This window comes from Lentzea fradiae, assembly GCF_900100955.1.
GTDB lineage: Bacteria > Actinomycetota > Actinomycetes > Mycobacteriales > Pseudonocardiaceae > Lentzea > Lentzea fradiae.
The window spans coordinates 1-55054 of record NZ_FNCC01000025.1 but is presented as its reverse complement, the minus strand read 5'-3'; the positions used below and the strand labels follow the sequence as shown (position 1 = coordinate 55054).

The window sequence follows — 55054 nt, the reverse complement described above, 5'->3', positions numbered from 1 at the left end:
ACGTCGAGCAGGTAGCCGCCGTAGCGGGTGACCAGCACCTCCTTCGCGCCGGTGGCGCCGGAGGCGGACAGCGCGTCGCCGATCAGCTTGCGCAGCTGGAGGATGTAGGTCTGCAGGGTGGTGCGGGCGCTGCGCGGCGGGCGGTCGCCCCACAGCTCCTCGATCAGCGTGGGGACGGACACGACCTGCCCGGAGTGCAGCGCGAGCAGCGCGAGGATCTGCCTCGGCTTGGCCGCGGTGGGCGTCACCGAGCGACCGTTCACCTTGGCCTCGACGGGCCCCAGGACCTTGATCTGCATCGCGACCCCTCCTTCGGTTCCGAGCACCTCATTAGTCTGCTCGGACCAACGCGGGGGCGTTAGTGCACAGGCCATCGATGTCAGGTGAGTTCTGCCCGCGGCGGGTATGAAAACTTCATACCGGCTCGCATTAGCCGGTAACTACCGGGCCATTAGCGCAGATCCGCATGATTACCCAGGTCAACCGAAAACAAACATCGGAGCTGCAGATGTCCGCCAAGACCTTCCAGCACCTGGCCGCTGTCCCCGCTCTCCAGGACGAATCCGACGACATGAAGATCTACCGCTTCGACCGTGAGGCGTCGATGGACTGGTTCATCGACATCACCTGGACGACGTGCAGCCCCGGCACGTACCGCGCGGACGAGGGAGTGCTCGCCGCATGAAGCCCGAACTGGCCGAGCCGGACGAGCACCCCATCGGGTTCCGCCGCCACCTGCGCCCGCAGATCGTGCGGGGCGAGGCCGTGTACCTGATCGGCGAGTCCGGGGTCACCGCGATCCAGGGCGCCCACGTCGAGTCGCTGGCACCGCTGCTCGACGGCACCCGCGACCTCGCCGCGGTGCTGCGCGACCTGCCCGCCGGTCTGACCGAGGACGTGGTCAGCCGGATGCTCACCAAGCTCGCCGCCGCCGGTCTGATCGGGCGGCGCTGCGAGGAGGACGGTTCGGCCACCACCGAGGCCACGCTCGCGTACTGGGACGCGACCGGCCTCGACCCCGCGGACGCGGTGGCGGCGACAACGACGTCGCTGGTCTCCGTGGTCGCCATCGGGGACATCGACCGCGAGCCGATCGTGGAAGCTTTGCAGCGCAACGACATCACGGTCACCTCGGGGAGTGGTGACCTGACGGTCGTGGCGTGTGCCGACCACCTGGCACCCGAGCTGCGCGACATCGACGACGCGCACCGCGCGGCCGGCAGGCCCTGGCTGCTGGTGAAGCCCGTGGGCGTGGAGGTGTGCGTCGGCCCGTTCTTCACCCCCGGCGACGACGGCCCGTGCTGGCGGTGCCTCGCGGCGCGGCTCTCGGCGAACCGCAAGGCCGAGGCGCACGTGCGGAGGCGGTGCGGGCAACGGGGTCCCGCGCCGCGGCCGCTCATCGGACTGCCGTCGCTCACCGCGATGGCACTGGAGATCGCTTCGGTGGAGACCGCGAAGTGGCTGGCGGGCATCCGCCAGGACGCGCAGCGGTCCATCTGGAGCTACGACAGCCTGACCATGAAGGTCGAGCAGCACGAGGTGCGGGTCCGTCCCCAGTGCCCCGGCTGCGGTGACCCCGGTGTTGTCGCGCGCAGGGCGTTCGAGCCGGTCGAACTCGTCAGTCGCGTGAAACACCCCTGCGACGGCGGCGGCCACCGGTCGTCGTCGCCGCAGGAGGTGCTCGACACCTACCGGCACCTGGTCGGCCCGGTGACCGGGATCGTGAAGGAGATCCGCCGCGACCACCGCGGTCCCGAGTTCTTCAACTCCTTCCGCTCCGGGGCGAACATCGCCGCGGGGCAAGGGGTCGAGGGGCTGCGGTCGGCGTTGCGCGCGGACACCGGCGGCAAGGGCGTCACCCCGCTCGACGCGGAGGTCGGCGCGTTGTGCGAGGCCGTGGAACGCAGCAGTGGCGCGTTCTTCGGCGACGAGGCCCGCGTCCGCTCCAGCTACCGCTCGCTGGCGGACGCGATCCACCCCGACGCCGTGCAGCAGTACCACCCCCGGCAGTTCGCGGGCCGCGAGGAGTGGAACGCGGCGCATTCGAGATTCCAGCACGTCGCCACCCCGTTCGACGAGGACGAGGTGATCGACTGGACCCCGCTGTGGTCGCTCACCGAGCGGCGGCACAGGTTCCTGCCCACCGGAATGCTGTACTTCGGCGCCCCCTGCCCGCCGAGCGTCACAGCCAACTCCAACGGGTGCGCGGCCGGCAGCAGCCTCGAGGACGCCGTGCTGCAAGGGCTTCTGGAGCTCGTCGAACGGGACGCGGTCGCCATCTGGTGGTACAACCGCACCCCGGTGCCGGGCCTCGACCAGGACTCGTTCGGGGACCCGTGGATCACCCGCAACCGCGAGGTCCACGCGGGGCTCGGCCGCGAGGTGTGGCTGCTCGACGTCACGGCGGACCTCGGCGTGCCGGTGGTGGTCGCGGTCTCCCGCCGCACCGGCGGCCCGCGCGAGGACATCGTGCTGGGCTGCGGCGCGCACCTGGACCCGCGGATCGCCGCGCGCCGGGCGCTCACCGAGCTCAACCAGTGCATGCCGATGGTGTGCGGGACGGTCGACCCGCACACCCTGGACACCGACATCCGCAGTTGGTTCGAGAACGCGAGGCTCGCGGACCACGCGTGGCTCTCCCCCGACCCGGCCCAGCCGGTGCGCGACGCCCTGCACCACGGCTACGCGCACCGCGAGGACCTGGCCGACGACGTCCGCGCCGTCCGGGAGGCCGTCGAGGCCCGCGGGATGGAGGTCCTCGTGCTCGACCAGACCCGGCCGGACGTGGGGCTGCCCGTCGTGCGGGTCGTGGTGCCCGGCCTGCGGCACTTCTGGTCGAGGTTCGCTCAAGGGCGCCTCTACGACGTGCCGGTAGAACTGGGACGACTCCCCCGACCGCGCAGGTACGAAGAGCTCAACCCCATCCCGTTGTTCATGTGATGTCGGCAGGTTCATGTGATGACGACAGTCGCCCAGAGCGGAGGCGCCGTGGTGCCCGCGCAGTCGCACGTACCGGCCGGCCGGCCGCTGTGGTCGTTGCTGGAGGACGCCTTCGTCGACGAAGGCGCCGAGCACCTGACCGTGCACGGCCGGTGGGGTGCGATCGAGATCGCCGACACGAGCCCGCTCGTGCGCGAGGCGTTGCACCGGATGAGCCTCGGACCGGTGGCTCTCGAGAACATCTCGGCGCTGCACGAGAACTTCGTGCGCTGGAAGACCGGCTCCGGTCCGTGCCTGGTGTGGCGCAAGCTCAAGAACACGCTCGACCAGCTGGGCGGGTGCCTGGTGCCGTCGCTCGGTCTCGACGACGGCGCCGGGCCGATCCTGTCGGTCGTCGCCGTGACGAGGGACGCCGTGTTCGGCCTGCCGCACATCTCCGCCGACCAGCCCGTCACGATGCGGCGCGGCACCGAGATCGAGCGCCTCAACGGCGACCAGGCGCTCGCCTGCGCGGGGCAGCAGTACCAGGTGATCCTGCACAACGCGCCCGCGACGGAGATCGCGAAGTGGTTGCTGGACACCGAGACCACGGTCGCCTCGGTCGCGGAGGCCCTGCACCTGGAGAAGGCCCTCGTCTCCGACGTCGTCGCCTACCTGGCGGGTGCCGGGCTCGTCGTCACAGCGAGGCGTTGAGCCATCGCCATGTTGCTCCGATCGCGGACGCCAAAAGGCGGGATTTCGCAGGAAGCGGCCGTATCATGGCCGCGTCCCGACCCTCGCGTGGGAGCTGCTGCCGTGACGCTACGACAGGAACACTCGTCCGTGTCCCGTCGCTTGGCCCACATCGTCGTCAGCGTGGTGTTCGCCAACTACCTCGGCAACGCCTTCTCGTACGTGCTGCAGGCGGGACCGACCCCCGCGCGCATCGCGGGCTCGCTCGCCTGCCTGCTCACGATCGGCTACCTCCAGCTGAGGGTGTTCAGCCGGTCGGGCGTGGACCTGCACTCCGGCAAGGCGTACACCGCGCTCGGCGTGATGGCCGGGCTCGTCTACGTGCCCTACTACTTCTTCCCGAACGCCTGGTCCGGCATGCCGGGGTTCCTCGCGGGCAGCGCGTTGCTGGTGCTGCCCCGCCGGCTGCGGTGGTTCGTGTTCTTCGCGGTGGCGCTGAGCAACGGCCTGATCAGGGCCCAGTACGTCTCAGACCCCGCGCAGCTGGCCTACTACGTCGTGTCGTCCGTCGTGGCGGGCATGGTCGTCTTCGCCATGTCCCGGCTCCCGTCGCTGGTCAAGCAGCTCGAGGTGGCCCGGTCCGAGCTCGCCGACCTCGCCGTGTCGCAGGAGCGGCTGCGGTTCGCCCGCGACCTGCACGACCTGCTCGGCTTCAGCCTGTCGGCGATCACGCTGAAGGTGGAGCTCGCCCGCAAGCTGATCGGTGACCACACCGGCCGCGCGGCGCGGGAGCTCGCCGAGATCCTCAACATCGCCCGCGAGGCGCTGACGGACGTTCGTGCGGTCGCGTCGAGCTACCGCGAGCTGTCGCTGTCCGACGAGATCGAGTCCGCCCGCTCGGTGCTGACCGCGGCCGGGGTGCGGACCACGATCGAGTCCGACCACCCCTCCCTCTCGCCGCGCTCCCGCACGGTGCTCGCGACGGTGCTGCGCGAGGGCGTGACGAACCTGCTGCGGCACAGCGACGCCACCAGCTGCACGATCACGATCTCCGGTGACGACCGGCTGGCGTCGATCGACATCGTCAACGACGGCGCCCCCGCCGAGTCCGGCACCGAGCACGGCAGCGGCCTGAACAACCTCGCCACCCGCACCACCGCGATCGGCGGCTCGCTGCTCGCCGGGGCCGGGCCGGGGGGCACCTACCGGCTGCACGCCGAGATCCCGGTCGACCCCGCCCCGGAGCAACCGGCGGAGCAGTCGCGCCTCGCCGGTCCCCTGATCGCGACGCGGCTGGCCCAGGTGCTGGTCACGGCCGTGGTCATCGGGTACGGCCTGATGGCGACGACCCTGGTGACCTACTACCCGATCGGGCCGGTCGGCATCGGGACGACCGTCGCCGGCATCGCCCTCACGGTCGCGATCGTGCTCGGCGTGGTGAGCCGCCCGCACCTCCGGCTGAGCCTGCCCCTGCGCGTCGCGGTCCTCGCCGCGCTGGCGGTGTGCGTCTACGTGCCCCCGTTCGCGTTCGGCAACCCCTACCTCGCGGGCATCCCCGGCTTCCTCGCCGGGACGGCAGCGTTGCTGCTGCCCCGCAGGACCGGGTGGCCGGTGGCCATCTCGGTCGTCGCGCTGCAGGGCGTCATCTACGCCGTGCTCGGCGAGGGCGTGGTGGGCGTGCTGTACGGCGTGCTCGCCGCGACCAACCACGGTCTCGTGCTCTACGCGCTGACCAGGCTGCGGTCGATGGTGAACCAGCTGCACGAGGCGCGGGAGGAGCTCGCGACGGCGGCGGTGACGCAGGAGCGGCTGCGGTTCGCCCGCGACCTGCACGACCTGCTCGGCTACAGCCTCTCCGCGATCACGCTGAAGAGCGAGCTCACGCACCGGTTGCTCACCATCGACCCGGACCGGGCCCGGCAGGAGCTCACCGAGGTGCTGGAGATCTCCCGGCAGGCGCTCGCGGACGTGCGGTCGGTGGCGCTGAGCTACCGCGAGCTGTCGTTCGACGAGGAGACCCGGTCGGCGCGGGCGCTGCTGAACGCGGCCGACATCGAGGTCGTCGTGCGGATCGACGCGTGCGACCAGCTGCCCATCGACGTGAAGGTGACGCTCGCGACCGTGCTGCGCGAGGGCGTGACGAACCTGCTGCGGCACAGCAAGGCCGAACGCTGCGAGATCGTGCTGGAGAGCTCGCGGCACCTCGTCACGATGGACATCGTCAACGACGGGATCTCGTCGGACGAGCGGAGGTCCAGGGACGGCAGCGGGATCGGCAACCTCACCACCCGCGTGCGCGCGCTCGGCGGTGACCTGCAGGCGGGCCTCACGCCCGAGCACACCTACCGGTTGCGGGCCGAGATCCCGATCCTCTGAGCACGCTCCACAGGTGCGGTCCGTAACGACGCGTCCGCTCGCGACTCTCTTTCGTGTTTCCCGCATCGCACGCGGGGCCCCCGCGTTTCCGCACATAGGACGCGGGGCCCCCGCGTCCTACAGCCACGTCACGCAGAGGCGTCGGCTGTTGCTGGTGGGTGACACACGGCGGTGCGATGGCGGGATAGCGGTTGTGGACGTACCGCTTGCCGCTTCAGGAAGACGCTGTTGAGACGACCACGGCCCGCAGTGATGGGACTTTGTCCCATCACTTCTGCTACGGTGATGAGACCAAGTCCCATCACCCCCTGGAGACAGTCATGTCACCCTCCGCACCGGAGACCGCCGACGTCGTGATCGTGGGCGCCGGCCCGGTCGGGCTGATGCTGGCCGCCGAACTGTGCCTGTCCGGTGTCCGGCCGGTCGTGCTCGAACGCGCCGCGGAACGCGCCGCGGTGCCGAAGGCGGGCGGGATCACCGGCCAGGTGGTCCGGCTGCTCGACCACCGCGGCGTGTACGAGCGGCTGAGCGGCGACTCCGCACCGCCCGCCCCGATGCCCGCCTACGTCTACGGCGCCATGCCGCTGCGGTTGCAGGACTGGGCGGACAACCCGCTGTACGGCTTCACGATCCAGCAGTGGCACCTGGAGGCCGGGCTGGAGGAGTGGGCCCTCGGCCTGGGCGCCGACCTGCGCCGCGGCCAGGAGGTCGTCGGCTTCACGCAGGACGACGACGGCGTGACGGTCGAGCTGTCCACCGGCACCCTGCGGGCCAAGTACCTGGTCGGCTGCGACGGCGGGTGGAGCACCGTGCGCGTTCAGGCCGGCATCGAGTTCCCCGGCGTGACGACGCGCCGCATGACGACCCGCGCCGCGGACGTGGTCGTGCCGGACTCGGTGCGCGAGCTGCTCACCGACGACACCCTGCCCGGCGGCCTGAGCTACCACCGCACGGACACCGGTGTGCTCGCCTCCATCGCGCTTCCCGGCTCGCACCGGATCGTCGCGATCGAGTGGGACCAGCCGGAGGTGCCCGCCGACGAGCCCGTGACGTTCGACGAGATCCGCGCGGCCGTGGCCCGCGTGTACGGCCGCGAGCTGGAGATGAGCGAACCGGACACCGACGGCCCGCGCCTGCTGCGGCGGCTCGGCCACACCAACACCCGGCTGGCCAGCAGCTACCGGGTGGGCAGGGTGTTCGTCGCGGGCGACGCGGCGCACGTGCACTCGGCGATCGGCGCTCCCGGCCTCAACGTGGGGCTGCAGGACGCGGCCAACCTCGGCTGGAAGCTCGCCGCGGAGGTCGGCGGCTGGGCGCCTCCCGGGCTGCTCGACACCTACCACGAGGAACGCCACTTCGTCGGCGGCCGGATGATGGTCTACACGCTGGCCCAGCTCGCGCTGCTCGCTCCCGGGGAAGAGGTCACCGCGCTGCGGCGGGTGTTCGCCGAGCTGCTGGCCGAACCGGCGAACACGCGGCAGATCGCGACGATGCTGGCCGGTGCCGACGTGCGCTACCCGACGGCGGGCCCCGGCGACCACCCGCTCGCCGGGCGGTGGGTGCCGCAGCTGCGGCTGACCCGTGACGGCCGTCCGGTCCGGCTGGCCGAGCTGGCGCGCACGGGCAGGCCCCTGCTGGTCGACCTGGGCGGGGACGCGGCCGGGATCGCCGCGGCCTGGACCGACCGGGTCGACCTGGTGACCGCCACGGCGGAAGACGCCCCCGCGGAGGCGTTCCTGGTCCGGCCGGACGGGTACGTGGCCTGGGCGGGTGACCGGGGCGAGGGGCTCGCCGAGGCGCTCCACCGGTGGTTCGGCGCCCCCGCCGCGACGCTCGCCGCCTGACCGGCCCCGGTCAGTCGTACTGGCTCAGCTCGGCCTCGTCGGGTGCCTCGAAGACCTGCGCGTAGCCCGCCATCTGCTCCTCGGTGATCACCACGAGCGCGTCGGTGCGGTTGCGGACGTCCAGGCGGCGGACCAGCTCGTCGAACGGCACGTCCAGGAAGCGCAGCTGCACCGGGACGCCCAGGGCGCGGGCCATGTCCCGCAGCTCGTCGCGTTCCGCGCGGCTCCAGAAGCCGAACTCCAGGACCACGTCCTGACCGAGCAGCAACAGGTCGCGGGCGAGCCGCCGGAACCGGCGCTCCAGCCGGTCCCGGAACGCCTCGTCGAACAGGTCCACGCCCAGGTCGGAGATCCACTCGTCCGGGCACAGCCGCACGGCGGGGACCTCGCGCTCCAGCCGCTTGGCCAGGGTGGTCTTGCCGGCACACGGCAAGCCGCACAGCAGGATCAGCCTGGGCACGCGTCCCATGCTGGCACGGGACGCTCCCAGGGACTCACTGCATTTCCAGCACCGCGCAGCCCCAGCTGTAGCCGGCGCCCACGCCGAACATGACGATCCGCTGCCCGGAGGTCGCCTTGCCGGACTGCACCAGGTGGTCGAGGCTCGCGAACTGGTCGCCCGCGCCGAGGTGGCCGACCGTGCGGCTCCACGACCACGTGGTGCGCTCCGGGTCGAGGTCGTACGGGCGCAGGTAGTTCACGTCGAGGCGGCGGCGGCCGAAGTGCGGCAGGATCACCCAGTCGGCGTCGCCGATCTTCATGTCGGCGTCGGACAGCGCTTGCTCGACGGCCAGGGCCTGGCCCGCGTTGGCCTTGTTGATGCCGTAGGAGAGGCCGAACTCGCGGCTGAACGTGTGCTTGGCCTCCTCGAAGTCCACCGGGATGCGGTGCGAGAACGGCGCGAGGCCGAACGGCACGTCGCCGCGGTGCAGCGGTTCGAGGTCGGAGTCGGCGTTGATGGCCAGCGAGAGCAGCTGGGCGTATCCGCCGCGGGTGGACAGCACGATCGCCGACGCGCCGTCGCCGTAGGGCGTGCCGGGGTCGGTGCGCCACCGGTCGATGCCGGGCAGGCAGAAGCGGTCGGACGACGTCAGCAACGCGTCCCTGCCCGGCCGCGCGGTCAGGTAGGACACGGCGAGGTCCATCGCGGCGAGGCCGCCGTTGGACATCTGCCGGATCTCCAGCGCCAGGCACGAGTTCCGCACCGTCTCGCGCTGGATGTAGGAGCCGACGGGCCACAGGTCCTGGCCCTGGTGGTAGGTCGTGGCGTGCAGGATCAGGTCGACGTCGTCGGGCCCGGAGCCGGCGCGCGCGAGCGCCACCCGTGCCGCCTCGACCGCCATCTCGGCCGCCGACTCGTGCGGGGACACCGACACGGACTCGACGTCCGTGCGCGCGACGAGCTTCGGCTCGCACTCCCCCGACGCGATGGCGTTCTCGACCGTCAGGGTCGACGGCAGGCGCACGCCGTTGCCGCTGACGAAAACATCCTTCACTCGCACCGCGGTCAGACCTCCTTCAGCGCGCGTGCGACGCGCACGACGCGTTCCGCCTGCAGTTGGGCAGCCTGCAACGCCATGTCGCTGACCGGCACGTTGTCCGCGCCCAGGACGTGCGAGGTGCCGTAGGGGTTCAGGTCGCCACCGGGAGGCACGATGATCCCGCCGAAGTGGCAGACCATGTTGTAGATCGACACGAGCGTGGTCTCCATGCCGCCGTGCAGGGACCCGCCGGAGGTGAACGCGCTGTACACCTTGTCCGCCAGCAGGCCGCTGAACCACGCCGGCCCCAGCGTGTCGATGAACTGCTTGAGCTGCGACGACACGTTGCCGAAGCGGGTCGGCGTGCCGAACACGACGGCGTCGGCCCACAGCACGTCGTCGACCGCCGCGATCGGGACGTCCGCCGTGTCGGTGAGGTGCGCGGCCCAGGCGGGACGGGACTTCCACACCGCCTCGGGGGCGAGCTCGGCGGCGCGCACCAGCCGCACCTCGGCGCCGTGCTTCTCCGCTGTCTCGGTGATCTCCGTGGCCAGCCGGTGGATCGTGCCCGTCGAGGAGTAGTACACGACCGTCACGTTGACGCTGCGTTCCATGACGCATCCCTTCGCGAGGCAGCTCGCTTCACCCTGGCCGGGTCGCCTTGACGCGGCGTGGAGCGCGACATGAACGTTGGGAGATATGGTGGCGCGCGGAGGGGCGCGATGATCAGGGTTCTGCTCGCGGAGGACATGCACATGGTGCGCGGTGCTCTCATCGCGCTGCTCAACCTCGAACCGGACATCGAGGTCGTGGCCGAGGTCAGCTCGGGGGACAAGATCGTGCCGGTGGCGCGGCAGCACGGCCCGGACGTCTGCGTGATCGACATCGACCTGCCGATCCTCGACGGGCTGAGCGCCGCGACGACGATCCGCGAGACGATGCCGCAGGTCAGGACGTTGATGCTGACGTCGCTCGGCAGGCCGGGAACGCTGCGCAGGGCGCTGGCCGCGCGGGTGGACGGCTTCCTGCTCAAGGACGCGCCGCCGTCGGAGCTGGCCGACGCGATCCGCCGGGTCGCCGCCGGGGAGCGCGTGGTGGACAGCCAGCTGGCCCTGGCCGCGTGGGACCGCGGCGAGTGCCCGCTGACCGACCGCGAGCTGGAGGTCCTGCGCCTGGCCGCGAACGGCTCCGACGCGCCCGACATCGCTGTCGCCCTGTCGCTGTCGGTCGGCACCGTCCGCAACTACATGACGACGATCATGACGAAGCTGAACGGCCGCAACCGGGTGGACGCCATCCGCATCGCCGAGGAAGCCGGCTGGCTCTGACGCGGACGGCGTCCTCGGCGATGCGGAGGACGCCCTCACCCCAGTGGTGTGGCTCGCGACGTGGGCGGCGTGATCCACGCTCAGCAGGACGCCTCGCGGCACCGCCCCCACGCCCCCGTACAACCAGTACGAAGACGTGGGGGCGGCGCCACGATCCGCCCGTCTGAACGCGAATTCCACCGGCAACGTCGCGAGCCACACCACTAGGCGGCCTTCTTCTGCTGGCTGGTGCGCAGGTCGAAGCCGGGCTGGGCGACGACGTCGGGGGTCAGCGCCGTGCCGCTCTCCAGGATCCGGCGCCCCATCAGGAAGTCGATCGGGCGGTTGTACGCCTCGATCCCGATGAGCCGCTCGTCCTTGAAGCAGAACACCGAGAACCTGCCCTCGGCCGGGTCGCCCACGGTGACCGTGCGGTCGTGGCCGTTGGTGAGGCCCGCGGTCTGCAGCTTCACGTCGTACTGGTCGCTCCAGAACCACGGCAGGGCGGTGTAGGGCTCCGCGCCGCCCATGATGGCCGCGGCGACCGCGGTGGCCTGGTCGGTGGCGTTCTGCACCGACTCCAGGCGGATCAGGCCGCCCGCGTGGGTGCTCGCGAACCGCGCGCAGTCGCCGACCGCGTGGATGCGCGGGTCGGTGGTGCGCAGGTGGGCGTCCACGACGATGCCGTCGTCGACCGCGAGCCCCGCCCGCTGGGCGATCTCGGTGTTGGGGACGACGCCGATGCCCGCGACCACGAGGTCGGCGACGAGCACCGTCCCGTCGGTCAGCTCGACCAGGCCCTCCCTGACCGCGGCGACGCCCGTCCCGGTGAGGATCTGGACGCCTTCGCTGCGGTGGCGGCCGACGAGGTGCTGCGCCGTCTCCGCCGACACCGCCCGCTGCATCACCTGGGACTGCGCCTCGACGACGGTCACCTCGTGGCGCAGCTTGCGGACCACGGCGGCGAACTCGAGCCCGATGAACCCGCCGCCGATGACGACGACGTCGAGCCCGATCTGCCCGTCGAGCCGTTCGCGGATCGCGTCCGCGTCGGCCACCGTGCGCAGGTTCAGCACGTGCTCGGCGCCGGGGATCGGCAACGGCCGCGGCCGGGCGCCGGTCGCGAACACCAGGTGGTCGTAGGGGATCGTGCGGGCACAGCCCAGCACCGCGACCCGTGCCTGCCGGTCGACCCCGATCACCCGCTCGCCGCGCACGAGCTTGATGCCGTGGTCGTCGTAGTACGAGTCCTGCCGCAGCACCAGCCCGGCGAGGTCGGTCTCCCCCGCCAGGTAGCCCTTGGTGAGCGGGGGCCGCTGGTACGGCGCCGCCTGCTCGTCACCGACGAGGGTGATCGGGCCGCGGTGCCCCTGTTCGCGCAGGGCCACCGCGACCTGGCTGCCGGCCTGTCCGGCCCCGACGACGACTACCGACTCGCCGCGCATGTCAGTAGTTGCCCAGCCCGCCGCAGACGTTGAGCGCCTGCGCGGTGATCGAGGACGCGGTGTCCGTGGTCAGGTAAGTCACGAGACCGGCGACCTCTTCCGGCGTGCTGTACCGGCCCAGCGGGATCTTGGCGTTGAACTTCTCCAGGACCTCTTCTTCCGTGACGCCCCAGTGGTTCGCGTACCCCTGGCGCACCCGGCCCGCCATCGGCGTCTCGACGTAGCCGGGGCACACCGCGTTGACGGTGATGCCGGACTTCGCGAGCTCGATGCCGACGGCCTTGGTGAAGCCGACGACGCCGTGCTTGGACGCCGAGTAAGGCGCGGCGAACACGACGCCCTGCTTGCCGCCGGTGGAGGCGATGTTGATGATGCGGCCCCAGCTCTGCTCCACCATCTTGCCGGTGCTCAGCACCTCTTTGGTGAAGCGGAAGACGCCGTTGAGGTTGGTGTCGATGACGTCGAGCCAGAGGTTCTCGTCCAGCTCGGCGGTGATGCCACCGCCACCCCTGCCCGCGTTGTTGACGAGGATCTCGATCGGCCCGAAGACGTCGACCGCCTTCTGCACGGCCTGCTTGATGTCCTCTGTGGACGTCACGTCCGTCGCCGCGCCGTCGGCCTCGTAGCCCTCTTCACGGAGCTGCTTCACCGTCGTCTGGACGTTCTCGGCGTTGCGGGCCACGACGAAGACCGCGTGTCCCTCCTTGCCGAGGCTGCGTGCGACCTCGAGACCGATACCACTGGTGGCGCCCGTGACCAGGGCGACCCGTCGCTGACTCATCTTGTTCTCTCCTCGGAGTTGCTTCTCGGGTCAGAGCTGCTTCTCGGGCATGTGCACGATGAGCCCGTCCTGCTCCTCGGTCACCGGGATCTGGCAGCTCAGCCGGCTGTTCTCCTTGCGCTCGCAGGCCGTGAAGTAGAGCAGCTCGTCCTCGACCTGGTGCATCTGCGACAGCGGCTTGGTGTTCTCGGGGTCGACGTAGACGTGGCACGTGCCGCACGAAGCCCCGCCGCCGCACTGGGCGACGATTCCCTTGATGCCGTTGAGAACCGCGCCGCGCATCACGGTGTCGTCCTGGGCAACGTCGACAACGGTCTCTACCCCGTCGTGCGCTACGTAAGTGATCTTTGGCATGGCAGTTCTCCCACGGATCTGCGGCTCGCCGGACGTCGTTCACCTTGGGGGGCGGCGCTTTGCACGTGGTGGAGACCACCTTGAGCTTCCTGCGCACGGCAAGGGGTCCAGACGCATTCGAGCCCGGGTTGCGACGCTGCGGTGTCGGCGCACACCCACACGCGGAGGTTCCACCGTGCCCCTCAAGGAGTTCTACGACCAGCAGGTGAACTGGTCACCGCCGTTCGAGGACGGCCTTGAACGCGCGACGGTCGTCGTGCCACGCGACTACTCCGACCCGGACGGCCCCAAGCTGACCATCGCGCTCGCCCGCCTCAAGGCGACGGACCCCGCCAAGCGGCGCGGTGTCCTGCTCGCCGTCAACGGCGGTCCCGGTGGCGACGGCGGCGACGGTCTCGGACTGGTCAAGCGGCTCGGCGCGCGCGTCAGGACCGCCTACGACCTCATCGGGTTCGACCCGCGCGGGTACGGGGAGTCGACCAAGCTCTACAGCGAGGTCACGATCCCCAAGGCGCCGTTCGACTCGCGGCCGCCGGACTCGCTGTTCGAGCAGCTGGCCGAGGACATGCGGCTGCGCGAGCTCGGCTGCCAGAAGGCCGGCGGCGAGCTGCGCCCGCACATCACCACGCGCAACACCGCGCGGGACATGGACGTCATCCGCGGTGTGCTCGGCGAGGAGAAGATCTCGTTCGTCGGGTACGCGTACGGCACGTACGTCGGTGCCGTGTACGGGACGATGTTCCCGGAGAACCTCGACCGCACCGTGCTCGACTCGTGCATCAATCCACAGTGGACGTGGCGCGAGCAGTTCGTCACGCAGGCGGAGGCGGTCTACCGCAACGTCGAGCTGTGGGCGAAGTGGACGGCCGACCGGAACGGGCACTTCCACCTCGGCACGACCGCGGACGACGTCATCGCCGAGATCGAGAAGGTCGTCGCGAAGCTCGATGACCAGGAGCAGGTCCACCTGCGGACGTTGCTCGACGGCGCGGTCGGCACGCGGGCGACGGACCGGGCCCAGTGGGACTCGCTCGGCTACCTGATCGGCGACCTCGGCACGGCGCTCGACGACGGCAACCTCGACAAGGCCCGCACGCTGATCGTCGGGCAGGGCACGTGGCGGCCGCAGGACCAGGAGGGCGACCTGCGCGTCGGCGTGCTGGAGGCCATCACGCTGGAGACCTACTGGCCGCAGGACCTGGAGGTCTACTACGCCGACGTCCGCCGGCACCGGGCGAAGCACCCGTACGGCTACGGCGTTCTCCGCGCCCAGCCGTGGGTAGGCGCGTTCCGGACGTTCGAGAGCCTCGAACCGCCGACGAAGCTCGCGCAGCCCGGGTATCCCAAGGGACTCGTCGTGCAGGCCGACGGCGACCCGATGGACCGCTACGAAGGTGGCGTGGTGCTGGCCGAGCTGCTCGGGCACCCGCTCGTCGTCATCGAGGACTCCGGTGACCACGAGGTGTACGGGCTGGCGGGCAACGAGGTCCTCGACGCGCTCGTCGACGACTACCTGGTCGACGGCGTCCTCCCCGAGCAGGACCGCGTCACGGTCCCCGGTCACGTCCAGCGCCCGGACATCCCGAAGGACTGAACCACCGAAAGCCTTGCGCACCAACGAGAAGAGGCCCCGCTCGCATCGAGCGGGGCCTCTTCTCGTCGCGGACCTCAGTCCTCCGCGGGCAGGTCCCAGGTGACCGGCAGCTCCCAGAGGCCGTAGATCACGGCGCCCTCCTTGCGCGGGATCTCCAGGAACGGCTTCGCCAGGCGCAGCGACGGGATGCGCTGGAACAGCGTCGTCCACACCAGCTGCATCTCCAGGCGCGCGAGGTCGGCACCGATGCAGTGGTGCAGGCCGTGGCCGAACCCGAGGTGCTTGCGGGTGCCGCGCTCCAGGATCAGCTTCTCCGGCTCCGGGAAGATCTCCGGGTCGCGGTTGCCGTTCAGGCCCAGGCACAGGATGCCGTCGCCCGCCTTGATGGTCTTGCCCGCGATCTCGATGTCCTCCAGCGCGACGCGCGGGATGGCGGTGTCACCGATGGTCGCGAGGCGCACCAGCTCCTCGACGGCCGGCTCGATCATGCCCTCGGGGTCGTCGAGCAGCAGCTTGAGCTGGTCGGGGTTCTCCAGCAGGGCGGCGGTGCCGAGCGACAGCATCGAGGCCGTGGTCTCGTGGCCGCCGTTCATCAGCAGGCGGATCATGTTGAACAGGTCGCGGCGCGTGTACTCCTCGCCGGACGCGGCGTACTCCGCCATCGCGCGGCTGAGCAGGTCCTCGCCGGGCTCCTTCTCCTTCAACGTGATCAGCTTGTCGACGTAGGCGTTCACCTCGACGATCGCGGCCTGGCGCTGCTCCGGCGTCGAGTGGCCGCCGAGCAGGCAGGTGCCGTGCTCGATGAAGAAGTCGTGCTCGTCCTGCGGGATGCCGAGCAGCTCGCAGATGACCGTCATCGGGACCGCGAGCGAGAACTCGCGGTGGAAGTCGATCGGCGGCGTCATCGTCAGGATCTTGTCGATGTACTCGTCGACGATCTCCTGGATGCGTCCGCGCAGCCGCTTCACCTGGCGGTTGGTGAACGTCACCGCCGCCTTGCGCCGGGTCTTGGTGTGCTCCGGGTTGTCGTAGCCGATGAACGACGTCTCGGTGCGGAACTCCGGCGGCGCGATGAAGTAGAACGGGAAGTTCGCGTGCTTGCGCGACGCGCTGATCCGCGGGTCCGTCAGGATCTGCTTGATCGTGTGGTAGCCGCTGATCGTCCAGATCCGCAGACCGGACCCGGTCAGCGTCACCTCGACGACGTCCTCCTCTGCCATCTGCGTGTACTGGGCGGGCGGCGTGAACGGGCAGGTGCGCTTGTACGGGAACGTGTCCACACCCGGCTCGGCGGTGCTGGTCATCTGGGTCTTCCTCCTAGTCGAGAAGTTGGCTCACGCCAGGTCAGCGCCGCCATCGAGCGTGATGATCTGACCGGTCACCCACGAGCTCGCGGGCTCGGCGAAGCGGGTGATCCACGGGACGACGTCGTCGACCTCGCCGGTGCGCCCCAGCGGCGTCCGCGACGCCTGGAAGCCGAAGTAGCCCTCGACCTCCTCGGGGCTCAGCCCGTTGGACGCGTAGACCTCCGTGCGCACCGCGGCGGGTGCGACGGCGTTGACGCGGATTCCCCGCGGTGCCAGCTCCATCGCCCAGCTGCGCACGAGGCTGTCCACCGCGGCCTTGCTGGCCGCGTACACACCGCCGTTCGGGACGGCGATGTGGCCCGCGTTGCTGGAGACGAACACGATGCTGCCGCCGGGCGAAGTCATCTTCGGCAGCAGCGCGGCGGTCAGCACCAGCGGGCCGACCAGGTTGGTCTCCAGCACGTCGCGGGCCGTGCCGAGGTCGAAGGCGGCGACCGGGGTGAAGCGGAAGATGCCGGCGTTGTGCACCAGCACGTCGACCCTGCCGCCACCCAGTTTCACGGCGTCGGCCACCTTCTCCGCGCCCTCCGCGGTCGTCACGTCGGCGACGACGGCGGTGATCGCGGGGTGCAGCGCGACGACCTCGGTGAGCCGGTTCTCCCGGCGGCCGGTGATGATCACGTTCGACGCGCCGAGGTCGGCGAACGCCAGCGCCGCCGCGCGGCCGATGCCGGTTCCCCCACCCGTCACGACGACCTGCTGTCCGGCAAATGGTGCGTCCGACATGACGCCTCCAGCTTCTCTCCACTCGGTTAGGCAGTCGGTCCCCACCCTGCTCGGTGACCCTTGAGTCCAGGTCTAGGTCGGGCGGAAACCATCGGAGGCATGGGAACCCTGGCGGTGGGAAGGTGGCGCGCACGGGTCGGCAGGCCCGGCGGCGCCACGGTGAGCGAGCTCGAGTTCGCCCGTGACGGCTCCGCGTTGCTCGTCGTGGGTGGAAGGGGATCCGGCACGTGGACGCCGACCGGTCCCGACACGTTCAGCTATCGGATCCTCGAGGAGCTGGTGGGAACTCCTGGCACGATCGAGATCGCCCAGGAGGCCGTGCTGCGCGGCGACGAGTTCGTCAGCAGCGGGAACGCGGTGGTGCGCCTGGCGAACGGCACGACGGCGCGCGAGGCCGCGATCAGCATCGTCGCGCAGCGGCTGGGCTGAGACACCTCGAAGGGGGCGCCGGAGGCGCCCCCTTCTCCACCGTGCGCGCGTCAGGAGAACTTGACCGTCACGTTGCCGGTGTAGGCACCGGTCAGCAGTGACAGCAACGCCTGCGGCGCCGCCTTGACCCCGCCCTCGACGATCGTGTGCGGGAAGACGAACTTGCCCTCCTGCAGCCACTGTCCGAAGTGGACCACCCAGTTCTGGATCTGCTCCGGCAGGTGGTAGCAGGCGAACGGGCGGATCTCCAGGTGCTTCGTGATGGCCGTCATCAGGTCGAACCGCGGGTGCTCCGCCGCCCCCGTCTGGCTCGACAGCGCGCCGCACAACGCGAACCGGGCGTGCGGGCGGGCCGCCTGCAACGCGGCCTCGAACTGCTCGCCGCCCACGTTGTCGAAGAACACGCTGATGCCGTCCGGGGCGAGCTCGCGCAGCCGGTCGGCCACCGGGCCGTCCTTGTAGTTGAACGCGGCGTCGAACCCGAGCTCGTTCACCAGCCAGTCGACCTTGGCCTGGCTGCCGGCCGAGCCGATCACCTTGGCACCGCGGGCCTTCGCGATCTGACCGGCGAGCGACCCGACGCCACCGGCGGCACCGGTGACGAACACGACGTCGCCCTCACCGGCCTGCGCGATGGTCGCCATGCCGTAGTAGGCCGTCGGTCCCTGCGACAGGAAGTAGACCGGCGACGGCACGTACTGCGGGTTCTGCTTGATGAACTGCTGCGCGGGTCCCGACCAGTACTCCTGCCACGGCCCGAACGACTGCACCAGGTCGCCGACGGCCAGGTCGGGACTGTTCGACTTGACCACGGTGCCGACGCCACCGGCACCGGCGGGCTCGCCGACTTTCCACGGCGGCACGCCGGGGATCGGGCAGTCGGACCTCATGAAGTCCTTGAAGGCGGCGGCCACCGACACGTAGTCGACGCGCACCAACACCTCGCCGTCACCGGGTTCCGGGACGGCCACCTCGACGACGTCGAAGTGCTCGAGGGTCAGGTCGTCCTCGACGTGCTTGGCGAGCCTGACCTCCCACTGCTTCTCGGGGATGCTCATGGCTCTCCTTCTCTAGCCCCAGGTGACGGGGAACGTGACGAGTGAGTGGTTGATCTCGCCCTGGTGCCACCGCAGGTCCTCGTACGGCACGGCGAGCCGCAGGTCGGGGAAGCGGCGGGTCAGGCCCTCGATGGCGATCGCCATCTCCATGCGCCCCAGCTGCTTGCCGAGGCAGTAGTGCACGCCGTGCCCGAACGCGATGTGCGGGTTGTGCGCGCGGTCGATGTCGAGCGCGTCGGCGTTCTCGAAGACGTCGGAGTCGCGGTTGGCCGACGACAGCACGAAGAACACGGCGTCGCCCTTGGCGATCTTCCGCCCGCCGAGCTCCATGTCCTCGGCCGCGATGCGGTGGAAGCCGGTGGTGTCGGTGGCGAAGAGGTTGACGTGCCGCAGCAGCTCCTCGACGGCCGCGGGGATCAGCGCCGGGTCGGCGACGAGCCGCTTCCACGTGTCCGGGTGGTCGTGCAGCAGCGCGAGCACCGAGTTGGAGATCTGGTTCGCGGCGGTGTCGAAGCCGGCGCCGATGAGGGTGAACGCGAACGTCACCAGCTCCTGCTCGCTCAGCTTGTCGTCGTTGTCGCGCGCGGAGATCAGGTCGGACAGCATGTCCTGGCCGGGGTTCGCGCGCTTCTGGGCGATCAGGCCCATCACGTACCCGGCGAGCCGCCCGAACGCCCGCATCGGCGCCTCGGGGTCGTTCTCGTCGAACGTGGCGAACGCCCGCGCGTCCTGCTCGAAGATCTTCAGGTCCTCGGTCGGCACGCCGAGCAGGTCACCGATGATCGTGAGCGGCAACGGCACGCACAACGCCTCGACGAGGTTCACCGGCCCGCCCGCGGCCTCGACGGCGTCCAGCAGCTCGTCGCAGACCTTCTGCACGCCCGCGCGCATCGCCTCGACCTTGCGGACGGTGAACGCGCCCATCACCAGCTTGCGCAGCCGGGAGTGCTCGGAGCCGTCCAGCGAGATGATCATCTCGGGCGTCGTGGTCATCGCGCCACCGACCGTGGGGGCGCCCTCGGCGCACGTCAGGGCGCGGCTCAGCCGCGGGTCCGCGAGACCGCTGCGGACGTCCTCGTACTTCGTGACCACCCACGTCGGCGTGCCCGAACTGGTCGGCACCTTCGCGACCGGGCACTCGGCGCGCAGCGTCGCGTACTTCGGGTCCGGGCCGCGGTAGGAGGAGCCGGTGAACGGGAACTCCTCGTCCAGTCCAAGGGGCAGCACGGGACACCTCCGGGTGCGGGGATCTGCTCTGGACGGGAACGGTGCCCCGCGCACCTCGAAAGCCGCTCGAAACCTGGATGTCGACCGGAAGTCGAGGCCCCGTCCCTACCTTCGCGCCATGGACACTGCACTCGTGCCGTTCCGGGTCGAGGTTCCCGACTCCGAACTGGCGGACCTCAAGCGGCGGCTGGCAGCGACCAGGTGGCCGGACGCGGAGACCGTGGACGACTGGTCGCAGGGCATGCCGCTGGCTTATGCGAAGGACCTGGCCGCGTACTGGGCAGACGTCTACGACTGGCGCGCCACCGAGGCGCGGCTCAACGCGGTCCCGCAGTTCAAGACCGAGATCGACGGCGTCGGCATCCACTTCCTGCACGCGCGCTCCCCGCACGCGGACGCCCGCCCGTTGCTGCTGACGCACGGCTGGCCCGGGTCGGTCGCCGAGTTCCTCGACGTGATCGAGCCGCTGACGAACCCGCCGGACCCGGCCGACGCGTTCCACGTCGTCGCGCCCTCGTTGCCCGGCTACGGGTTCAGCGACAAGCCGACCGGAACCGGCTGGACGCTGGAGCGGATCGCGCAGGCGTTCGTCACGCTGATGGGCCGCGTGGGCTACGACAAGTTCTACGCGCACGGCAACGACTGGGGCTCGTTCATCACCGGCATCCTCGGCCACATCGCGCCGGAGCACGTCGAGGCGATCCACCTCGTCATGCCGTTCGCGTCCGCGCCGGAGGGCGAGGTGCAACTGTCCCAACAGGACTACCAGGGTCTCGGCGCGCTGAAGGAGTTCGCGGCCAAGGAGTCCGCGTACGCGGCGGTGCAGTCGACCAAGCCCCAGTCGCTCGCCTACGGCCTCACCGACTCGCCGATCGGCCAGCTCGGCTGGGCCGGTGAGAAGTACTGGTCCTGGAGCGACCACGACGGCGACGCGGAGAAGGTCATCCCGCGGGACCGCATCCTCGACATGGTCTCGGTGTGCTGGTTCACCGCCACCGCCGCGTCGTCGGCCCGCCTGTACTGGGAGAGCTACAACAAGTCGCCGCTGACGCAGGTCGGCGTGCCGACGGGCTTCTCGGTGTTCCCGGCCGACGCGCGGATGCCCAAGCCGTGGGCCGAGCACCGGTTCACCGACCTGCGCTACTGGCGGGAGATGCCGTCCGGAGGCCACTTCCCGGCGCTGGAGAACCCGGCGGTGCTCGTCGAGGAGCTGCGGGCGTTCTTCCGGCTGGTGCGCTGATGACGGCCACGATCGGCAAGCCGGCCACCCGGCTCGGGATGGTGCTGGCCGTCTGCTGCCTGGCGCAGTTCATGAACGTGCTCGACGCGTCGGTCATGAACGTGGCGCTGCCCTCGATCTTCGAGGAGCTCCGGTTCGAGCGGCACGACCTGCAGTGGGTCAACAGCGCCTACACGATCGCGGTGTGCGGCTTCCTGCTGCTGGGCGGGCGGCTCGCCGACCTCTTCGGGCAACGCCGCGTGTTCCTGTTCGGCGCGGCCCTGTTCACCGTCGCGAGCGCCGTCGGCGGCATGGCGACCTCGCCCGGCACGCTGATCGCCGCCCGCGGCTTCCAGGGCCTCGGCGCGGCGGTCATGGCACCGGCGTCGCTCACCGTCCTCGGCACCACGTTCACCGACCCCGGTGCCCGCGCGAAGGCGTTCGGCTACTGGAGCGCGGTGTCCGGGTCCGCGGGCGCGGTCGGCGTGCTGCTCGGCGGCGTCGTCACCGAGTCGCTCGGCTGGCGCTGGGTGCTGCTGATCAACGTGCCGCTCGGCATCGCGCTCGTGGCCATGATCCGCGGCGCCGTGCCGGAGACGCAGAGCTTCGGCGGCCGCAAGGGACTCGACGTGCCGGGCGCGATCACCGTGACGATCGGCCTGATGGCGCTGGTCTACGGCATCGCGCAGTCGCACGAGCTGGGCTGGGCCCACTGGCAGGTCAGCGGGTCGCTGGTGCTCGCCGTCGTGCTGTTCGCGCTGTTCCTGCACCAGCAGACCGTCTCGGCCCACCCGCTGATGCCGCTCGGCATCTTCCGCAACCGCGCGGTGACCGCCGCGAACGTCGTGGCGTTCTTCGCGATCGCCGCGCTGTTCAGCACCTTCTACTTCCTCACCCTGGTGTTGCAGCAGGTGATGGGCTTCAGCCCGTTGCAGACCGGCCTCGGCTACCTGCCGCTGTCGATCGGCATCGCGCTCGGCGGGTTCGGCGTGGCGCGGCTCGTGCCGAAGATCGGTCCGCGTCCCGTGCTGATCGGCGGCCTGCTTTCAGCCACCGCCGGGCTGTTCTGGCTGTCCACAGCGGACGAGACGTCGACGTTCACCGGCTCGATCCTCGTGCCGTCGATGTTGCTGGGTCTGGGAATGGGCGCGGTGCTGAACGCGACGACGAACGCCGCCACGTCCGGGGTGCCGCGCGAACAGGCGGGTCTCGCGTCCGGTCTGCTCAACACGATCCGGCAGATGGGCAGCGCGATCGGCCTGGTCGTCCTCGCGACCATGTCGTCGGCCCGGGCGGACTCGCTGCTCGCCGACGGCCAGCCGTTGCAGCACTCGCTCGGCTCCGGCTACGGGCTCGCGTTGTTCGGCGCCGGCGTCTTCACCTTCTGCGGCGCGCTGGCGGCACTCGCCGTGCCGCGCAAGAAGTAACCCGTACGAAGAGGAGCGGCCCCGGTGCGCACCGGGGCCGCTCCTCTTTGCACGTTCAGAAACCTTTGCCGTGCAGGTCGACCGGCAGCGCGGCCAGCCGGTGGTTCATGTCGGTGGGGTGCCACTCCAGGTCCTCCTCCGCGACCGCGAGCCGCGCGGCCGGGAAGCGCCGGGTCAGCTCCTCGACCGCGGTGGTCAGCTCGATGCGGGCGAGCGGGGCGCCGAGGCAGCGGTGGATGCCGTACCCGAACGCGATGTGCGCGTTGTCGCGCCGCCCGAAGTCGAGCGTGTCGGGGTCGGGGAACACCGTCTCGTCGCGGTTCGCCGAGGTCGTCGACACGAACACCGCGTCACCCTTGGGAATCGTGACGCCGAACAGCGTCACGTCCTCCAGCGCGATCCGCGGCAGGCCGGTGGTGTCGTTGGTGGACAACGAGATCCAGCGCAGCAGCTCCTCCACGGCCGCGGGCACCTCCTCGGGGTGCTCCCCGAGCCGCAGCCACGTGTCGCGGTGGTGCCCGAGCAGGGTGAGGACCGAGCTGGCCAGGTGGCACGCCGTCGAGTCGCCGCCGGCGCCGAGCAGCGTGTACCCGAGGCCGATCAGCTCGCCCGGCTCCAGCCGGTCGTCGCCGACCCGCGCCCTGGTCAGCGCGGACAGCACGTCGTCGCCGGGCTCCGCCATCTTCGCGAACACCAGCGCCGCCATGTACTCGCCGAGCCGCTCCCCGGCCGCGGCGGCGACCTCGGGGGCGTCCACGGCGGCGAACTCCCTGATCAGGCGGGCGAACGTGTCCCGCTCGGCGGCGGGCACCCCGAGCAGGTCGCTGATCGCGATGATCGCCAGCGGGAACGTGAAGCGGCCCAGCAGGTCGACGGGTCCCTCCAGCGCCTCCTCGCCTGCCCTGTCCAGCAACTCTCCCACCAGCCGCTCGATTCCCGGTCGCATGGACTCGATCAGGTCGGCCGAGAACGCCTGTGAGGCGAGGTCGCGCAGCCGGGTGTGCGCGGGCGGGTCGAGCGAGATGATCATCCCGGGTGGTGCCTGGAACAGACCGGGGAACGTCGGCGCGGACGGCTCGTAGGACGCCGCGCGGGAGAACCGGACGTCGTCGAGCACCACGCGGACCGAGTCCTGGGTCGTCGCGACCCAGCAGTGGCCGCCGCCCGCCGCGGGCAGGCGCACGACCGGGCTCGACGCGCGGAACCGGGCGTACTCCGGTGCCGGACCCGCGTAGCCGGATCCGGGTACGGGAAAGGAAACCACCGTGCGCTCCTCACGCTCGTGGGGTGTTTCCGCACGGTAAGGGCGGTGGCCTGAAGCCCGGTCTAGTGCCGTTCGAGTGACCACGTGGACGCTGAGCGTGATCAGCCATCAGGCGAAAACCCCAGTTCGGGAGATCCACCATGACCATCCTCGTCACCGGGGCGCGCGGCAACGTCGGCCGTCGCGTGCTCCAGCGGCTCTACGCGGCGGGTCACAGCCTCCGCGCTTCCGGCAGGAACCCGGCGGAGCTCGACGTCCCCGAAGGTGTGGAGACCGTCGCCCTCGACCTCAACGACCCGGAGACCTTCGTCGCGGCCCTCGCCGGTGTCTCCAGGGTCCTGCTCTACGCGGAGCCGGACGGGATCGTGCCGTTCCTGGACGAGGCCGACAAGGCCGGCGTCGAGCGGATCGTCCTGCTGTCCTCCAACACCGTCGGCCTGCCCGGCGCCGACGAGGACCCGCTGGCCCACCACCACAAGGTCGTCGAGGACGCCGTGGTGGCCTCCGGCCTCACCCACACGATCCTGCGACCCGGCGCCTTCATGAGCAACGCGTTCGGCTGGAGCCACTCGCTGCAGGCGGGCGACACCATCGACCAGGTCTTCCCCGAGGCCCAGGTGGCGCCGGTGCACGAGGACGACATCGCCGACGTGGCGGTCGTCGCGCTCACCGAGAAGAGGCTGGAGGACGAGGTCGTCGACCTCACCGGCCCCGAGTCGCTCACGTTCCGGCGCGAGCTGGAGATCGTCGGCGAGGTGCTCGGCCGCGACCTCGTCATCAACGGCCTGACCCGTGAGGAGGGCGAGGCTCAGATGAGCAACTTCGTGCCTCCTCCCGTGCTCACCTCGTTGCTCAACCAGTGGGAGGCCGCCGTCGGCGTCGTCGCCGACACCAGCGCCACCGCCGAACGCATCACCGGCAAGCCGGCCCGCACGTTCCGCCAGTGGGTGGAGGAGCACGCCTCGTTCCTCGCGTGACCGCACTGCCGGTGCCGGACGGAGCGGCGGCCCGTCTGGCACCGACAGTGCCCTCACCCCCTGGTCAGCGTGAAGGACACGGTCGACGTGCCCAGGTCCGTGCCGTCGGCGAGGAAGAACGTCGACGGGCCGGCGCTGGTGACGCTGTTCGGTCCACTTTGGACGGCGTCCTGGTCGAAGTCGACGTAGGCGAAGTAGGCGCCGTTCTCGTCGTAGATCTTCTCGCCGCGGAACCGGAAGTGGAACTTGTTGGTCCCGGTCGGCCACCAAGAGCCCTTCGTGGTCGTGTTCTGCTCGTTGGTGATGAACACGCTTCCGTTGGCCTTGAAGGACAACGTCGTCGGGTGGTCGCCGTCGGTGCGGGTCACGTGGCCCGTCCAGTTCCCGACCGGCGTGCACGTCGTCGCACCGGCGGTCCCGGCCAGCGCGAGCAGCGCCACCGCCGTCACGGCTCCCAGCCGGACGGGAAAGGTCGGTCGTTTCGAGGTGAACGTCTTCATCTGCACAGCTCCATGCTCCGGTTGCGGGCGACGACGCGCGCAACCGTGGAGGACCTCCCCGGAGAACGGCCGCAGAACGGCTCGAACGCGCGGCTGTCCGCTCCGGCACGAGCCCATCTCGACCCGCGTATCCCACAGTTTTCTTTACTCAGAGGGCTGACAGGGAGGACGCCGTGACCGATCGGGAGACAGAGCTCTGCGCGCTGTTCGGGGAGGTGCTCGGGGTGCCGGGGATCGAGCCCGACGACCACTTCTTCGACCTGGGGGGCCATTCGCTGCTGGCGTCGAAGCTCGTCAAGCAGGTCCACGAGCGGTACGGCGTCCGCGTCCCGTTGCGCAGCTTCTACGAGGACCCGACGGCGCGCGCCGTCGCCAGACAGCTGGACCAGGCAGCCTAGGAGTTCGAGATGCGGTGGAATGACCTGTACATCGCCGGTGTGGGCACATATCTGCCCGAGCAGGTCGAGACGGTGGACGACGCCATCGCGGCCGGCCGGTACACGGAAGAGAAGAAGGCCATGAACGGCTACCGGGAGCTGCGCGTCGCCGCCCCCGGTGAGACCGGCCCCGTCATGGCGGTGAAGGCGGGCGTCCAGGCGGTGGAGCGGTCCGGCCTGAACCCGCTCGACTTCGGCCTGACCGTGCACGCCTCCCTGTCGCACCAGGGGCTCGACCTGTGGACCCCGGCGAGCTACGTGCAGGCCGGCACCGTCGGCGGCTCCGGTCCCGCGTTCGAGGTCAAGCAGGGCTGCAACGGTTTCATGGCCGCGGTGGACCTGGCGGCCTCCTACCTCTCGGCGCACCGCGACTCGACCGCCGCACTGGTGACCGCGGGCGACGCGTTCCACCTGCCGTACTTCGACCGGTGGGCGTCGGAGGAGCAGAACGTCAACGGCGACGGTGCCGGCGCGTTCGTGCTGTCCAACCGCTCGGGCTTCGCCCGCGTCCGCTCGATCCACTCGCACTCCGACTCGACGCTGGAGCAGATGTCGCGCGGCTACGCGGAGTGGACCACCGGACCGTTCGCGGACGGCAGGACCCTGCAGCTCAACAGCGGCGTCGAGGACTTCCTGCGCAACGGTGACGTCGACCTCGACGACATGATCGCGCGCATCGGCGGCGGCGTGCGGCACTCGCTCAAGATGGCGCTCTACGAGGCGGACGTCGAGCTCCAGGACGCCCGGTTCTTCCTACACCAGCAGCTCGCCGAGACCATCGTGACGCACGGCATCTGCGGTCTCCTGGGGGTCGACCGCGCTTCCACGACCTACGACTGGGCCAAGCAGTACAGCATGGTCGGCACCGCGGACCTCGCGATCGGCCTCGACCACGTGCTCGCCGACCGCGACCCGAAGCCGGGTGACCTGGTCGTCCTGCAGTCCTCCGGCGCGGGCTACGTCTGGACCGCCGCGGTGATCGAGATCCTCGAAGTGCCGTCCTGGGTCTGAGCACTTCCAGAAGTGCTGTCCGTAACGCCTCACCCCGTTCGCAACTCCCTTTCGTGTTTCCCGCCGGGTACGCGGGGGCCCTACGTTCCGTCCAGTCGAACGCGGGGACCCCGCGTCCTATAGCCACGTCACGCACGGGCATTGGTATCGCCCGGCTGGGTGACACGCGGGAGAGAGCGCGCGACGGTCGGCAGCGGAACAGAGCCGCTGGTGAGACGCTCGGAGAAGCGAAAGAGGCGGGCCCGCGGGGCCCGCCTCTTTCCGCTGCCTCACACGTAGAGCGACTTCGAGCTCCAGTCCGGTTCCGGCAGCGCCTTGCGGTCGGTCTTGCCGTTGCCGGTGATCGGCAGCTCGTCCACCACGACGAACCCGGCCGGCACCATGTGCTCCGGCGTCGTCGCGCGCATGTGCGCCCGCAGCGCCCGCTTGTCCAGCTCCTCGCCCGCTTTCACGACCCACGCGACGAGCCGCCGGTCACCGCTCGGGTGCGTGCGGACGCCGACCGCCGCCGCCCGCACCTGCGGGTGCTCGGTCAGCGCGTTCTCGACCTCGCCCGGCTCGATGCGGAAACCGCGCAGCTTGAACTGGTCGTCCATCCGGCCCAGGAACTCGACGACCCCGTCCGCGCGGCGACGTGCCTGGTCGCCGGTGCGGTAGTAGCGCGCGCCGTCCCAGCCGCCGCGGACGAACTTCTCCTCGGTGAGGTCGGGCCGCTTCCAGTAGCCGCGCGACACCTGGGCGCCGCCGATCCACAGCTCCCCCGCCGTCCCGGCCGGGACCGGCTTGCCCTCCGCGTCGACGACCACGACCTCGACGTTCTGCAGCGGCGACCCGATCGGGATGGTGCCGGAGAGCTCCTCGCCGGCGCCGATGCGGTGGCAGGTCGCGAACGTGGTGGTCTCGGTCGGGCCGTAGCCGTTGACGATCTGCAGCTCCGGCACGGCCTCCCGCAACGCCCGCACGTGCGGCACCGACAACACGTCACCTCCGGCGAGTACGGTGTGCAGGCCCTTGAACGCGCTGACGTCGACGTCGATCTGCCGGTGGAACAACGCCGCGGTGAGCCACAGGACGCTGATGTCGTTGGCGCGCAACAGGTCGCCGAGCTCCTCCGCCTGCACGACGCCGGGCGGGGCGAGCACCAGGCTGGCGCCGTTGAGCAGCGCGCCCCAGATCTCGAACGTGGCCGCGTCGAACGCGACGGGCGCGAGCTGGAGGATCCGGTCCTGGGCGGTGACGGCGACGTAGTTCGGCGCGGTGACCAGGTTCGTGATGTTGCGGTGCTCCACCATCACGGACTTCGGCCTGCCGGTCGAACCCGACGTGTACATCAGGTAGGCGAGGTCCTCCCCCGTCACCTGCGGGAGGTCCACAGTGGAACGTCCGGTCGGCGGCGGCACCTTCAGCGTCGTGTACCCGGCGAGGAACTGGCCGACGACCACGGACACCTCGGCGTCGGTGAGCATCATCGAGACGCGCGACTCCGGGTCCTCCCGGTCGATCGGCACGTAGGCCGCCCCTGCCTTGAGCACCGCGAGCAGCGCCACGACCAGCTGCGGTGAGCGGTCGAGGCACACCGCCACCCGGTCGCCGGGACGCACGCCCGCGGCCACGAGCTCGCCCGCGAACTCGTCGGACCACCGGTCCAGCCCGGCGTAGCTCACCGAGCCCTGGTCAGCGGAGAGCGCCACCGCGTCGGGCGTCCTGGCCGCCCGGCAGCGGAACGCGTCGGTCACCGATGCAGACATGCCCAGCTCCTCTCATTTCGCCCATCCTCCGCAACCCGCCTCGAAGTCCCCTCGGGTCACAACTGGCGCTACAGGGGTGTTTGAGCTGCTCGAACAACACTCAGCGCGTCCGCTGCCCACCTGTACCGGAGGCGCATCCCCATGAACGTCCGCAAGAAGGCACTGGCCGCCGTGGCCGCCGCCGCGCTGGCACTCCCCGTCGTCGCCGCCGCTGGTGCCACCGCCAAACCGAACTACGAGAACGCGCTCGTCGGCCGCTGGGACCTCACGGTGACCATCCACATCGAGGAGCCGCCGCTGCTCACGCCGCTGTTCTGCGACTTCACCGCCGACTACCAGCTGCACTGCGAAACGAAGCCGGGCTACCCGGACCAGCTGGAGGGCCGGGGCGTCTGGACCGCGCAGAAGGACGGCCAGTTCAGCTTCTGGATCACCCACCACTCGCACCGCGACGAGAACGGCAACCCGGTCGGCTCGATCAACGCGAGCCACCTCGGCAAGATCAGCCCGAACAAGAAGAAGTTCAGCACCAAGGCGCACACCTACATCGACTTCAGCGACGGCAGCCCGTGGGTGGGCCCCGTCGACGTCGAGGGCGCCGCGTTCCGCATCTGAGGCGGCACGCCCCCGGAAGGCCCCTCGCGAGCGCGAGGGGCCTTCTCGCGCACCCGGGACACGCACCGAGGCCCCAGGCTGATCGCCTGGGGCCTCGGGGTTTCCAGCGGATGACGACTACGCCTTCGCAGGCTCCTCAGCGTCCCCCGCGGCGTCCTCGGCGGGAGCGCCCCACTCCTCCTGCTTCAGCCAGCGAGGCAGGAAGGAGGCCAGCAGCAGCGCCAGCGCGGCGAAGCCGAAGCCGACGTACAGCGTGGTGCGGAACGCGTCCGTGAAGGAGCTGCCCGCGGCCTCGTGCGAGTACTTCTCGGCGAGGGCCTTGGCCTGCGGGTCGTTCTGCACCGCGGCGCACGCGGCCGCCCCGGTCTCCGGGGTGCCGGCGAACGAGCTCACCGAGCAGGTGCTGAACGCGCCGGCCAGCTCGTCGGCACGGGCGTCGGCGACACCGGCCGCCACCAGCTCCTGGCGGAACTGCGGCGTCAGCGACTCCACGTTGCTCGCGCCGTGGGAGGCCAGCGGCGCGAAGAACGCGAGCGTCACGACCGAGATGCCGACCGCGAAACCGAGCTGCTGCTTGGTGTTGATCAGGCCCGACGCCGCACCCGCGTCCTGGTGCGGCACCTCCTGCAGTGCGAACAGCGCGATCGGGGTGGCCGTCATGCCGAAGCCGAGACCGATGAGCAGCAGGCCGGGCACGAGGCCCCAGCTGGTGATGTCCGGGCTGACCGAGAACAGCAGCACGGCGACACCGACGGCGATCACGACGGCGCCGACCTGCAGCACCGCGCGGCCGAACTTCGGCACCAGTGCGACGACCGAGGCCGACGCGGTGATGAAGGCGCCGATGCAGAACGCGAGCAGGGTGACACCGGTGCGCAGCGGCGAGAAGCCCAGGCCCTCCTGCAGGTACAGGTACAGGGCCAGCATGAACATGCCGGTGAAGGAGAACATGCCGAGCATCAGCGCGAGGGCCGCGGAGAAGCTGCGGGACTTGAACAGGCTGAGCGGGACCAGCGGCATGCCGTCACGGCGCTGCTTGGCGCGCTCGTAGGCGACGAAGCCGATGAAGCCCAGCACCGAGGCGGCCATCAGCACGAAGCCCCACGCCGGCCAGTGCAGCTCGCGGCCGAAGGTCAGCGGGAACAGCAGGGCCGTGAGGCTGACGGTCGCGAGGGCGACGCCGATGAGGTCGAGGCGGATGCGCGACGGGGCCTTGGACTCGTTGATGTACTTCCAGCCCAGCGTGTAGCCGATCAGGCCGATCGGGACGTTGACCAGGAAGATGGTCCGCCAGTCCCACCCGAAGACGTTCCACGCGACCAGCAGGCCGCCGACGAGCGGGGCGATCGTGGCGGCGAGACCGCCGATGGTGCCCTGGACCGCGAAGACGACGCCCTTCTCCTTGTCGGGGAAGGTGACGTGGATGATCGACATGACCTGCGGGACCATCAGGCCGGCCGCGAGGCCCTGGGCGAGACGGGAGATGACGAGCATCTCCGGGTTGACCGCGATGCCGCACAGGAACGACGTGACGACGAAGCCGAGCACGCCGAGCTGGAACATGCGGCGGCGGCCGTAGATGTCGCCGAGCCGCCCGCCGGTGATCAGCGTGAGGGCGAACGCGAAGACGTAGCCTGCGGTGATCCACTGCAGCTGCACGAAGCTCGCGCCCATGCCGTGCTGGATCGCGGGGAGCGCGACGTTGACGATGCTGCCGTCCAGCATGTCCATGAACGTCGCGACGGTCATGATGATGAACGCGATCCAGCGGCGCGGGTCCGCCGCGGGCGCGTCAACGACCTGAGCCGCCTGCGCAGCGGCAGTCGCCGGTGGCGACTCCAGGTCGGGGTTGGTGTTGGTGGAGGTCACGATTTCTCCTCAAATGACTTGCCTGACAAAGCGACTGCCGGTCGAGCCCCCAGGGTGGTCCCCTCCGCTTGAGTCCCGGTCAGGCCGCGGCGGAGCGTGACGGGCACGCCGAAGGCCCTGGTGCCGGGAGGGAGGACACCAGGGCCTTGCTGTTGCGGGTCAGCCGTACAGCGACGCCGGATAGGTGCGCACGGCCGCGGTCTCGTACCGCAGCGCGATGTGGCTGGAGCTGCTCACCACGTCACGCCAGAACCGTTGCAGCGCACCGCCTTCCGCGAGCCCGCTGGTACCGGCGGCCCGCACCAGGCCGCCGGCCGCGTCGACCAGGACCTCGGCCGCGTAGACGACGTTGCGCTCGTTGCGCGCCATCGCGGCCGGGGTGAACTCGCGGTCGTCGAGCACCCCGGCGTTCTGCTCCACGAGCAGCCTCGCCGACTCGACCTGGGCGGACGCGCGGACCAGGTCGACCGCGGACGTCACGGACTGCTTCTTCCCCGACAGCACCGAGACGCAGGCGTCGAGCGCTCCCATCCCCGCGCCGACGGCCGGAGCGGCGAACGTGAGGCCGCCGACCGCCTGGAAGGGGACGTTGTGGCTCGCCACCGGTGACCAGCTGGTCCCGGTGACCATGTCCGCGCGGGTGAACGTCAGGTGGGCGGGCACGAAGACGTCGTCCACGACCACCGAATGGCTGCTCGTGGCCTTCATGCCGACGCTGTCCCAAGTCTCCAGCACGGTGAAGTCCCTGCGCGGCAACGCGAAGAAGCGGGCCTCGTCGCCGACGGTGCCGCACAGCAGCGCCCAGTCGGCGAAGTCGACGCCGCTGACGTAGGCCCACCGGCCGTTGACCCGGTAGCCGCCGTCGACCGCGGTGCCCTTGCCCATGGGCGGCAACGCCGTCACGACGAACGTGTCGGGGCCGTGCTCCCAGAGCACGTCGTGGCCCGCCTCCGGCAGCAGGCCCGCGAACCGGGCGGAGTAGGCGGCCAGCGACGCGCACCACGCGGTGGAGGCGCAGCCCTGGCCCGCCAGCAGGACCGCCTCGGTCAGCTCGGCGAAGGTCCCCTCCGAGCCGCCGCGCGCGGCCGCGACGAAGTGCCGCGCGAACCCGGCCTCGCGCAGTGTCTCCACGACCTCGGGGGCGAGCTTGCGGGTGGCGTCGGCCCGTGCCGCGTGCTCGGCGGCGACCAGCTTCACCTTCTCCGCCGCGGTAGCCAGCCCGACGTTTCGTTCAGTCACCTCGTCACCTCCCGGCGAACGTGCTCACGCAGCCTGAACGGGCAGGTCGCGGTGGATGGTGCGGGACTTCGTGTAGAGCTTGCCCTCGATCCGGACGAGCACGTCCTCGATGGAGAAGGTCGGCTCGAAGCTCACGACGCCCTCGGCGGTCGTGCGCGTGACGAGCGAGGCGTAGCTGACGTTCAGCGTGTTCTCGTCGACCTCGTCGATCAGGTAGTGGTCGTTCCAGTGGCGCACGGCGACGCCCTTGTACCGCGGCAGCGCGGCGCTGGCGCCGGCGACCAGGGCGGCACGGCCCTCGACCTTCTCGCCGCGGTGGGCGTGGTCGGTGACCCCGTCCTCGGTGAACGTCTGGGCGTAGCCCTCCACGTCCAACGCGTCGAGCAGCCGCATCTGCTGGGCGTAGAACGTCTGGACCTCGATGTGGACCGCAACATTGACAGGGGACACGACAACTCCTCGGTCTGCCGGTTTCGCTAGCCGCCAATGTGGGCGCGGGCGCTGGACATCCGGTCGAGCCGTCCTGGTTCGACCGCGCTTCCAGGTGAGGTCGAGACGCGCCCGGCACGGTCTGAGGCGACATCACCCCCCAATCACACGCGAGGAGGGCCCCATGGCCTCAACTCCCGATGTCGCCAAGTCGGTGACGGTCGAGGCGACGATCGAGCAGGCGTTCGCGATCTTCGCGGAACGGCCGATCGAGTGGTGGCCGGAGTCGCACGTGTTCGTGAAGGACCGGCAGGCCATCACGATCGAGCCGTTCGTCGGCGGGCGCTACTTCGAGCGCGGCGCCGACGGCGAGGAGATCGCCTGGGGCACGATCACCGAGTGGGAGCCGCCGAAGCGCCTCGTCATGACGTGGCGGGTCGGCCCCTACTGGCAGCCGATCTTCGAGGACGAGCACGCGTCGTTCATCAAGGTGGACTTCGAGGCGGTCGGCCCCACGACGACGAAGGTCACGCTGACCCACGCGGACCTGCACCGCCACGGCGAGATCGCCGAGGGCATCCACAAGGCGCTCGACGGCCCGTCGCCCGGCGAGACGCTGGAGAAGTACGCCGCCGTGGTGGACAGGCACATCCCCAAGGCCGCCTGACACCCCGGCCCGCAACGGAAAACGGCCGCTCCGGATCACCGGGCGGCCGTTTTCCGTTGCCGTCGCTAGGCGCCGAGCTCCAGGGCCTCGTCGTGCGTGCGGTCGACGACGCTCTTCACGTCGACGATCCGGCCCAGCTGCTTCACCAGCTGCTCGGGCGTGCGGCCCGGCTGCAGGTCGACGACGACGTCCAGGCGCGAGAGGGCCCCGGACCCGTCCGGCGCGAGGCTCAGCGAGGACACGTCGACGCCGCGACTGGAGAACAGCACCACGATCCGCGCGAGCGCGCCCGGCTCGTTGCGCAGCAGCAGGGAAAGCGAATGTCTCGTCATCACTCCACCTCGTCGAACAGGGGCCGGATGCCCCGCGCGGCCATGATCTCGTCGTTGCCGGTGCCCGCGGCCACCATCGGCCAGACCTGGGCGTCCTGGCCCACCACGAAGTCGACGACGACGGGCCGGTCGCGGACCGCCATCGCCTCCAGGATCGTCCCGTCCACTTCGGACCGGCTGTCGCAGCGCAGCCCGACGCAGCCGAGCGCGTCGGCGAGCTTCACGAAGTCGGGGTGGCGCTGGTGCGTGCCGAGGCCGGTGTTGGAGTAGCGGCCGTCGTAGAACAGGGTCTGCCACTGCCGGACCATGCCGAGGTTGCCGTTGTTGATGATCGCGACCTTGACCGGGATGCCCTCCGCGGCGCACGTCGCGAGCTCCTGGTTGGTCATCTGGAAGCAGCCGTCGCCGTCGATGGCCCACACCGTGCGGTCCGGTGCGCCGACCTGCGCGCCCATCGCCGCCGGCACCGCGAAGCCCATCGTGCCCGCGCCGCCGGAGTTGATGAACGAGCCGGGGCGTTCGTACTTCACGTACTGCGCGGCCCACATCTGGTGCTGGCCCACCCCCGCGGTGTAGACGGACTCGGGACCGGCGAGCGTGCTGATCCGCTCGATCACGTACTGCGGGGCGAGCGCGCCGTCGGCAGGCCAGTCGTAGCCCAGCGGGTACGTGGCGCGCAGACCGTCCAGGTAGGACCACCAGGCCGTGAGGTCGGTCCGGCGGGTGAGCACCGCGGACAGGGCGGCGATGACGTCGCGGCAGTCGCCGACGATGCCGACGTCCGCCTTGCGGTTCTTGGAGATCTCGGCCGGGTCGATGTCGGCGTGCACGACCGCGGCGTGCGGGGCGAACTCCGGCAGCAGGCCGGTGACCCGGTCGTCGAACCGGGTTCCCAGTGCGATCAGCAGGTCCGCCCGCTGCAACGCGGCGACGGCGGGAACCGTGCCGTGCATGCCCGGCATCCCCAGGTGCAGCCGGTGCGAGTCGGGGAAGGCGCCGCGCGCCATCAGCGTGGTGACGACGGGGATGCCCGTCTTCTCGGCCAGCTTCAGCAGCTCCGGGGCCGCGCCGCTGCGGATCACGCCGCCGCCGACGTAGAAGACCGGCCTCTTCGACGACCCGATCAGCTGCGCGGCGTTGCGCACCTGGACGGGCGGGACCACCGGCCGGGACGGCAGGACGAGCTTCGGCGGTGTGTAGGTCGTGGCGGTGGCCAGCACGTCCTTGGGCAGGTCCACCAGCACCGGTCCCGGCCGCCCCGAGACCGCGAGCGCGAACGCCTCGGCGATCACGCGCGGGATGTCGGCCGGGTCGTGCACCTGGAAGCTGTGCTTGGTGATCGGCAGGGTGATGCTGCGGATGTCCGCCTCCTGGAAGGCGTCCGTGCCGATCACCGACCGGGCGACCTGGCCGGTGATCGCGACGATCGGCACGGAGTCCATGTACGCGTCCGCCAGCGGTGTCACCAGGTTCGTCGCGCCGGGCCCCGAGGTGGCCATGCAGACGCCGACCCGTCCGGTCGTCTGCGCGTACCCCTGGGCGGCGTGTCCCGCTCCCTGTTCGTGGCGCACCAGCACGTGCCGGATCTTCGACTCGAACAGCGGGTCGTAGGCGGGCAGGATCGCCCCGCCGGGCATTCCGAAGATCACCTCGCAGCCGACGTCCTCAAGTGCCTTGACCAACGCACCTGCACCGGTGGTATCCACGGTTGCTCCCGAACGGGTCTCAGCCCGCGAGCTGGCGCTCCAGCTGGCGAGGGGACAGCGGCTTGTCGAGCGACGGCTCGGAGCTCAGGATCGCCCGCTGCAACTGACGCAGCCTTTCGGACGGCTCAAGCCCGAGCTCCTCGATCAGGGTGTCCCGCAGCGACTGGTACGCCTCCAGCGACTTCCACTGCCTGCCCGCCCGGTAGAGCGCGAGCATGTACTGCGCGCACAGGTTCTCGTGCATCGGGTGCTGCGCGGTGAGCACCGACAGCTCGCTCAGCAGCGACTGGTGCTTGCCCAGCTGGAGGTCGGCCTCGATGCGCGTCTCCAGCACGCCGAGCCTGCTCTCCTGCAGACGGGTGACCTCCATGCCGAGCCGGACGCCGATCTGCACGTCCACCAGGACCGGTCCGCGCCACACCTCGGCGGCGCCGCGCAGCAGCCGGCTCGCCGACTCCAGGTCGCCCACCTCGAACGCGCGCTGACCCGCGCTCGCGAGCCGCTCGTAGCTGCGCACGTCGACGCTCTCCGGTGGCACGTCCAGCATGTAGCCGCCGTACCGGGTCACGAGGACGTTCTTCGCGACACCGGGACCGTCGCCGGGCATGGCCGCCTCGATGCGCCTGCGCACCTGCAGCACGTAGGTCTGCAGTGTCGTGAGAGCGCTGCGCGGCGGCGTCATCCCCCACAGTTCCTCGATCAACGTCGGCACCGTGACGACGTGCCCTGCCTGAAGTCCGAGCAGTGAGAGCACCTGCCTGGGCTTGACCGCGCTGGGCGCGATCGAGACGCCGTTCTCCCGTGCCTCCAGCGGTCCCAGAACCTTGATCTCCATTGGAGCCTCCCCTGCTCAGCGGCGGTCGACTTGGTCGTGCCACCAAGTTCACCTGAGCGGGGCTATCGCACGCCACGTATCCCGCCATGACTCTCGGATGGCGAACTACTGATCCGGACGTGAGAAATTCATATACCCAAACCGTTCCATCGGGTAATCGTCCGGACACATGCTGTCACAGCGGTCGAAAAATACTCCGCCATTGGCGTGAGCCTGAGCCGCGAATCAATGCACTTTGACCTCCTTAACCGATTCAGAGCGGGCCCGGAACCACCTCCCGCAGCCCTAGTATTCGACCTTGGGCGCGCGCCGCGAGCCGCGTTTGCTCTTGGAGCGGGTGCTCTTGGGGGGCACGTGAATACATCGCCTGCGATACCGAGATACCGCGCGATCGTGGTCGCGGTGTTCGCCGCGGTCTGCCTGACCGACCTCATCCGCGTGCTGCTCCTCGCCGACGAGATCACCGAATTGGCGGTGTCGTCCATTGATTTGGCACTGCTTGTACTACTGCAAGTGTCCTATTTCCGGCAGTCGAGCCCTTTGCGACGACACCTCACATTGGCCGCCCAGGTCGTCCTGCTGGCCCTGCCGCTCGTGGTCTTCGGACATTCCTGGGCCGGGGTCGCCGGGCTGGTCGCGGGCAACGCGCTGCTGGTCCTGCGCCCGGCGGCCGGCTGGCTCGCGTTCGGCGCGATCGTCGTCGTGACCGGGCTCGCCGAGGCCGCGCGTGGCGAGATGGTGGCGACCGCGGCCATCGCCCTGCTGCTCGCGGGGCTCGCCACGGGCTTCGCCACGCACCGCGACTGGCCGGCCGCACCCCCCGCCGGACAGGACGCGGAGAGCAACGGCCTCACCTCGGCCGCCGTCACCGCCGAACGCGTCCGCGTCGCCAGGGACCTGCACGACCTGCTCGGCTACAGCCTCAGCGCCATCAAGCTGAAGAGCGAGCTCGCCCAGCGGATGGTCACCGAGAGCCCCGGCCGCGACTGGGAGTTCATGCGCGAGCACCTCGCCGATATATTGGATATCACCAGTCACGCGCTGGACGACGTGCGGTCGCTCGCCCGCTCCTACCGCCCGATCTCGCTGGCGACGACGTCGGACTCGGCGAAGGCGATGTTGACGGCGTCGAACATCGACGTCCGCGTCGAGCTCAACCACGACCCGCTGCCGGAGCCCGTCGAGACGGTCCTCGCCGCCGTGCTCTGCGAGGCCGTCACGAACGTCCTGCGCCACAGCGACGCCCGCACCTGCACGATCGGTGTGCAGCAGGACGGCTCGACAGTCCTGCTGGACGTCATCAACGACGGCGCCGCGGACCGCGCGGCATCCGCCGACTGCAACGGCGTGCGCAACCAGGCCGAACGCGTCCAGGCCGCCGGTGGCACGTTCACCGCCCGCCACATCGGCGACGGCTCGTTCCACGTGCACGCCGCGATCCCGGCGACGCCGGCGTCACCCTGAAAGGCGTGGGGTCCGCCGGACCCGGTGGCTTCGTCGGCACCGGTCGGCGAGAGGCGTGCCGGCTCAGAACCAGCCGGACTTGCGGGCGATACGCACCGCGTCGACCCGGTTGCGGGCGTCGAGCTTGGCCGTCGCCGCCGTCAGGTAGTTGCGGACGGTGCCGACGGACAGGAAGAGCGTCGTGGCGATCTCGTTGGCGTCGGCGCCGTCGGAGGCGAGCCGCAGCACCTCCAGCTCCCTCGGGGTGAGCGGACACTCGTCGGTGTCCCACGCCGAGAGCGCGAGCTGCGAGTCGATGACGCGGCGGCCGACGGAGACGCCGCGAATGGCGTCCGCGAGCTCGCCGACGGGCGCGTCCTTGAGGATGAAGCCGTTGACCCGCGCGTTGAGCGCGCGGCGCAGAGTTCCGGGACGGCCGAGGCTCGTCAGAATGAGCGTGCGCGTCTCCGGAGCGGTGTCGTGGATGACGGTGGCCGCGGAAAGGCCGTCCATACCCGGGAGGTCGATGTCCAGCACCGCCACGTCCGGCTTGTTCTTGGCCACTGCCGACACAATTTCGTCACCTGTTGCCACGGAGGCGACGACCTCGATATCCGGTTCGAGATTCAACAAAGCGACCAAAGCGCCTCGGACCATTTGCACGTCCTCGGCGAGTAGCACTCTGATCATCCGACCCCCTCTTACCCCCAGGTCACCATTTTGAGTTTTACACTCGGTGACCGCACGGGCAAGCGCCGGGTCCAACTGCGCGATGCGTTACTCCAGATGCGCCACCTGCAATTAATGACGCGTATCGGCGGATGACTAAATGTCACCACTCGCTCACAGCCAGCTGAAGAACCGAATCCGAACGTGCCCGCCCGAGCGATGCCCGAGCGGGCACGGGTAGTGCGTTCCGGTCCGCGACCGAGCTGCTTCAGCGCGTCTCGCCCCACCGCTCCAGCAGTTCCAGACCGCCGTCGACGGTGATCACCTGCCCCTGGATCCACGCGGCCTCGTCGGTGCACAACAGCGCCACGGCGTTGGCCACGTCATGGGGAAGCGTCACGCGACCGGACGGGCTCTTGATGGCGAGCCGGTCGACCATCTCGGGGTCTATGTTCATCGGTCCGTTGTCGACGACGGTGGTGACGACGGCGTTCACGGCGACCTTGTACCAGGCCATTTCCAAGGCGAGAGTCCTGATCACACCGTGCACCGGGGTGACCGTGTAACCGGCGATCACCACTCGCCCACCGTCCTGAAGGGACTTCGCGAGCGGCTCGACGATGTTGAGCAACGGCGTCAGGTCGGGTGACTCGGCGTGATGGACGAAGACGTCCAGCTGGCCGCGTTCCTCCTTCACCCGGTCGAGCAACGTCCGCACGGCGTGCTCGTCGTGGATGTCCAGCTGGGTGATGGCCACCGAGCCGGGTTTGCCCGCGAGCACGGTCTTCGCGCGCTCGAGGTCGACGTCGTCGTCGGAGGTAGTGATGATGACGTGGGCACCGTTGTCGCAGAGCTTGCTCGCGATCGCGAGACCGAGCCCGTGCGTTCCCGACGTGACCAGGGCGATCTTCCCGTCGAGTCCCAGGCGCGTGTTGACCGGTTCGATCATGATGCTGACCACCTCGTTGTCCGCGTGGTGATCGACGTTCCGCCGCGCCGCTAGGGAGGCACTCGACTACTTCTTGCGCAATCCTTCAAGGACGCGCAGGATCGCGCGTTCGACCTCGCGCCCGGTGCGCTTCGGGTCGGAGGAGCTCGCGATGCTGCTGGCGCCCGCGGACAGCGCCCCCCACAGCAACCGCGCCATGATCTCCACCGGCGCCTCCTCGATCTCCCCCGCGTCCACCAGCAGCTGCACGGCCGTGCGGAGCAGACCGAAGCTGAAGTGCTCTTCCGCCTCCCGCCACCGTTCCCAGCCCATCACCACGGGCGCCTCGTGGACGACGATCCGCTGGTACTCCGGTTCCAGGCACTTGCGGACGTACGCGCGCAGACCGGCGATGGCCGTGTCCCACGGTGCGCCGTCGGCGGTGACCACCGCGGTGAGCGACTCGATCGACCTGGTCTCGACCTGGGCGAAGGCCGCCTCGAACAACGCCTGCTTGCCGCTGAAGTGGTGGTACAGCGCGCCTTTCGTCACGCGGGCGCGTTTGACGACCTCGTCGAGCGAGGTCCCGGCGTACCCGCGCTTGGTGAAGAGGTCGACCGCGTTGTCGACGAGCGCCTGCCTGGTCGACTCCGAGTACTCGGCACGCCTTGTTCGCACGGACGAAACGTAGCTCACATACTCGCGGTACGTACCGCTGGTATGGTCGTGTCATACCGAAGGTATGCGAGAGACCGGGGGTACGAGACATGGGCTGGGCAGACCACTACCGCCGCCGTGACGCGCTCGACGCCGTGCTGCGCGACGCCCGGCGTGACCCGTCCGCACCGCTGATCGTCGATCCGGACGTCTTCGGCTCGGTGCACGAACTGCTGCTGGCGCTCGACCACCGCTGGCAGAACAAGCTGACCGCGCGCATGGAAGCGGCGGCGCTGGACGGCCAGGTGGACGAGGACCGCGTCACCGCGCGGCTCGCCGCCGACGAACCGGTGCTGCGGGCAGTACTCGACGCGCATCTTCCGTTCGACAGTTACCGGACGGTAGGAATGACTTCATGAGCCGTTGGACCGAAGCCGACATCCCCGACCAGACCGGCCGCACCGTCCTCGTGACGGGCGCGAACTCCGGCCTCGGCCTGCGCACCGCGCAGGTGCTCGCGAGCAAGGGGGCCCACGTGCTGATGGGGTGTCGTTCGGTCCAGCGCGGCCAGGAGGCCCGGCGCTCCGTCACCGGGTCGGCGGAGGTGCTGGAACTCGACCTCGCGGACCTCGGCTCCGTGCGGTCGGCCGCGGGCCAGGTCACCGAGCTGGACGTGCTGGTCAACAACGCGGGCATCATGGCCGTGCCGAACGGCCGGACCGCGGACGGGTTCGAGCGGCAGTTCGGCACCAACCACCTCGGCCACGCCGCGCTGACGTTCCTGCTGCTGCCTGTGCTGCGGCAGAGCAGCAACGCGCGCGTAGTCACCGTCTCGTCGTTGATGCACCGGCGTGGCCGCATGAACTTCGACGACCTCAACTGGGAACGTCGCCCGTACAACGCCTGGGACGCCTACGGCCAGTCGAAGCTGGCCAACATCCTGTTCGCCCGCGAACTGGACCGCCGTTCCCCGGACGTCACGTCCGTCGCCGCGCACCCCGGCGTCACGGCCACCGAGCTGACCACCAACATGGCGAGCGCGCACAACTCGTCGGTCATGCGGATCGGCGGCAAGGTCACCCACCTGTTCTCCCAGTCCGCCGAGATGGGGGCGTTGCCCCAGCTGTACGCGGCGATCTCCCCGGACGTGCGCGGCGGGCAGTACTACGGCCCCGGCGGCTTCAACGGCCTGCGCGGCCACCCGGCGGTCGCCAGGATGAGCGCCGCCGCCCGCGACGACCTGGCGGCGACGCGCCTGTGGGACCTCACCACCAAGCTCACCGGGATCACGCCGGACCTCCCGTAGCGCCTCGAGCGTGCGTGACGCCGGACACGTGGGATCACGGCGTAGGGTGAGGTCGTGACTGTGGTACCGGAGGGTCGGAAGCTGCTGCGGCTCGAGGTCCGCAACAGCCAGACGCCGATCGAGAAGAAGCCGTCTTGGATCAAGACGCGCGCGAAGATGGGCCCCGAATACCGGGAGCTCAAGGGTCTGGTCAAACGCGAGGGCCTCCACACGGTCTGCGAAGAGGCCGGCTGTCCCAACATCTACGAGTGCTGGGAAGACCGCGAGGCCACGTTCCTGATCGGCGGTGAGCAGTGCACGCGGCGCTGCGACTTCTGCCAGATCGACACGGGCAAGCCCGCCGACCTCGACCGCGACGAACCGCGCCGGGTCGCCGAGTCGGTCCAGGCGATGGGCCTGCGCTACTCGACCGTCACCGGCGTCGCCCGCGACGACCTGGCCGACGGCGGCGCGTGGCTGTACGCCGAGACCGTCCGGCAGATCCACGAGATGAACCCCGGCACCGGCGTCGAGCTGCTCATCCCGGACTTCAACGCGGTCCCCGAGCAGCTGGCCGAGGTCTTCGAGTCACGCCCGGAGGTGCTCGCGCACAACCTGGAGACGGTGCCGCGGATCTTCAAGCGCATCCGCCCCGCGTTCCGCTACGAGCGGTCGCTGGAGGTCATCACGAAGGCGCGCGAGTTCGGCCTGGTCACCAAGTCGAACCTGATCCTCGGCATGGGCGAGACCCCCGACGAGGTCACCGAGGCGCTCTCCGACCTGCACGACGCGGGCTGCGACATCATCACGATCACCCAGTACCTGCGCCCCTCGCCGCGCCACCACCCGGTGGAGCGCTGGGTGAAGCCCGAGGAGTTCGTCGTCCACAAGGAGACGGCCGAGCAGATCGGCTTCCTCGGCGTCATGGCGGGCCCGCTGGTCCGCTCCTCCTACCGCGCCGGCCGCCTGTACGCGCAGGCGAAGCAGGCCCGCGGCGAGGAGCTGCCGGAGAACCTCCAGCACCTGCTGACGGTGTCCGCGTCGCAGGAGATCACGAGTCTCCTCGCGCCGCGGTAGTCACACCCCGCAGCACAGAAGCCCAGGTCGGATGACCTGGGCTTCCGCGTTTCCCGGCCCTCAGCGCGGCCGGGTCGCGGTCCTCGACGAGGCCAGCCGGAACTCCACGGTCGCGGGGAGCTCCCGCACCTCCAGCGCCTGCCGCAGGCGAGGCAGGCCCTCGTCGTCGATACGACGCCGGATCCCCCGCAGATCGGCATCGCCGTGGGCGCGGACGACGAGGGCCAAGTTCGGAGCGGTGTGCGGGCCGGTCAGCTCAGCCTCGACCTTGCGCACACCGGGATACGCGGCGACCTCTTCGGAGAACGGCTCGGTGACCGCCGCGGTGGTGACGCGGGTGTCCCCGGCCTCCTCGCTCCAGCGCCACTCCGCCACCTCCCGCCGCGGGATCTGCCCGAAGAGCCAGCGCAGGCACAACAGCGCGAGCACCACCGCCACGGCCGCGACGACGACGAGCACCCACGTCGGCGGCAGCGCCGTGCCGGGCACCAGCGGCGTGTCGCGGTCGACCCCCGGCACGACGCCGAAGTGGACCGCCAGCGCCCCGCCGCCCCCGAGCAGCAGTACCAGGCCGACCAGCCCGAGAAGAACCCGGTTCACGGCGTGCCCCTTCCGGTCTTCACCCGGACCACGACCTGCGGCGGCCGGGCGAGGGCGAACTGGCCGACCCGGTCCTCGACGGCGGCGCGGACGGTGTCCCCGAGCCCGCCCACGACGGCGCGCCGGGTGCGCACCACCGTCTTCACCCGCCGCCGGTTCGCCTTCACCACGGCGGACTCGACACCGTCCACCTGGGCGGCGAGCCGCACGGCGTTGCGCAGGCCGCGCACCGACACGGCCGTTCGGTCGTCGAGCGCGGCGGTCCTGGCGCGGCCGGGCACGACCGCGGCCAGGAACAGCAGCACCCCGATGGCCACGGCGACCCCGCCCGCCACGGCCACCTCCCGTGCCGACCACGTCAGGCCGTGCAGCCGCCCCGCCACCGCGTCGTACGACAGCCACGGCGTCTCGCCGAGGGCGAGCTGGATCGCGGAGACCGCGACGACGACGGACACGGCCAGCAGCACGAGCGCGGTGAGGAGGGCGGGCAGGACCCGGCGCGGGCGGCGGATCATCGCACCCTCGCGGTCGAGACGGTTTCGGCGCGCAGCGCGCCGATCGACACGTCCACGACGGACACGTCCAGCCCCGTCAGCCCCCCGACGCGGCTGACGAGGTGGGCGCGCACCCGTGCGACGGTCGACGCGATCGGCGCCGGGTACCGCAGGTCGAGGCGTGCCTCCAGGGCGGCCACTCCCCCGGTCACCCGTGCGGTGACCCGGGCGGCAAGCACCTCCGGCACCTCCCGCGCGGCGCGTCCGGCGATGCGGCCGACCGCGCGGTCGGCGACCGTGGTCAGCCCTGGCTGCACGGCGGTGAGCGAGGCTGTCATCGTCAGTCCCGCTCCCTTCCGAGCAGCTGCGCCAGGTCGAGCTTGCCCTCGGCCACGCGGCCCGCAACCAGCCCGATGGCGCCGAAGACGAGCACGACCAGGAACGCGCTGAAGCCCCCGAAGGCCGCGGCGAGACCGAGCGCGAGCCCGGTCAGCAGGCCCAGTGCGGTGGTGCTCATGGCGTCCCCGCTCACTGCACGCGGGCGGTCGCGGGCTCTTCGCCCTCGGATTCCTCGGGGATGTGCACGTCGTTGACGTTGATGTTGACCTCGACGACGTCGAGTCCGGTGATCTGCTCGATCGCGGTGATCACGTTGCCGCGCACCGACCTCGCGAGGTCCGCGATCGGCACGCCGTACTCGACGACGAGCTCCAGGTCCACGGCGGCCTGCTTCTCGCCGACCTCCACGGAGACGCCCTGGCCCGCGCTCGCGGTGGCACCCGGGATGCGTTCCCGCAGGGCGCCCAGCGTGCGGGCCGCGCCACCGCCCAGCGCGTGCACGCCGCGGATCTCCCGTGCCGCGAGGCCCGCGACCTTCTGCACCACCACGTCGGCGATCGTCGTCGACCCCTTGTCGGTCACGAGCTTGCCGTCCGCGGCGATGCCGTTCTTCTCCACCGTCTGCGTACCCATCGCGACTCCCTTCGTCGAAGTGTCCACATCAGAAGGACAAACCGGTGACGAGAACGTCACGCCCCGTCCAGGTGATCGAGCGCACGTTTGTCCACATCGGTCACCACGATCCGCAGCACCGCGTTCTCCCATTGCGTGCCAACGAGAACAGCCCGAAGCACCTCGCCCGCCTCCGCGAGCGGCAGGGGCAGCGCGGTGGCGACGACCCGGACGCACACCAGGTCGTCCGCGACGTCCACGGCGAGCAGGTCGACGTCCCACGGCACCCACGAGCGGACGGGCTCCGGCACGGACGGCCTCAGCCCGTCCACCTTCCCCAGCGCCTTCACCAGCTCCGCGGTGATCACCACGCCACGTCCACGACGGTGACGAGCACGGACTCCACCTCGACACCGGTCAGCTCCGGCACGACCGACCGCACCGACCGCTGCACGGCGGCGGCCACCGCCGCCGCCTGGTCCAGTCCCGAGACCACCACGTCCACCTCCAGCACCGCGTCCCCTCCCGACCAGCGCACCCGCACGCCCTCGGCCCGTGCGGGCCGCAACCCCTTCACCTGCTGACGAGCGGTGCGGACCAGCGACCCGGCCAGACCCGCCACTCCCGGCTGCACGCGCACACCGGGCACCCGTTCGGCCGCGTGCACCGCGACCGCCGCCACCGCCGGGGCGGACACGACCGTCTCGATCACCGGCTCACCCTTCGAGAACGTCCGACACGACGAGGTCCAGGCGCGCGAGCCGCACCCCGACCCGTGCGGAGGCGGCGGCGAGCACGCGGCGCCGCACCTCCTCGTAGACCTCGGCGGTCACCCCCGCGCTGATCGCGATGCTCAGGTCGACCTCGATCACCGGGTCCGCCCCCGTCGACTCGGCCGCCTCGACGACCCGGCAGCCGCGTGCCCGCACTCCGTCCACGCCGTCGGCCGCGTACCGCAGCACCGCCGCGACCGCCCGTGCGCTGATCCTGGCCAGGCCGTCACCGGGCAACGGGATGGCGACCGAGCGCCGCACGTCGGCCCGCACCGCGGACATGATGCGGCTGACCAGGTCGGACGGCGGCTCGACCTCCTCACGAGCCAGCTCCTCGGTGGCCGCGCGCAGCACCAGGAGGCTTTCCCTGACCGTGGCGCAGTGCGGGCACGAACGGGTGTGCGGGTCGAGGTGGTCCATCACCTCCCAAACCTGTTCCACGTCCCGCCCGCACGGCAGGTCGTAGTCGGACGTCACCGCCACGGCGCCATCACCTCCGCGAGTTGTGCCCGTGCCCGCGCGAGCCTGCCGCGCACCGCCTGCTGGGTCGTGCCGATCGTCTCGGCGATCTCGTCGTAGGACCGGCCGTGGACCTCGCGCAGCACCCAGCACGCCCGCTGCTCGGGGGTGAGGTCCCGCAGCGCGTCGCGCAACGCGTCGAGCTGCGCGCTCACCTCCACCGCGCGGTCGGGCCGGGTGCGCGGCTCCGCCGACTCGTGCTCGTCGAGCTCGGTGTCGGCGTGCGGTTTGCGCTTGCGCAGCACGTTCAGGCACTGGTTGGTGGTCGTGCGGTAGAGCCAGCCGAGAAACGCGGCGTCGTCGTGCAACTGCCCCAGACGCCGCCACGCGGTCAGGAACACGTCCTGCACCGCGTCTTCCGCGTCACCACTGCTGCCCACGATGCGCAACGCCAGCCGGTACATCGGCCCCTGATAACGGCGGACCAGCTGCTCGTAAGCACGCATGTCGCCGTCACGGGACCTCGCCACCAGCGTGGCATCGTCGAGTGCGGCTGCCTCGGCCACGCCCATGCGCACACCCCCGCCCATTTTTCTTCGTCGTCCGACGGACACATTCGTTCGCGGAACGTCACGCGGTTCCACAATTTCCCTGTCGTGACCGCGTTCACCGGGTTTTCACCCGGCCGTGGCGTGACGCCACCCGGTCCAGGCGTGTCTGACCGACGTCGACCCACTGAGCTGGAGGAGGACGCGATGGGACTCTCCGACAAGATCGGCAACAAGGCGGAGGAACTCGGCGGCAAGGCCAAGGAGGCAGCCGGTGAGGCCACCGGTGACGAGCAGCTGGCCGGGGAAGGCCGCGCGGACCAGGCCAAGGCCGCGCTGAAGGACGGCGTGGAGAAGGTGAAGGACGTGGTCGGCGACGTCGTCGACAACGTCGCCAAGCACCTCAAGAAGTGATCAGCTGAAGCGGGGCTCTCCCACGACGACGCCGTCGAGCTCGCGCACGAAGTCCGCGCCGAACGCGCTGGACGGGGTGTGCGAGCCCGGCGCGACGTCGCCGATCCTGCCGACGGCGCGGACCACGGCGTCGGCGGTGAGGCTGTAGCCGTTCGGCGTGGTGATCGCGCACTCGACCTTGTTGTTCGCGTCCCACGCCTCGCCGAACACCTCGGCACGCGTGTTCGCGCGCTTGTGCTCGTCGGGGCCCTTCACCTTTTCCGCGACGGCCTTGGCGACGTTCTGCACGTACGACATCCGCAGCACGGGTGCGAAGAACTGCTGCAACTGCCCGAGCACACCCGGCACTGCCGTGAACGTCGTGATGTTCGGGATGCCGGTCGACCGGTAGGCGGTGCTCACGTCACCCCACGGGATGCTGCCGACCTCGCGCGGCCCCGACCGGAAGTGCGCGGTGCGCCTGCGGTGCCCGATCCGCACGCTCCTCAGCTCGCCGTTCACCCGGATCCGCCCGCCGACGGCCGCGGCCTCGACGGACGTCTTGGTCGTGCCCGCGCTCGCCCCTCCGCCGACGACGAACGCGAGGTCGAGGTGCGTGGCGGTCGGCAGGGCTTCCTTCAGCATCGCGGCCACGCAGTCCGTGGGGACGACGTCGAACCCAGCGCCGGGCAACAGCACGACCCCCGCCTTGCGCGCGTCGAGGTGCCTCTCGCTGATGGCCTCGAAGACGTCGATCTCGCCCGTGATGTCGAGATAGTGCGTGCGGCTCTCCAGACACGCGTCGACCATCTCGGCGTACGTCTGCGAGAACGGGCCCGCGCAGTTCACGACGGCGTCGATGTCCTCAAGGTGCGTCCGCGCGTCGCGCAGGCCGAACACGCGGTGCTCCAGCCCCATCATGGCCGCGACCTGCTCGACCTTCTCGCGGGAACGGCCGGCGAGCACGGGTAGCTCGCCACGCACGACGGCGAGCTCTGCGATCAGGCGGGCGGTGTAGCCGTTCGCGCCGTAGACCATCCACGTCATGCGGCGACCTTAGCGGCGGCTGGCGCTGCGGGACCCCAGCATCGCGCCGGCCAGCAGCAACACTCCCACTCCGATCATCGGCAGGCCCCACAGCAGCCGGCGGTGCCGCAGGTCGCCGCAGATGTCCACGTAGGCGGGGCTCACCGCGGAGGCCGCGGGCTCGTCGAACCCGACGCCCAGGCTGTTGCCGCACGAGATCAACGCACCGCTCGGCGCCTCGACGGCGAGCGTCACGAAGAGGATCGCGCTCCCGCCCAGGAAGAACGCGAGACCGACAACGACCGCGAACGTGCGCACCGACATGAACAAAAGTTACGTTCTTTTGACGGCCCGGTGATAGCCCTGGTCAGACGCTTTGGGGTTGATCCCCTAATCCCCTACCGCCCAGTAGCCGTCCGGAGCACCACCGGCAGCGACCGCAGGCTGACCATGATGTCGTTGTGCGTGACCGGCGGCCGCTCGTCACCCGCACGCGTGGTGCCGGGGAACCGGGCGGCGAGGTGCCGCACGACGGTCTCGGTCTCCAGCCGGGCGAGAGCCGCGCCCAAGCAGTAGTGCGGGCCGTGGCCGAACGACGCGTGCCCGGTCGTCGCCCGGTCCACCCGGTAGCTCGCCGCGTCCTCGTGCGCTCGCGGACACCGCCCGGCCGCACCGAGGTTGACCAGCAGGATCGTGTTCTCCGGGACCACGACCCCGTCGATCTCCACCGGTTCGGTGGTGATGCGGTGCGTGGCGTGCCGGACGGGCGAGTTGTGCCGCAACGTCTCCTCGACCAGCACCGGGACCAGGTCCGGGTCAGCGGCGGCCCGTTGCCACAGACCGTTGTCCAACGCGTCGTGCACGACGTTCGCGATGAGACCTGCCGTCGTCTCGTGTCCCGCGACGACGAGGAGGAACGCCATCGCGATCAGCTCGTCGTGCGTGAGGCGGTCACCGTCGTCCTCGGCCGCGACCAACGCGCCGAACAGCGACCCCTCGGTGAACGACCCGCTCGTCAGCAGGGTGTGGAAGTAGCCGCCCAGCGCGTCGCTCGCGGGCAGCGACCGGGCGGGATCCATCGACAGCATCGTCTCGATCATCGTGCGGACCGCCGCCCTGTCCTGCTCCGGCACCCCCAGCACCTCGCCGATGACGTGCAACGGCATCGGCACGGCGAGCCCGGAGACCAGGTCGACCTCCTCGCCCACGGGCAGCCGTGCGACCAGGTCGGCGGTGATCTCCTCGACGCGGGGCGCGAGCCGCCGCACCGCCTGAGAGGTGAACGCCTTCACCGCGAGCGCCCGCAACCGCGCGTGCCGCGGGTCGTCGCTGTTGAGCATGCTCGGCCCGAACAGCCCCGTGAGATCGGTCTGCCCGCTACCCGACGCGGCGAACTGGCGCCTCATCTCCCGCTGCAACGCCCCGCTGTCCTTCGACAGCCGCCGGTCCGCGAGCAGCCTGCGCGTGAGGTCGAGCCCGGCCGTGACCACCAGCAGCCGCACGCCGTCCGGCCGTCTCGCCTCGTGCACCGGCCCGGCCGCTCGCGCATCGTCCTCCAGCCGGTGGTGGTCGCGGGCACGCAGACCTTCGCCGATCAGCAGGTCGGGCATGGAAGCCTCCTGGACGTCGCTGTCCTGGAGGCTATTGGATGGCGGTGCGTCCCAACACCCAGCCGGGCAGGTGGTACTGCAACGCGGCCCGCCCGCGTGGCGTGATGTCGACGGGAGCCGCCATCCCGTGCTCCGCGGCCCGTTGCGGCCTCTCCCAGGCGATCCAGCGGCGCAGTTCGAGCACCTCCAAGTCGTCGGCGTCGGACCGCACGGCCGGCCGGTGCCGCAGGTACCACCGGGTGGCGCCGCGGTGCACGCCGCCCTGCTCCACCAGGGCGAGCAGCCCGAGCTGCGCCTCGGTGACGGTCGTGTCGGCGGGCTGCACAACCTTGGCCTTGCGTCTCACAGGGGTCGTCCTCCGGCGGTGGCGGCGGCCGTTCAAACTACGTCACGACCGCGGTCAGCACGCGTCTTTCGCACCGTCGAGCTGCGTCGTGCCGCTCACGTCGACCTTCCCGTCCACCACCCGCAGCCGCGCGGTCCAGGTCTTCACGCAGAAACCGGCGCCCTTGTAGGACTTCCACCTCACCTGGAACGCCCCGTCGACCGCTTCCAGCCGCTCCACCGAAGCCTTCTCCGCCGACGTCTCCAACGACCCGAGGTCGACCTTGCCGAGCACCGCCGTCCGGTCGTCGTAGACGACGACGTTCTCCGGCCAGGCGACCCCGCCCTGCGAGCACTGGAACACCGCCGCCGTCTCCGCCTTCCCGTCCCCGGTGACGTCGGCGGACGCGACCAGGTCCCCCGCCCCGTTCTGGCTGGTGGCGAGCTGCACGAACCCGTCGTGCTCCGGAATGCCGGGCAGCTTCCCGTCCTGCAACGTCCCCGCCTCGTGCCCGCACAGCTCCGGCACCGGCGCCGACCGCAGCGGCTGCGGCTCCCCAGTCTTGCGCACCGGCTCACCGCTCGTGGCCGGTGGCGCGTAGATCTGCAACGCCCCCGTGGCCACCTCGGTCCGCTGCCCGTCGCGCACCACCTGCACCGTGCCGAGGTTGCAGTAGGTCTGCCGGTCGGGAACGGACATCTCACCGACGCAGTCCGGAATGCTCAGCACCACCCGGCCGTTCCCGCCGAGCGGACGCACGACCGTCGCCGGGCTGTCGTCCTCCAGCACCCACCTGCGCCCGTCGAGCTTCCACAGCCTGGAACCGGAGTGCAGCACCTTCTTGCTGACGTGGTCCTGCTTCGTGTCGTCGCACGTCCAGGAGACGATCGTGGCGTGCAACGTCCGTGAGTCGTCCCACCAGAGGTCGTTCACCTCGATCCCCTGCGCCTCGTTGGGGACGAACCCCGGTGGCGCGGCGTCACCCCACTCCGTGTCGGCGATGAGCCCTTCCGCGTTGACCAGGTGCACCGGGAAATCGGCCTGGCACAGACCAGGGTTGTTGCGCACGGCGACGGCGAACAAGGTGTCCGCCGTCGTCGGCCCCGAGATGCCCGCGGCCGGCATGTAGGAGTTGGAGTCGAAGGTGCCGACCTCGAAGTGCAGCTTCCCCTCCGGCGACACGAGCTTCAGCCGCTCGCCGGTCGACCGTCCCGTCGAAACCTGCTCCGCGGTCAGCGCCAAATGCCTTGTGCCGGCCAGAAAAATGCGGACGCCGTCCTCTCGCGGCCCGTCGACCTCGGTCCCGCTGCCGGGCTCGCCGAGCGCGATCCGCCGCAGCTCCGACCCGGTGCTGGCAAGAACCCCGTCCTCCCCCACCGCGGCGATCCAGTCGCACCGCGGACACGGGAACTCGGACCGCTGGCCGGTCCGGACGTCGATGCCGACGAGCTTCTCCTCGTCCGGGTCCTCCCCCAGCAGCCCCACCGCCGCGAGAAAGGCGACCCACTGCCCGTCGTTCGACCAGACCACCTGGTTGTTGAGCGGGTCCGACTTGTCGAACGGCCGGGTCACCTTCGTCAGCACCTCGTCGCCGCGCATGACGACGAGCTCGGTGAGCGTCGTGTAGGCGTAGGCGGGCTTGGAGAGGTCGACCGCGGGCCCGTCAGGCTTGCGTTCGTAGTTGATGACCACGAGCGTGACCAGCGCCCCCACCAGACACGCGACGATCGTGATGAGGACGAGCCTGCGCACCGACATCGGCTCTACTTTCCTTCCGGCGCTTGGGGATCGACGCTGTTCCAGGCCAAAGTGGCATCCTGCCGGTACATCTTGCGGTAACCCGAGTACGGCGCTTCCCCGTTCGCCGACGGCGCCAGCCCGGTGACCGCGAACCGCTTGTCCTGCGCGTCAACCTCCTGCACCACGGGCCCGTCCGCCGTGGCCAGGACGAGCTGCAGCTTGAACGTGCAGTACCTCCTCTCCGTGTACACGCCCACGGTCAGCACCTCCGTGGCACCGGGAGCGAGCTCGATCGTCTTGGCAGCGAAGTAGTTGACCCCGGTTCCCTGGAGCCCTTCGTCCAAAATGGTCATCTGTTCGGGCATGGGGGTCGGGTCGTCCAGGTTGAACCCGATCTTGACCGTGTCCTGGTCGCCCCCTTGCGTGTACCCGATGAGGTACGTGCCGTCGAGCGGGTCGGCGCACTCCGGCAGGATCTTCATGTCGGTGATCCGCACAGCCTTGCTGTCGTTGCCCTGCACCGTGATGTTCGTAAACCCCGACCGCAGCACCGTGCCACCGTGGCTGCCGTACCAGGCGTCGAAGTCGGCGGCCTGAAGCCCGGCTTGCCCGCCCGCCGCGGGACGAGGGGGCTCGTCCACAGCTTCGGAGAGCACGTAATGCAGGTTCCGCCGTGTCTCGCGGAAGGTGGTGACGTCCTGGATCTTCACCGGCGCCGCATCACCGGACACCGTCTCGGGACTCGCTTCGCCACCGGTTCCGAGCTTGGTGATGAGCACCGTGGCACCGACCGTCACGGCCACCGCGGTGACGACGGCGACGAGGGCGGTCACGGGTTTGATCTTTTTTCCGGCTTTGCCCGCGGGTTTGTCGTCCAGCTTCGCCAGCAGTGACGCGATGTTGTCCCGCGGCTCGATGCGCACCGCCGGGGTCTGTTCGACCAGCACACTCGCCAAGTCACGCAGCAGGTCCCGGGTGTGGTCGCTCCCGGCCTCGTTGCGACCGGAGTCGAACAGCGCCAAGACGGCCTCGGTGCCGCCGGCCTGGCCGGTGAGCGACTCGGCCGCACCGCGGATGACCCGCTCCAGCGCTCGTTCGTTCCACTCGCCTTGGCTTCGTTCGACGATCTTGCGCAGCTCAGGCAACTCGCCGCCGTGAGCGGGAAACACGTGCGGGCGGTGGCGCACCACCAGGTGGAGCTCTTCCGCCACGTCGTCGACCAGTGCCCGGCTCACCACCCGGCGAGTATGCAGGGCTTCGGCCGAACCGCGAGGAAGGTCAACACCGCCGTCATCCGATCGGACCATCCGAGGCGGAGATGAACGGCGCACGCGCCTCACCGCAGAGCTTCCGCTGTGTCTGCCTACTGCGTTGACACCGCGTGCACGCCGGGACAGTCGGGAAGCCCCAGACCGCCACGATCGCGAGGAGCCACGTACACCTCGGAAACGAAGCCTGACCGCCCATCGGGCAGCACGACCCGGTACCAGAGCGCAGACCGCACGCTGTTCGGGTTCTTCGCGGACTCCGGTGCGTCGAGGTTGAAGTTGACCAGCTCGTCGCCGAGGCTCCGGCACGTGACCACCACGAGAACTCCGCTGTTCATCTCGGTGTCCTCGATCTTGCACCCCTTCCGGGCGCAGGAGCCGACGGTCCGGTTCGAGAGGTAGACGGGCGAGATGTCCTCGCGGAGGTCGCCGGCGCCGAGAGCGACCTTGTTGTGGATCTCGACGGCCATGGGCCGCGGCGCGCTGGAAGTGCCACTGGGCGACTGCCCGGAGGTGGCCGACGCCGCCGGCCTCAGATAGGCGAACCCGAGAGCCGTGGTCCCACTGGCCACCACAGCCGCGAGGACCGCGATGGCGGCGATGAGCGCCGTCGACCGGCCACGGGCGGGCGCCGCCGTCGATGCGCTGGCGGCAGCGGGCGGCTGGACGCTCAGACGCGCGTGGCGCCGCGCCCACACCTCGACGTCCTCAGCGGACAACCCGATGCTCGTGAGCACGTCGACCACAAGATCCAGCTTGGGCAGCGTCGAGCTCTTCGCGACGTTGCCGATCGCCGTCTTGGACCAGCCGGACGCCCCGGCGGCCTGGCGGAGAGAAACGTCCCGCTCCCTGAGCTGAGCCATGAAGTCCTGGCAGAAGAACGCCGGGCTGTCCCCGGGTCTTCGTTCCGAATGACCATTTCCGGTTGTCATGAACGAAGCATGGAGCACCGAATCGCGTGATCACCATCGACCATCAGGCGACTGCGGGACTGCCAGTCGGGTGAGGCCTCCGTCCCCGCAACCGTCCAGGGACAGGAGTGGACACGCTCACCAGCACAGCCCCCACCTGCGCAGATGCTCCCCAAACCCGGCAGGACGGCAAGCGGACGGCCGTGGCCGGGTGTCCACTTTGCCAAACCCGGTGAAGGTGCCACGGTCATTTCGACGTCCCTGACCGCACTGCGTGGAACGCGAGGCCAAATGATCAGCAGCAAATTCCTGCTGGCAGTGACTTCCCCTTTGTTGCCACTTCTCACCATGCTCACTTCGACCATTGCCGCCGCACCGCCGGACATGCACGGGGAGAACAACGGAGGCGACTCCGGCGACCGCTGTCCCGGCTCCCAGAGCCCCGCCGAGGCCGACCGCTGACGTCGACGTGCCTCCGAGGCCCTCGGAGGCACCGTTGAAGGACGTCGCTGCTCTACCGATGCCGGATCTGCTCGTACGCTTCCCTCAGATCAGCCGCCTCCGGCAGCCCTCTCGCCTCGACAGCCCGCACGACTTCGGCCGCCCGCCACTGGTTCGACGGGACAACACGACCGGACGCGATGGCCCGCAAGGTGTGACTGGCGGCCTCATCCGCCCGATCACCCACCAGGAGCGCCAACGAGAGGTCGATGTTGGCCGACGCAACCCTCCGCGGCCACCGACTCACGTCATCACTCGGCGCAAGCCTGCGGATGATCTCGCGCGCGTACTCCTCGGCGGCGACATCGCCCACCCAGGCCAGAGTGGTCGCCGTGTAAGCCACCGCCTTGTCGGGGTCGTAGCGGTAGTGGTGCTCGGGCTGGTCCGGCCGCTTCAACGATGACGCCAGGCGTTGCACTTCAGCGATGGCGGCGTAGGTTTCGGCCCGCTGCCCCAGCCGGGCATAGGCACGACCGGTTTGAGCCGTGGCCTGGACGGCTATCGAACTGCCGACCGGAGCAAGCTTCTTGGCCGCCTTCGACAGTTCGAGCGCCCTCGCGTAGTCACCCTCGGTCAGCACCCGCCAAGCTTCGGTCTCACAGCACCACGCGCGGATCTCGTCATGCCCGGCGTGCTTGGCCAGACTCACCGCAGTCCTGAGCCGCGCCAACGCGGCCGCCTTCTGGTTCAGATCGATGTTGACCGTCGCGCCGAGGAGCGACAGCCACCCACCGATGACGAGTAGCCGTTGGTGCTCGGCGAGCGTCTTGCGAGCGTCGAGCAGGGCGTTCACGTAGCCGAGGTGGCGACGGATGCGGCCGATCAACACTTGGGGCGGCGTCATGGGGTAGGCAATCGCCAACTCGTCCACGACGGCCTCAAGCCGTGCAAGCACCTCCTCGCCAACGTCGCCTGCTGCCATCGAGTGACCTCCCGCCAGGGATTGCTCGCAGGGTTCGTCCAGGTCGAGCGTAACGCTGCGCCAGCGCATCATCGCGCCGTACGTCACCAGGTGAAGCGCCGAGCAGGACTTGCCCCATCGGCTGGTAGTACGCCGCCGCGGGGTACCGTGGGATTCGTGGTGCAGGTCTTCGTCCAACCCTCGTACGGAACCCCTGGGGCACGCAGGCATTGGGCGGACACCCTGACGCGCTCGGTGCCGTTCCGGAACACGGGCCTGACCCCAGAAGACCTGGCCGCGCTGAACGCCGAACACCCGAGCGGCCGGGCACGGTTCTGGGGAGCGACAGCCAAGCACGACAAGCGAATGGACGATCTCATCACCGGCGACATCGCACTTCTCACCGGCCGCAAGCACGTGCTGGCCATCGGCGAGATCGGCTGTTCGTTCCGCGACCCGGAGTTCGCGCGACGCCTGTGGCGCCCCGAGCCCGGGAAGTGCCTGTGGAGCAACGTCTACACGTTCCGGAAGTACTGGCCCGTGCTCATGCCGTACGAAGAGATCTGGGCGTTGCCCGGGTTCACGGTGGGCGACAACTTCATGGGCCTGCGCTTCCTGA

General features: G+C 70.3%; 60 protein-coding genes and 1 pseudogene (1 of these 61 cut by a window edge). 21 read left to right on the top strand and 40 right to left on the bottom strand.

The window, feature by feature from the left end:
• On the bottom strand, positions 1 to 299 hold the start of the coding sequence (locus BLT23_RS38075) for an AfsR/SARP family transcriptional regulator (protein WP_090059917.1). 511 nt of this gene lie to the left of the window's left edge; 299 of the gene's 810 nt are visible here — the first part of the coding sequence; it begins with the start codon at positions 297 to 299; its stop codon lies beyond the left edge, outside the window.
• A 209-nt stretch (positions 300 to 508) separates the two neighbouring features.
• On the opposite strand from BLT23_RS38075, the gene BLT23_RS41200 reads away from it, so the two are divergent.
• The 5 genes from BLT23_RS41200 to BLT23_RS38055 all read left to right on the top strand — a co-directional run bounded on the left by BLT23_RS41200 (position 509) and on the right by BLT23_RS38055 (position 7832).
• A complete protein-coding gene (locus BLT23_RS41200; RefSeq protein ID WP_176947137.1) occupies positions 509 to 685 on the top strand; it encodes a hypothetical protein in 177 nt (58 codons plus the stop codon).
• Positions 682 to 2940: a TOMM precursor leader peptide-binding protein gene (locus BLT23_RS38070; protein WP_090059915.1), complete on the top strand. Its 2259-nt coding sequence runs from the start codon at positions 682 to 684 to the stop codon at positions 2938 to 2940. The genes BLT23_RS41200 and BLT23_RS38070 overlap by 4 nt, the downstream gene beginning before the upstream one ends.
• Before the next feature lie 18 nt (positions 2941 to 2958).
• On the top strand, positions 2959 to 3633 hold the full coding sequence (locus tag BLT23_RS38065) for a hypothetical protein (RefSeq protein WP_143036190.1): 675 nt from the start codon (positions 2959 to 2961) through the stop codon (positions 3631 to 3633).
• A 129-nt stretch (positions 3634 to 3762) separates the two neighbouring features.
• Entirely contained in the window at positions 3763 to 5988 is a 2226-nt protein-coding gene (locus BLT23_RS38060; protein WP_176947136.1) for a sensor histidine kinase, read from the top strand.
• A gap of 320 nt (positions 5989 to 6308) precedes the next feature.
• Positions 6309 to 7832, top strand: coding sequence for an FAD-dependent monooxygenase (locus BLT23_RS38055; RefSeq protein WP_090059909.1), 1524 nt, complete (start codon positions 6309 to 6311; stop codon positions 7830 to 7832).
• Between the two features lie 10 nt (positions 7833 to 7842).
• Here the strand turns inward: BLT23_RS38055 and BLT23_RS38050 are convergent, their stop codons facing one another.
• Genes BLT23_RS38050 through BLT23_RS38040 form a run of 3 tightly spaced genes read right to left on the bottom strand, consistent with a single transcriptional unit; the run spans position 7843 to position 9927 of the window.
• Positions 7843 to 8292 (bottom strand): P-loop nucleotide/nucleoside kinase family protein, encoded by a 450-nt coding sequence (locus tag BLT23_RS38050; protein ID WP_218134005.1) that lies wholly within the window; start codon positions 8290 to 8292, stop codon positions 7843 to 7845.
• Between the two features lie 34 nt (positions 8293 to 8326).
• Complete coding sequence (locus BLT23_RS38045) at positions 8327 to 9334, bottom strand: ketoacyl-ACP synthase III family protein (protein WP_090059905.1); 1008 nt, start codon at positions 9332 to 9334, stop codon at positions 8327 to 8329.
• Between the two features lie 5 nt (positions 9335 to 9339).
• A complete protein-coding gene (locus BLT23_RS38040; RefSeq protein WP_090059903.1) occupies positions 9340 to 9927 on the bottom strand; it encodes a flavodoxin family protein in 588 nt (195 codons plus the stop codon).
• A gap of 108 nt (positions 9928 to 10035) precedes the next feature.
• Here BLT23_RS38040 and BLT23_RS38035 point away from each other — a divergent pair, with 108 nt between their 5' ends.
• Positions 10036 to 10641: a response regulator transcription factor gene (locus BLT23_RS38035; protein WP_090059901.1), complete on the top strand. Its 606-nt coding sequence runs from the start codon at positions 10036 to 10038 to the stop codon at positions 10639 to 10641.
• 203 nt (positions 10642 to 10844) lie between these two features.
• On the opposite strand, the gene BLT23_RS38030 is transcribed toward BLT23_RS38035, so the two are convergent.
• Genes BLT23_RS38030 through BLT23_RS38020 form a run of 3 tightly spaced genes read right to left on the bottom strand, consistent with a single transcriptional unit; the run spans position 10845 to position 13200 of the window.
• Positions 10845 to 12065, bottom strand: a complete 1221-nt coding sequence (locus tag BLT23_RS38030; RefSeq protein ID WP_090059900.1) for an NAD(P)/FAD-dependent oxidoreductase — start codon at positions 12063 to 12065, stop codon at positions 10845 to 10847.
• Position 12066: 1 nt separating this feature from the next.
• Entirely contained in the window at positions 12067 to 12846 is a 780-nt protein-coding gene (locus BLT23_RS38025; RefSeq protein ID WP_090059898.1) for an SDR family NAD(P)-dependent oxidoreductase, read from the bottom strand.
• Positions 12847 to 12876: 30 nt separating this feature from the next.
• Entirely contained in the window at positions 12877 to 13200 is a 324-nt protein-coding gene (locus BLT23_RS38020) for a 2Fe-2S iron-sulfur cluster-binding protein (protein WP_090059896.1), read from the bottom strand.
• 175 nt (positions 13201 to 13375) lie between these two features.
• On the opposite strand from BLT23_RS38020, the gene BLT23_RS38015 reads away from it, so the two are divergent.
• Positions 13376 to 14794 carry an alpha/beta fold hydrolase gene (locus BLT23_RS38015; protein WP_176947135.1) on the top strand — a complete coding sequence of 473 codons (1419 nt, stop codon included), beginning with the start codon at positions 13376 to 13378 and terminating at the stop codon, positions 14792 to 14794.
• 74 nt (positions 14795 to 14868) lie between these two features.
• Here the strand turns inward: BLT23_RS38015 and BLT23_RS38010 are convergent, their stop codons facing one another.
• Positions 14869 to 16098, bottom strand: a complete 1230-nt coding sequence (locus tag BLT23_RS38010; RefSeq protein WP_090059893.1) for a cytochrome P450 — start codon at positions 16096 to 16098, stop codon at positions 14869 to 14871.
• A 30-nt stretch (positions 16099 to 16128) separates the two neighbouring features.
• A complete protein-coding gene (locus tag BLT23_RS38005; protein ID WP_090059891.1) occupies positions 16129 to 16887 on the bottom strand; it encodes an SDR family NAD(P)-dependent oxidoreductase in 759 nt (252 codons plus the stop codon).
• A 99-nt stretch (positions 16888 to 16986) separates the two neighbouring features.
• On the opposite strand from BLT23_RS38005, the gene BLT23_RS38000 reads away from it, so the two are divergent.
• A complete protein-coding gene (locus tag BLT23_RS38000) occupies positions 16987 to 17316 on the top strand; it encodes a hypothetical protein (protein WP_090059889.1) in 330 nt (109 codons plus the stop codon).
• Positions 17317 to 17366: 50 nt separating this feature from the next.
• On the opposite strand, the gene BLT23_RS37995 is transcribed toward BLT23_RS38000, so the two are convergent.
• Together BLT23_RS37995 and BLT23_RS37990 are read right to left on the bottom strand one after the other, a co-directional pair.
• Positions 17367 to 18374 (bottom strand): MDR family NADP-dependent oxidoreductase, encoded by a 1008-nt coding sequence (locus tag BLT23_RS37995; protein ID WP_090059887.1) that lies wholly within the window; start codon positions 18372 to 18374, stop codon positions 17367 to 17369.
• A gap of 12 nt (positions 18375 to 18386) precedes the next feature.
• Positions 18387 to 19601, bottom strand: coding sequence for a cytochrome P450 (locus tag BLT23_RS37990; protein WP_090059885.1), 1215 nt, complete (start codon positions 19599 to 19601; stop codon positions 18387 to 18389).
• Between the two features lie 118 nt (positions 19602 to 19719).
• Here BLT23_RS37990 and BLT23_RS37985 point away from each other — a divergent pair, with 118 nt between their 5' ends.
• Both BLT23_RS37985 and BLT23_RS37980 read left to right on the top strand, forming a co-directional pair.
• Positions 19720 to 20841 carry an epoxide hydrolase family protein gene (locus tag BLT23_RS37985; protein ID WP_090059883.1) on the top strand — a complete coding sequence of 374 codons (1122 nt, stop codon included), beginning with the start codon at positions 19720 to 19722 and terminating at the stop codon, positions 20839 to 20841.
• Positions 20841 to 22247, top strand: coding sequence for an MFS transporter (locus BLT23_RS37980; protein ID WP_090059881.1), 1407 nt, complete (start codon positions 20841 to 20843; stop codon positions 22245 to 22247). Before BLT23_RS37985 ends, BLT23_RS37980 begins: the two co-directional genes overlap by 1 nt.
• A gap of 55 nt (positions 22248 to 22302) precedes the next feature.
• On the opposite strand, the gene BLT23_RS37975 is transcribed toward BLT23_RS37980, so the two are convergent.
• Positions 22303 to 23511 (bottom strand): cytochrome P450, encoded by a 1209-nt coding sequence (locus BLT23_RS37975; protein WP_143036189.1) that lies wholly within the window; start codon positions 23509 to 23511, stop codon positions 22303 to 22305.
• Between the two features lie 140 nt (positions 23512 to 23651).
• Between BLT23_RS37975 and BLT23_RS37970 the strand changes: the two genes are divergently transcribed.
• Entirely contained in the window at positions 23652 to 24488 is an 837-nt protein-coding gene (locus tag BLT23_RS37970) for an NAD(P)H-binding protein (protein ID WP_090059877.1), read from the top strand.
• Positions 24489 to 24541: 53 nt separating this feature from the next.
• Here BLT23_RS37970 and BLT23_RS37965 read toward each other — a convergent pair whose 3' ends face one another.
• The gene (locus BLT23_RS37965; RefSeq protein ID WP_090059875.1) at positions 24542 to 24988 is read right to left on the bottom strand and encodes a hypothetical protein; all 447 of its coding nucleotides are present in this window, start codon (positions 24986 to 24988) and stop codon (positions 24542 to 24544) included.
• A gap of 173 nt (positions 24989 to 25161) precedes the next feature.
• On the opposite strand from BLT23_RS37965, the gene BLT23_RS37960 reads away from it, so the two are divergent.
• Positions 25162 to 25386, top strand: a complete 225-nt coding sequence (locus tag BLT23_RS37960) for an acyl carrier protein (protein WP_090059873.1) — start codon at positions 25162 to 25164, stop codon at positions 25384 to 25386.
• A gap of 9 nt (positions 25387 to 25395) precedes the next feature.
• Positions 25396 to 26436: a ketoacyl-ACP synthase III family protein gene (locus BLT23_RS37955; RefSeq protein WP_090059871.1), complete on the top strand. Its 1041-nt coding sequence runs from the start codon at positions 25396 to 25398 to the stop codon at positions 26434 to 26436.
• Between the two features lie 269 nt (positions 26437 to 26705).
• Here BLT23_RS37955 and BLT23_RS37950 read toward each other — a convergent pair whose 3' ends face one another.
• A complete protein-coding gene (locus BLT23_RS37950; protein ID WP_090059869.1) occupies positions 26706 to 28184 on the bottom strand; it encodes an amino acid adenylation domain-containing protein in 1479 nt (492 codons plus the stop codon).
• A gap of 141 nt (positions 28185 to 28325) precedes the next feature.
• Here BLT23_RS37950 and BLT23_RS37945 point away from each other — a divergent pair, with 141 nt between their 5' ends.
• Positions 28326 to 28799: a hypothetical protein gene (locus BLT23_RS37945; protein WP_090059867.1), complete on the top strand. Its 474-nt coding sequence runs from the start codon at positions 28326 to 28328 to the stop codon at positions 28797 to 28799.
• Positions 28800 to 28916: 117 nt separating this feature from the next.
• On the opposite strand, the gene BLT23_RS37940 is transcribed toward BLT23_RS37945, so the two are convergent.
• The 3 genes from BLT23_RS37940 to BLT23_RS37930 all read right to left on the bottom strand — a co-directional run bounded on the left by BLT23_RS37940 (position 28917) and on the right by BLT23_RS37930 (position 32357).
• Positions 28917 to 30668 (bottom strand): DHA2 family efflux MFS transporter permease subunit, encoded by a 1752-nt coding sequence (locus BLT23_RS37940; RefSeq protein ID WP_090059865.1) that lies wholly within the window; start codon positions 30666 to 30668, stop codon positions 28917 to 28919.
• A gap of 159 nt (positions 30669 to 30827) precedes the next feature.
• Positions 30828 to 31907, bottom strand: a complete 1080-nt coding sequence (locus BLT23_RS37935; RefSeq protein WP_090059863.1) for an acyl-CoA dehydrogenase family protein — start codon at positions 31905 to 31907, stop codon at positions 30828 to 30830.
• Positions 31908 to 31931: 24 nt separating this feature from the next.
• On the bottom strand, positions 31932 to 32357 hold the full coding sequence (locus BLT23_RS37930) for a nuclear transport factor 2 family protein (protein WP_218134004.1): 426 nt from the start codon (positions 32355 to 32357) through the stop codon (positions 31932 to 31934).
• Positions 32358 to 32520: 163 nt separating this feature from the next.
• Here BLT23_RS37930 and BLT23_RS37925 point away from each other — a divergent pair, with 163 nt between their 5' ends.
• The gene (locus tag BLT23_RS37925; RefSeq protein WP_176947134.1) at positions 32521 to 33003 is read left to right on the top strand and encodes an SRPBCC domain-containing protein; all 483 of its coding nucleotides are present in this window, start codon (positions 32521 to 32523) and stop codon (positions 33001 to 33003) included.
• Positions 33004 to 33068: 65 nt separating this feature from the next.
• Here the strand turns inward: BLT23_RS37925 and BLT23_RS37920 are convergent, their stop codons facing one another.
• The 3 genes and pseudogenes from BLT23_RS37920 to BLT23_RS37910 form a co-directional block, all read right to left on the bottom strand.
• On the bottom strand, positions 33069 to 33335 hold the full coding sequence (locus BLT23_RS37920) for an ACT domain-containing protein (protein ID WP_090059859.1): 267 nt from the start codon (positions 33333 to 33335) through the stop codon (positions 33069 to 33071).
• Positions 33335 to 35059: pseudogene (locus BLT23_RS37915) on the bottom strand (acetolactate synthase large subunit); the annotation flags it as partial. The pseudogene BLT23_RS37915 and the gene BLT23_RS37920, both read right to left, overlap by 1 nt.
• A 1-nt stretch (position 35060) precedes the next feature.
• Positions 35061 to 35876 carry an AfsR/SARP family transcriptional regulator gene (locus BLT23_RS37910; protein WP_090059855.1) on the bottom strand — a complete coding sequence of 272 codons (816 nt, stop codon included), beginning with the start codon at positions 35874 to 35876 and terminating at the stop codon, positions 35061 to 35063.
• A 393-nt stretch (positions 35877 to 36269) separates the two neighbouring features.
• Between BLT23_RS37910 and BLT23_RS37905 the strand changes: the two genes are divergently transcribed.
• On the top strand, positions 36270 to 37340 hold the full coding sequence (locus BLT23_RS37905; protein WP_143036188.1) for a sensor histidine kinase: 1071 nt from the start codon (positions 36270 to 36272) through the stop codon (positions 37338 to 37340).
• A gap of 63 nt (positions 37341 to 37403) precedes the next feature.
• Here the strand turns inward: BLT23_RS37905 and BLT23_RS37900 are convergent, their stop codons facing one another.
• The 3 genes from BLT23_RS37900 to BLT23_RS37890 all read right to left on the bottom strand — a co-directional run bounded on the left by BLT23_RS37900 (position 37404) and on the right by BLT23_RS37890 (position 39594).
• Positions 37404 to 38009: a response regulator transcription factor gene (locus BLT23_RS37900; RefSeq protein ID WP_090059851.1), complete on the bottom strand. Its 606-nt coding sequence runs from the start codon at positions 38007 to 38009 to the stop codon at positions 37404 to 37406.
• A 247-nt stretch (positions 38010 to 38256) separates the two neighbouring features.
• On the bottom strand, positions 38257 to 38937 hold the full coding sequence (locus BLT23_RS37895; RefSeq protein ID WP_143036187.1) for an SDR family NAD(P)-dependent oxidoreductase: 681 nt from the start codon (positions 38935 to 38937) through the stop codon (positions 38257 to 38259).
• Between the two features lie 66 nt (positions 38938 to 39003).
• Positions 39004 to 39594, bottom strand: coding sequence for a TetR/AcrR family transcriptional regulator (locus tag BLT23_RS37890; protein ID WP_090059939.1), 591 nt, complete (start codon positions 39592 to 39594; stop codon positions 39004 to 39006).
• 89 nt (positions 39595 to 39683) lie between these two features.
• Here BLT23_RS37890 and BLT23_RS37885 point away from each other — a divergent pair, with 89 nt between their 5' ends.
• The 3 genes from BLT23_RS37885 to lipA are packed head-to-tail and all read left to right on the top strand — an operon-like array spanning position 39684 to position 41935.
• Positions 39684 to 39992: a hypothetical protein gene (locus tag BLT23_RS37885; protein ID WP_090059846.1), complete on the top strand. Its 309-nt coding sequence runs from the start codon at positions 39684 to 39686 to the stop codon at positions 39990 to 39992.
• Positions 39989 to 40879, top strand: coding sequence for an oxidoreductase (locus tag BLT23_RS37880; protein ID WP_090059844.1), 891 nt, complete (start codon positions 39989 to 39991; stop codon positions 40877 to 40879). Before BLT23_RS37885 ends, BLT23_RS37880 begins: the two co-directional genes overlap by 4 nt.
• 54 nt (positions 40880 to 40933) lie before the next feature.
• Entirely contained in the window at positions 40934 to 41935 is a 1002-nt protein-coding gene (gene lipA, locus BLT23_RS37875; protein WP_090059842.1) for a lipoyl synthase, read from the top strand.
• Positions 41936 to 41995: 60 nt separating this feature from the next.
• Here the strand turns inward: lipA and BLT23_RS37870 are convergent, their stop codons facing one another.
• Genes BLT23_RS37870 through BLT23_RS37830 form a run of 9 tightly spaced genes read right to left on the bottom strand, consistent with a single transcriptional unit; the run spans position 41996 to position 45784 of the window.
• A complete protein-coding gene (locus tag BLT23_RS37870) occupies positions 41996 to 42535 on the bottom strand; it encodes a hypothetical protein (protein WP_090059840.1) in 540 nt (179 codons plus the stop codon).
• Positions 42532 to 43050 carry a DUF6286 domain-containing protein gene (locus BLT23_RS37865; protein ID WP_090059838.1) on the bottom strand — a complete coding sequence of 173 codons (519 nt, stop codon included), beginning with the start codon at positions 43048 to 43050 and terminating at the stop codon, positions 42532 to 42534. Before BLT23_RS37865 ends, BLT23_RS37870 begins: the two co-directional genes overlap by 4 nt.
• Positions 43047 to 43367 (bottom strand): Asp23/Gls24 family envelope stress response protein, encoded by a 321-nt coding sequence (locus BLT23_RS37860; RefSeq protein ID WP_176947133.1) that lies wholly within the window; start codon positions 43365 to 43367, stop codon positions 43047 to 43049. Before BLT23_RS37860 ends, BLT23_RS37865 begins: the two co-directional genes overlap by 4 nt.
• Before the next feature lie 2 nt (positions 43368 to 43369).
• Positions 43370 to 43546, bottom strand: coding sequence for a hypothetical protein (locus BLT23_RS41195; RefSeq protein ID WP_090059836.1), 177 nt, complete (start codon positions 43544 to 43546; stop codon positions 43370 to 43372).
• A gap of 11 nt (positions 43547 to 43557) precedes the next feature.
• Positions 43558 to 44001 (bottom strand): Asp23/Gls24 family envelope stress response protein, encoded by a 444-nt coding sequence (locus BLT23_RS37850; protein WP_090059834.1) that lies wholly within the window; start codon positions 43999 to 44001, stop codon positions 43558 to 43560.
• A 56-nt stretch (positions 44002 to 44057) separates the two neighbouring features.
• Positions 44058 to 44351: a hypothetical protein gene (locus BLT23_RS37845; protein ID WP_218134003.1), complete on the bottom strand. Its 294-nt coding sequence runs from the start codon at positions 44349 to 44351 to the stop codon at positions 44058 to 44060.
• A complete protein-coding gene (locus tag BLT23_RS37840; protein WP_090059832.1) occupies positions 44345 to 44692 on the bottom strand; it encodes an Asp23/Gls24 family envelope stress response protein in 348 nt (115 codons plus the stop codon). Before BLT23_RS37840 ends, BLT23_RS37845 begins: the two co-directional genes overlap by 7 nt.
• 4 nt (positions 44693 to 44696) lie before the next feature.
• Positions 44697 to 45236, bottom strand: coding sequence for an anti-sigma factor (locus BLT23_RS37835; protein ID WP_090059830.1), 540 nt, complete (start codon positions 45234 to 45236; stop codon positions 44697 to 44699).
• Positions 45227 to 45784 (bottom strand): RNA polymerase sigma factor, encoded by a 558-nt coding sequence (locus BLT23_RS37830; RefSeq protein ID WP_090059828.1) that lies wholly within the window; start codon positions 45782 to 45784, stop codon positions 45227 to 45229. The genes BLT23_RS37835 and BLT23_RS37830 overlap by 10 nt, the downstream gene beginning before the upstream one ends.
• 183 nt (positions 45785 to 45967) lie before the next feature.
• Here BLT23_RS37830 and BLT23_RS37825 point away from each other — a divergent pair, with 183 nt between their 5' ends.
• Positions 45968 to 46174, top strand: coding sequence for a CsbD family protein (locus BLT23_RS37825; protein WP_090059825.1), 207 nt, complete (start codon positions 45968 to 45970; stop codon positions 46172 to 46174).
• Here the strand turns inward: BLT23_RS37825 and BLT23_RS37820 are convergent, their stop codons facing one another.
• The 8 genes from BLT23_RS37820 to BLT23_RS37785 all read right to left on the bottom strand — a co-directional run bounded on the left by BLT23_RS37820 (position 46175) and on the right by BLT23_RS37785 (position 54633).
• Positions 46175 to 47200: a saccharopine dehydrogenase family protein gene (locus BLT23_RS37820; protein WP_090059823.1), complete on the bottom strand. Its 1026-nt coding sequence runs from the start codon at positions 47198 to 47200 to the stop codon at positions 46175 to 46177.
• 9 nt (positions 47201 to 47209) lie between these two features.
• Complete coding sequence (locus BLT23_RS37815; RefSeq protein ID WP_143036186.1) at positions 47210 to 47503, bottom strand: hypothetical protein; 294 nt, start codon at positions 47501 to 47503, stop codon at positions 47210 to 47212.
• A 74-nt stretch (positions 47504 to 47577) separates the two neighbouring features.
• Positions 47578 to 48789: a cytochrome P450 gene (locus BLT23_RS37810; RefSeq protein ID WP_090059819.1), complete on the bottom strand. Its 1212-nt coding sequence runs from the start codon at positions 48787 to 48789 to the stop codon at positions 47578 to 47580.
• 31 nt (positions 48790 to 48820) lie between these two features.
• Positions 48821 to 49135 (bottom strand): hypothetical protein, encoded by a 315-nt coding sequence (locus tag BLT23_RS37805; protein WP_090059818.1) that lies wholly within the window; start codon positions 49133 to 49135, stop codon positions 48821 to 48823.
• A gap of 54 nt (positions 49136 to 49189) precedes the next feature.
• Positions 49190 to 50872: a hypothetical protein gene (locus BLT23_RS37800; protein ID WP_090059816.1), complete on the bottom strand. Its 1683-nt coding sequence runs from the start codon at positions 50870 to 50872 to the stop codon at positions 49190 to 49192.
• 5 nt (positions 50873 to 50877) lie between these two features.
• On the bottom strand, positions 50878 to 52089 hold the full coding sequence (locus BLT23_RS37795; RefSeq protein ID WP_218134002.1) for a hypothetical protein: 1212 nt from the start codon (positions 52087 to 52089) through the stop codon (positions 50878 to 50880).
• 128 nt (positions 52090 to 52217) lie between these two features.
• Complete coding sequence (locus tag BLT23_RS37790) at positions 52218 to 52985, bottom strand: hypothetical protein (protein ID WP_090059812.1); 768 nt, start codon at positions 52983 to 52985, stop codon at positions 52218 to 52220.
• 562 nt (positions 52986 to 53547) lie between these two features.
• Positions 53548 to 54633, bottom strand: a complete 1086-nt coding sequence (locus tag BLT23_RS37785; protein WP_218134001.1) for an NsdA family TPR-like regulatory protein — start codon at positions 54631 to 54633, stop codon at positions 53548 to 53550.
• Between the two features lie 57 nt (positions 54634 to 54690).
• On the opposite strand from BLT23_RS37785, the gene BLT23_RS37780 reads away from it, so the two are divergent.
• On the top strand, positions 54691 to 55054 hold a 364-nt coding region (locus tag BLT23_RS37780; RefSeq protein WP_245744572.1), incomplete at its 3' end, for a hypothetical protein.

Bases quoted from the DNA above. Each gene is read 5' to 3' on its own strand.
- BLT23_RS41200 (WP_176947137.1), top strand. From the start codon at position 509: ATGTCCGCCAAGACCTTCCAGCACCTGGCCGCTGTCCCCGCTCTCCAG.
- BLT23_RS38070 (WP_090059915.1), top strand. From the start codon at position 682: ATGAAGCCCGAACTGGCCGAGCCGGACGAGCACCCCATCGGGTTCCGC.
- BLT23_RS38065 (WP_143036190.1), top strand. From the start codon at position 2,959: ATGACGACAGTCGCCCAGAGCGGAGGCGCCGTGGTGCCCGCGCAGTCG.
- BLT23_RS38055 (WP_090059909.1), top strand. From the start codon at position 6,309: ATGTCACCCTCCGCACCGGAGACCGCCGACGTCGTGATCGTGGGCGCC.
- BLT23_RS38040 (WP_090059903.1), bottom strand. From the start codon at position 9,927: ATGGAACGCAGCGTCAACGTGACGGTCGTGTACTACTCCTCGACGGGC.
- BLT23_RS38035 (WP_090059901.1), top strand. From the start codon at position 10,036: ATGATCAGGGTTCTGCTCGCGGAGGACATGCACATGGTGCGCGGTGCT.
- BLT23_RS38030 (WP_090059900.1), bottom strand. From the start codon at position 12,065: ATGCGCGGCGAGTCGGTAGTCGTCGTCGGGGCCGGACAGGCCGGCAGC.
- BLT23_RS38025 (WP_090059898.1), bottom strand. From the start codon at position 12,846: ATGAGTCAGCGACGGGTCGCCCTGGTCACGGGCGCCACCAGTGGTATC.
- BLT23_RS38020 (WP_090059896.1), bottom strand. From the start codon at position 13,200: ATGCCAAAGATCACTTACGTAGCGCACGACGGGGTAGAGACCGTTGTC.
- BLT23_RS38010 (WP_090059893.1), bottom strand. From the start codon at position 16,098: ATGACCAGCACCGCCGAGCCGGGTGTGGACACGTTCCCGTACAAGCGC.
- BLT23_RS38005 (WP_090059891.1), bottom strand. From the start codon at position 16,887: ATGTCGGACGCACCATTTGCCGGACAGCAGGTCGTCGTGACGGGTGGG.
- BLT23_RS38000 (WP_090059889.1), top strand. From the start codon at position 16,987: ATGGGAACCCTGGCGGTGGGAAGGTGGCGCGCACGGGTCGGCAGGCCC.
- BLT23_RS37995 (WP_090059887.1), bottom strand. From the start codon at position 18,374: ATGAGCATCCCCGAGAAGCAGTGGGAGGTCAGGCTCGCCAAGCACGTC.
- BLT23_RS37985 (WP_090059883.1), top strand. From the start codon at position 19,720: ATGGACACTGCACTCGTGCCGTTCCGGGTCGAGGTTCCCGACTCCGAA.
- BLT23_RS37980 (WP_090059881.1), top strand. From the start codon at position 20,841: ATGACGGCCACGATCGGCAAGCCGGCCACCCGGCTCGGGATGGTGCTG.
- BLT23_RS37970 (WP_090059877.1), top strand. From the start codon at position 23,652: ATGACCATCCTCGTCACCGGGGCGCGCGGCAACGTCGGCCGTCGCGTG.
- BLT23_RS37965 (WP_090059875.1), bottom strand. From the start codon at position 24,988: ATGAAGACGTTCACCTCGAAACGACCGACCTTTCCCGTCCGGCTGGGA.
- BLT23_RS37955 (WP_090059871.1), top strand. From the start codon at position 25,396: ATGCGGTGGAATGACCTGTACATCGCCGGTGTGGGCACATATCTGCCC.
- BLT23_RS37950 (WP_090059869.1), bottom strand. From the start codon at position 28,184: ATGTCTGCATCGGTGACCGACGCGTTCCGCTGCCGGGCGGCCAGGACG.
- BLT23_RS37945 (WP_090059867.1), top strand. From the start codon at position 28,326: ATGAACGTCCGCAAGAAGGCACTGGCCGCCGTGGCCGCCGCCGCGCTG.
- BLT23_RS37925 (WP_176947134.1), top strand. From the start codon at position 32,521: ATGGCCTCAACTCCCGATGTCGCCAAGTCGGTGACGGTCGAGGCGACG.
- BLT23_RS37920 (WP_090059859.1), bottom strand. From the start codon at position 33,335: ATGACGAGACATTCGCTTTCCCTGCTGCTGCGCAACGAGCCGGGCGCG.
- BLT23_RS37910 (WP_090059855.1), bottom strand. From the start codon at position 35,876: ATGGAGATCAAGGTTCTGGGACCGCTGGAGGCACGGGAGAACGGCGTC.
- BLT23_RS37900 (WP_090059851.1), bottom strand. From the start codon at position 38,009: ATGATCAGAGTGCTACTCGCCGAGGACGTGCAAATGGTCCGAGGCGCT.
- BLT23_RS37895 (WP_143036187.1), bottom strand. From the start codon at position 38,937: ATGATCGAACCGGTCAACACGCGCCTGGGACTCGACGGGAAGATCGCC.
- BLT23_RS37885 (WP_090059846.1), top strand. From the start codon at position 39,684: ATGGGCTGGGCAGACCACTACCGCCGCCGTGACGCGCTCGACGCCGTG.
- BLT23_RS37880 (WP_090059844.1), top strand. From the start codon at position 39,989: ATGAGCCGTTGGACCGAAGCCGACATCCCCGACCAGACCGGCCGCACC.
- BLT23_RS37865 (WP_090059838.1), bottom strand. From the start codon at position 43,050: ATGATCCGCCGCCCGCGCCGGGTCCTGCCCGCCCTCCTCACCGCGCTC.
- BLT23_RS37860 (WP_176947133.1), bottom strand. From the start codon at position 43,367: ATGACAGCCTCGCTCACCGCCGTGCAGCCAGGGCTGACCACGGTCGCC.
- BLT23_RS41195 (WP_090059836.1), bottom strand. From the start codon at position 43,546: ATGAGCACCACCGCACTGGGCCTGCTGACCGGGCTCGCGCTCGGTCTC.
- BLT23_RS37850 (WP_090059834.1), bottom strand. From the start codon at position 44,001: ATGGGTACGCAGACGGTGGAGAAGAACGGCATCGCCGCGGACGGCAAG.
- BLT23_RS37830 (WP_090059828.1), bottom strand. From the start codon at position 45,784: ATGGGCGTGGCCGAGGCAGCCGCACTCGACGATGCCACGCTGGTGGCG.
- BLT23_RS37825 (WP_090059825.1), top strand. From the start codon at position 45,968: ATGGGACTCTCCGACAAGATCGGCAACAAGGCGGAGGAACTCGGCGGC.
- BLT23_RS37820 (WP_090059823.1), bottom strand. From the start codon at position 47,200: ATGACGTGGATGGTCTACGGCGCGAACGGCTACACCGCCCGCCTGATC.
- BLT23_RS37815 (WP_143036186.1), bottom strand. From the start codon at position 47,503: ATGTCGGTGCGCACGTTCGCGGTCGTTGTCGGTCTCGCGTTCTTCCTG.
- BLT23_RS37810 (WP_090059819.1), bottom strand. From the start codon at position 48,789: ATGCCCGACCTGCTGATCGGCGAAGGTCTGCGTGCCCGCGACCACCAC.
- BLT23_RS37800 (WP_090059816.1), bottom strand. From the start codon at position 50,872: ATGTCGGTGCGCAGGCTCGTCCTCATCACGATCGTCGCGTGTCTGGTG.
- BLT23_RS37790 (WP_090059812.1), bottom strand. From the start codon at position 52,985: ATGGCTCAGCTCAGGGAGCGGGACGTTTCTCTCCGCCAGGCCGCCGGG.